A 57,671-nucleotide genomic window follows, 5' to 3' on the forward strand; every position below is an offset into this window, starting at 1 on the left:
CGCTGTCCAGGCCGCGACATCCCTGGACCGAAGCAACTGGGACTTCCACCAGCCGCCGGAGGGCATGCGGTTCGTCGGCTACACGGGCAGCGGGAAGAAGACCTTCAAGACGATCAACCTCAGTACCGCCGCCGCGCTGGTGGCGGCCACCGGGGGAGCACACGTCGCGAAGCTCGGATCGCGCAGTGCGTCGTCGAAGACCGGGTCCCGCGACTTCATCGACCTCGTGGGCGCGACGAGCGACACGGTGCCGCACCAGGAGATGGTCGACATCACGGCGGAGACCGGCTTCGGGTTCTTCTCCATCGAGAACCGCGTGCCCGAGTTCGACCGCCGCTACGGCGGCAGGTTCCAGGCCGTGCACGCCCTCAGCCTGGCGTTCCCCGCCCTCCTCAGCCCGGTCACCTGCACCGCCTACGTGTACGGCCTCTCGCACCCCGCGGTCGGCGCTTCCGCCCGGCTGCTCTCCAGATTCGGCCTGGCCGACGTGACGGTCATCAACTCCAGCCTCGGCAAGGCGGTGCAGGTCGACGAACTGATCCCCGGAAGCACCGTGCGAGCCTGCCGCATCAACGCCGGCGACGAGGACCTGGCCTTCAACGACGAAGTACGCAAGGGCGCGTCCTCGATGCCGCAGGACCTGACGTCCGTCACCCAACACGAGGACCCTCGGGAGAACGTCGCCGCCGCGATACGCGTACTGGCAGGCCATGACGCCAGTCAGGCGCGGAACGCGGTCGCCCTCAACGCGGCTTTGCTCATGGTGATGTCCGAGGCGGTGCCCACCGTCCAATCCGGCATCGACACGGCACTCACCATCATCGACGCCGGCGCGGGTCTGGACACGCTGCAGCAGTTCGTACGCCTCACCGGCGGTGCCCCGGACAAGCTCCGCTCGCTCCTTCGGCCCGTCTCCCCGACAGCCCTCCTGGTCATCCCTGGCAACAAGGAGAAGGCCCCATGCTGACGCACGACGAACTCGCGATCGTTCACCTGGTCCTCAACACCGACTGCAACGCCTGGGACCTGGCACCGACCAGCGCCTCACCGGGTGTGTGCTGGTTCTGCTACCGGGAGCGCAACCGGGTCAAGACGGACCCGGACACCGTCCGGAGGGTCATCGACCAGGTCCGCGCCGAGTCCGAAGCCCACCGGGTCGTGTTCACCGGCGGCGACCCCGTGATGCCCTACGACAACCACCTGGAGGTCGCCCTCAGGCACGCACGGGAAGCCGGATTCGAAACTAATCTGCACACCAACGGACTGCTCCTGAGCGACCGTTACGCGGGGGTGCGCGACCACGTGACCCTCTACTCCCTGGCCATCGACGGTCCGGGGGCAGACTCGGCCGACTGGTTCCGCGGGCAGGGCTACTTCGAACGGTTCCGGTCCAACGTCGAGTTTCTCGTCGCCGACCGGCGCCGACTCGCCTTCAACACGTTCACTACGGCCGCGTCCGTGCGGGAGCTGCCGCGGCTGGCGGAGTTCGTCGCCAGCATCGCTGACCGCACGGAGGTCGAGTACTGGCTGATCTCCCAGTACAGGCCCATCGGCCGTGCCAGCGCGGGCAAGGCGGAGCTCTACGGCTTCGAGCGGGATGACTTCGTCCGGGCCGTGGACGGGGTGCGCGGCGCCGTCGCCCCGGTGGAGATCTTCGCCCAGCCCACGCGGGCGCCCGAGGACCCGTACCCGTTCCGCGTCTGGGTCCTCGCCGACGGAACGGTCACCGCGGACCTCGGCAGCGTCGCCGCACCTCGCAACGCCGTGGTCGGGGGCCTGCTGACTGACGGCTTCGAGCCGCTGGTCCGCCGGGCCTTCGCCCTACGAGAGCAGCCTCAGTTGGAGGGAATCGCATGAAGTTCGACACCGCCTACTACGAGAGCGTCATCGACCAGCACCAGTACGAGCACTTGGGCCTCGGCACCATCGACTTCGCCCTCGCGGGAATGAGCCCCGGCGACCTGCACACGAAGTGGGTGTGCCACACCGGGGCGCGGGAGTTCGCGGACGCCGTCGCGGCGGGCCGGCCGACGATCGTCACCACCGGCATCGGGCTCGGCGGCCCGCCGCACGCCGGCACCCTCTTCCAGCTGCTGCGCGCGGTCAAGCTCCAGCAGCACGGGCTCGACGTGCAGATTGTGCTGGGTGACCTCGACTCCTACAACGCGCGTCGCACGCCGCTGGACGCGGTGCGCCGCCTGGCCGACCAGTACGAGGAGTTCGCGCTTGGGCTCGGCTTCGACCCGGGGCGCGGTGTACTGCGTCGGCAGGAGGGCGAGACCGACGTCATGGCCACCGCGTTCCTGCTCTCGCGCCATCTGGACGACGACGACTTCCAGTGGGCCGAGGAGGACCTCGCCGGGCTCTACCGCAACCACGGCGTCTTCGACCACCTCAACTACGGCATGAAGCAGGCCACGTTGCTGATGGCCGCTGACTTCGTGCACTTGCTGCGCGAAGGACGGCACGTGCTGGTGTCCCTGGGCGTCGACGAGCACAAGTACGTCGCCCTCGCCCGGCGCGGGGCGGAACGCTGGGGTCTGCCCGCAGACCGGCTCGCCGGCATCTACACCAAGATGATCCCGGGCCTCGGGGGCCTGCCGAAGATGAGCAAGAGCATCCCCGGCTCCGGAATCGACGGCTCCATGCCCGCCGAGGACATCAGGGCCCTGCTGGCGGCGGACACCGACTCGGCGCCCTCCGACGACGGGTCGGCCCTGCTCCAGATGTACGCGTGTCTGCCCGAGGTCGGCCAGGCGGAGTACGACCGCGCCTCCACCGCGCGACGCGCCGGAGACCGGGAGTGGCGTGTGATCCGCGAGGAGCTCGTCGAGCGGCTGATCACGCTGTTCTCCTGCTGGCCGAAGTAGCAGGCCCCCTCCGAGGGAGCGCCGAACCCGCGGCCGTACTAGGCCGTGTGCCCTCTGTCGCACCACACACCCGAGCAAGCAAGGAGTCTGACTGTGCACGCGGACACCACAACCACATCACAGCCCCTGACCGGCCTCGATGCCCCGCAGTCCCCAGCCCTCTCCGAGTCCTCGCAGCCGATAGGCGGCCCCGAGACCTTCTTCATTCGCCGCGGCTATCGCAGCCGGAGCGAGGTCGAGTACTTCCTTGACGAGACGGACGACACCGTCACCTGGCAGCCCGACGTGTACCCCTACGCCGCCGAACGGGCCAAGGAGCTCGGCCGTGACGTCGTGATCGACATCGGCTGCGGGCAGGCAGGCAAGCTGGCCTCGCTCGCCGCCGAGCACCCCGACTGGACCTTCGTCGGCGTGGACTTCGGGGACAACCTGCGCTGGTGCCACGACAACCACCCCTTCGGACAGTGGGTGGAGGCGGACCTCGAATCGGCAGAGCGGCTGCCGCTCGACCCGGACCTCGTCCGCCGGTCGGTGGTGATCTGCTCTGACGTGATCGAGCACCTGGTGGACCCGGCCCCGGCCCTGTCCCTCATCCTGGCCCTGCTGCGGGAGGGCAGCGCCGCTGCCGTCCTGTCCACACCGGCCCGTGAGTGCCGCAGCGGCTACGACACCCCTGGACCGCCGCGCAACCCCAGCCATGTGCGGGAGTGGGCAAGCGACGAGTTCCAGGCGCTGCTGCGGGCGTCCGGATTCGAGATCCACTACGCGGGCCTCACCCGAAGCGACGACGCCTCCAACGGTCTGTCCACCCAGCTGCTCCTCGTCGGCGTGGGAGGGACGGAGGTGGGAGAACAGTGACGGCGGTTCCCCGGTCCAGGGGCCTGCGTGTCGTTCACCTGCCGGCTCGTACCCCGTACGCGTGGAAGCTCCAGAGCCCTGACTTCCACATCCTGAACGGGACAGAGATTCCCACGGGCGAGACTGTGCCAGAGGCGGTCAGCGCCGCATGGCTACTCGAACACGGCCCTCTCACGTGGCTCGACGTCCTGCACCTGCACCACATCGACTTCGAGGACATCGCCAACTTGGAGCGCCTGCTCGACGCGTGCCTGGGCTACGGGGTCAACGTGGTCTTCACCGCCCATGACACCCGGCCCATGGTCGGCAACGCCGAAGGCTTCGTCGAGCGGCTGCGGCTGCTCCGATCTGCCGAGGTCAGCTGGGTCTGTCTCACTGAGGGATCCGTCACGAGGCTCACGGAGGTCCTCGGAGAGCGTGTCACTGCAACGGTCATCCCCCACGGATACGTCGCTGCCCCGGAGTCGCTGGCTGACCTGGAGCGCGAGGCGTGGGACCCGGGGGCCAGGTACCTCATGTTCGGTGCCTCCCGGGCCAGCAGGGACCAGTTGTCCACCATGGCCAACTGGAGCCTGGGGATCACGGATCCCCACAGCACGCTCCACGTCCTCCTGCGCGCGTTCAGCCCTGCGGACTTCGCTGACGCCGGCCGTGCCCCGCTGCTCCTGGAGACGGCCCGGCACGATCCCCGTATCCGCCTCACCATGCGCCCGTATCCCACGGACGACGAAGTGGTCAGAGCCGGGCTGGCTTCGGACTCCCTGCTGCTGCCGTACCTCTGGGGGAGTCACTCCGGGCAGCTGGAACTGGCCTTCGACCTGAACCTGCTTCCGGTCTGCTCCTTCACAGGGCACTTGCCCGAGCAGTACGAGCGGCACAAGGGATTCGTCGAGGAACCCGAATGGTTCGATTGGTCGCAGGGGCATCCCAACCTCTTCGGAGAGAAGTTCCTGACCGCGCTGGAGAAGGCGGCAGCACGACTCGACTCCAGGCCCCGCCGCCTCGACCGCGAGTTCCTCGACTACAGGACCCAGGAACACAGGACGATCCTGGACGACTACGCCCACGTGTACGGGGGTGACCTGTGAGCGCCCCTCCGCGTATTTCGTGCGTGATCCTGTGCCACAACTACGGCCGATATCTCGACCAGGCCATAACAAGCTGTCTGAAACAGGAGCCTGGAAACTTCGTCCTTCACGAAATCATCGTCATTGACGACGGATCCAACGACGAAACTGAGGAGGTATGCCGTCGCCACGAAAAGAACGTCAAGGTCATCCGGAGGAGCCAGCAAGGTTTCGGCCAAACCTTGACCGACGCTTTTCTCCTCAGCACAGGCGACTGGGTGGCTCCGCTCGACGCCGATGACTGGTTCTACCCATCGAAGCTCCGTACGTGCGCCGAGGCGATGACGGGTGAAACGCTGTTCATCGAGCACTGGGAGAACGTCGTCGACTCCAACGGAAACCCCAAGCTGAAAGACCCGCACCCGGGCGGAAACACGAGCACGTTGGTGGTCCATCGCCAGGCTGCTCTCAGCCTCCTGCCGGTGAGCAACGAGATCTTCTTCCACGCGCTGCGCGAGGCCGGCCGCGGCGCCGTCCTCCAGGACCCGTTGACCTTCTATCGGGTCCACTCGCACAGCATGACCGACCGAAGTACGCCCGGCCTGTCGCAGGACTATCGGGCCGAGGTGTGTCTGGGGCTCTCGGATCGTCTCCGCATGATGTACGGGGACCCTCCCACCTGGGCGACCACTCGCCAGCTCAGGGGGATCTCCCAGCATTTCCGCGCACTCGCTTCCGGGCACAGAGTGGAATCCGCCCTGCAGCGAAAGGAGCACCTGCCCGCCATGATCTTCCTTCCGGGGATGCTCATCGCCACGCTCCGAGCCCGAGACCCAATAGCCCCGTGGCTCCGGTCCCTCTCCAGTGCGATCGCGGGCCGGCCGCTGGTACAGCTCTCGACAGCCCAAGGAGAGCGGGCTCAACCGTGATCATTCCGGTGATGCGACGAGGGCGGCGATGATAAAATCGCCGCTTCCAATCCCTACTGGTCAGGCCAGTTGTCCGACCCAGGAGCGTATAAGCGCCATGAGCCGTTTGAGCGAGTCTGTCACCCGTGTCATGCACATCCTCGATGGGGCGGACCTGGGCGCGGACTATACGGCCGCGCAGCTGCTCAGCGAGACGACGGCACGGCGCTCCCTGGACCTCTCCGACCTCTCCCCCGAGGAGCAGGCCGCACTGGTCGAGGGGCGTGCGAACCACCTGATCCCTTCGGCTGCGGTGCTCGCCGGGAAGATCGAAGCCGCACAGGCCGCCGGACGCCCGTTCGTCGTCAAGTACGGCATCGACCCGACCTCGCCTGACGTCCACCTGGGCCACGCGGTACCGATCATCATCGCCAGCCGGTTCCAGCGGATGGGCCACCACGTCGTCTTCATCATCGGCGACGTGACGGCCAAGATCGGTGACCCGTCGGGACGGTCCTCGGATCGACCGCCGCTCACCGACGAGGACATCGCCCGCAACCTGAGTGGCTACCAGCAGCAGGTCACGCCGTTCATCGATTTCGAGCGTGCCGACCTGCGCTTCAACGGCGAGTGGCTGAACAAGGTCACCCTGCCGGAGCTCGTCGGGGTTCTTGCCCGGGTACCGGTCTCCATGTCGCTCCAGCGCGAGGACTTCCGCACCCGGCTTGCCGATGGCCATGGGCTGTCCGTCGCCGAGTTCGTCTACTCCGTCGTCATGGCCTGGGACTCCGTGGCCATCGACGCCGATGTCGAACTCGGCGGTGTGGACCAGCTGTTGAACCTCCAGATGTGCCGCAAGGTCATGGAGATCTCGGAGCAGGACCCCGAGGTCGTCATCACCACCCCGCTCATCGAGGGCACCGACGGCACGGGCACCAAGATGAGCAAGAGCAAGGGGAACTACGTGGGCCTGACGGCGTCGCCTGATGACGTCTACGGCCGGCTGATGTCCATCCCCGACCACCTGACCGAGCCGTACCTCCAGCTGCTCACCGAGTGGACGGACGACGAGATCCGCGTGATCACCAAGCGTCTGGAGGAGGGGACCGCGCACCCGATGGCGATCAAGCGCATCCTCGCCGGCGAGGTGGTGGCCGCCCTCCACGGCCTGGACGCTGCTGCCGCCGCTCGCGCGGAGTTCACGGCGCGCTTCTCCAAGCGCTCTTTCGCGGACACCCAGAACCTCCCCGTCGTCTCCCTGAAGGACCACGCCGAGGACACGCTCGGGGCGCTGATCAGCCGCACGCTGGACTTCGCTCCCAGCATTTCCGCCGTGCGCCGTGTGGCTCAGCAGAAGGGCCTCCGTCTGATCCTTGAGGCGGACGGAGAGCAGGCACCTACGCCGCTCACCGAGGCGTCCGTGCAGCAGACGCTCGGTGAGGTCGTGAGCGAGGTTGGGGCACTCGAAGGTGCCGAGCTGTACCTCAAGGTCGGCCGTAAGGTCGCCCGCATCGACGTCTGAGTTCAGGCGCGGCGCCGACTCACCATCGTGAGTCGGCGCCGTTCTGCTTGCGCTCGATGCGACCCGCCAGCCGCGCGATCCAGGAGAGGCACTGATGGCGGGCGATGCCCTGGAGAAGTGTCGCTTTCGAGGTTGTGGGCGGCCAGGGCACGCCCGGAGAGACGGTGTGCTGTTATGCAAGACCGTCTGGTGCTGAAAGCTCCTGGTCGTTGCAGCGATGTGCTCGGCATCGATTCTTCAGACGTTATCCCAGTTCGCTGGGGCGATTTATTCATCCAGTTTGCTACGGCTGGTGCCGGAGGAGCGTCGCATTCGGTACCAAATCCGGCCCCACCAAGACGCTTGTCCCGCCAGAGGTTGAGGGATGGCCTCGATGTGCGCGGCGCGGTCGCGGGAGCTAGCGACTCGACTGGCTGCCGCCGAGATTCCTGGCAACCAGTCGATACGGTCGCTGCGGACGTAGTAGTGCGACCTGCACTGCTGTTGTCCGTTTCCAACGGACGGTCTCAGGGACACAGTGCCATCGAAGGTCAGGGTCCAGTCGTGCGGTCCGAATGGTGTGACGACCTTCGAACCACATCCGCACGCGCACAGATGGACTGCGGTTTCGAACTGCATCGAGATGTACAGCTTACCCGGCTCGGGTTCGGCCGGGATGTGCTCGATGAACACCGGCATCAAGGATCGAGCTTTCACGCGGCGGCCTCCGACCCGTCCCCAGCATCAGCGCTGGCCGGGACCGGCTCGGCGCCCAGTCCGATGCCCTCGTCTTGGTTGGTAGAGGTGCCGTAGCGGTTGTAGAGATCATTCGATTCGACCGCATACACGGTGTGCAGCTCGTTCTCGGTGTCAGCATAAAAACCGAGGTACTTCTTATACCGGAAGATTGCCAAGTTCGCAGTGAAGGAGTTCAGCTCGGCTACCTGCAAGTTGGTGTCGTACTCGGCGCCCTCCCCGGCGAAGTACGAGATGAGCCCATCTCGCTCAATATGCTCCACGCGACCCGGAAGAGACGTCGTGATGCGAATCTGCCCGTCGATGCATTCGGCGTCCTTGCCGACCCCGACACCAGTATCGATGAATGGGATACCGTTGACGGTCAGTGCCTCGATGATGACCTTTTTGTCCGGGCCCGTGTCCATCGCAAGAAACACAAAATCGGCGTCGAGGAGTTCGCCGACGTTTTCAGAGGTGACGTTCACCGGGTGAGCCTCGATGTGACGACGCATCTGCGAATACATCCGTGTGAAGTACTCGACCTTCTTCAGGCCCTCCTGTAGGTCCGCAAGGCTCGCGGCACCGGGGGCCCGGAAGGCGTTATGCGTGCGGAGGACGTCGCCGTCGTAGAGATGAAGCGCGTGTATCGGGGTCTTGGCGAGCAGGTCGAGCAGGTATGCGCCAGTGCCCCCGAGACCGACGATCACAACCTTCTTCAGCGCGAGGCGCGCGTTGACCTCGGTGATACCAGCCCTGCTGGAGAATGTGTCGAGGTAGCGGAACACACCATCGTCTTCGTCGGTCTCGACAGGCTTGAAGGTCAGCGGGGTCACCTCGGGGTCGATGGCCTGGGCTGGCCCGATGACCATCGCGGCGTAGTGGGTGACCTTTTCGTAATAATCTGGATAGCCGCCCGCGGGTTTCTGTGAGAAGCCGCAGCTCGCGGTGAGCTCCGGGCTGGCGGACCACTTCTCAACGCCATCGTTTACGAGCCCGTCGATGGGCTCGCCATTCTTGTTGCGGGGTACGCCGCCAACGAAACACATAACGTGGCTACTCGGAGCCGTCGCGGTGTCGCCGCTCAGATCCAGCGGGCAGACGAAGGATCCCCACTGAACCTGGGCGGCATCGTCCACGAACGGGATGTCGTCGATTACGAGGAACCCGTTGACGACGCGGACGGCGTACCCGTCTTGCACCAGACGGGCCAGGTCGGCGCTACTACGAACGAGTCGTGAGCCGGACATGGAAGTACGTGCCCTTCTTCTTGACCTTCACGGACTCGCCGGCGACCAGGATGCCGTCCCCGCCATGGGGTGCGATGGCGTTCTTGTAGGTGACGGTGAACATCGCCTGCGGGTCGTGGCCGGGGTACGCGAGCTGCCCAAGTTCGTCATAGGTCACGGTGTCGTGGTCGAGGGTGACCATTGTGCCGTTGATGATCACTTCGAACCCTTTATCCCTCTTGTCATGCTCCTGCTCGACACTGGGTGCAGTCATGACAGTCCCCTTCCATGATGCCCTCCGCTGATCGACGGGCTCGGATGCGAGTGTAGCATCAACATCATCACCCCATGGGTGATGGGGTGGGTGCGAGGTAGGGGGCCCTGAAATTCGGTGATGCCTGTAGACTCCGCGCGAAGTAGGTAGAAGCGTCATCAGCCGATGGGTGATGGAGAACAGGCACGTGGACCGGGAGTACATGGATGAGGAGTTGTATCGCCTCGCTACGGACCCCGGATTCCGGCCGCAAGGCTGGAGTGCCCGGGAGGTCTCGGACTTCCGCGTCCTCGTTCAGTGCGCGCGTGCAGCTCGGCTCGACGCCGACCTGCGGAACTCGCGCATGTTGCGCATCCATCCCGGTGACACCCACGACCTGAACAAGGCGCGGGCGAAGTTGAGTTCAGGCCGCGTTATCAACTTGACGTTCAAGAGCACAGAGAGCCACAGTGCCGTGATCTTCGAGCTATTGACTCCAGAGATGGAAGCCTCGCGATGACCACCCCTCCACACGACCCGCTGCCGATCGCCCAGGTGCCGGTTGGTGAACTCCTCGGGAGGGAGCTCGAGGCCAGGGACTGGTCTCAGGCTGATTTCGCTGCGGTTCTGGATCGCCCGACTCAGTTTGTCTCCGAGATCGTCACCGGCAAAAAGGAGATCACCAGGGAGTCGGCGGCGCAGATCGGCGCAGCCCTTGGTCATACAGCGGAGTACTGGCTCAACCTTCAGGACCAGTACCTGCTCGCCGAGCAGTTCAAGAATGAGAACGCCCAGGTAAAGCTGGATGAGGTGCGTCGGCGTGCCCGCCTAAACGACAAGGGCCCAATCCAGCTATTGAAGAGGCGCGGCTTTCTCACCGGCGCCACCTTGGATGCCCTCGAGGCCGAGGTGAAGGAACTTTTCGAGCTGGATTCCCTTGATGACGAGCCCGGATTCGCAGCGGCTGCTAGACGAGCCAACCGTAGCGAAGATATCAGCTCGCTGCAGCGAGCATGGGTCGCGTGCATCAGAAGGGAAGCGCGCAAGCTTCCGCCTCAGGAGAGATACTGCGCGAAACGTCTGAGGGAGCTTGCAGGAACTCTTTCGCGCACACTCAAGTCGGCCGCTGACTTCGAGGACCTACCTGACCTTTTTAGTGCGGTTGGTGTGCGTCTGGTATATGTCGAATCGCTTCCGGGTGCCAAGATTGACGGGTGCTCAATGCTGGTCGACGGATATCCAGTCATTGGCTTGTCTGGTCGCGGCAAGAGACTCGACAAGATCCTATTTACTCTTCTGCATGAGATTGCGCATATCTTGCTTGATCACGTCGACGCTGAACACCTCATCGTCGAGGGGCTCGATGAGGATCAAGGCAATGAAACGAAATGGGAGAAGGACGCAGACACGGAGGCCGCGGAGTGGGTTTTCCCGCACGGCATTCCTGACGTCCCAGATCGTATCGGTGCGCGTTGGGTCAATCAGTTGGCCGTTGAGCTTGACGTGGCGCGCATCGTTATCGTCGGTCACCTTCAACACCGCGGTCACCTTGACTGGCGGACGACCTTGGCGAAGAACGCTCCTTCGGTAAACGATGCTCTGGCATCGTGGGATTAGCTCTGGTGGGCGGCCGGCTGGCCGATCAGGCGGGAGTCCGTCGGGCCGGAGGCCACCGGCCCGAACACGGCTGGCTCCGCCCGCAGCATGCCCACATCGGCGAGGCAGTCCCGCCCAGCGCGACCGCGAGGGCCGACCGTCCAGGAGGACATTCCCCGGGTCGTGGACGGCCCGGTGCCCGGATCCAGGCGGACGCCATTGAACCGATGCGGCGATGCAGGCCGATGTCGGAAAAGGCGCGCTGAACAGCAGGTCAGCTGGTTTCTGCCGCCTCCGCCATGAGGCGGGACCGCTTCTCGGCACGCGGTTCGGCTTTCCAGTCGGGCAGGAACGCCGACAGAACTGGGTCGCTTTCGATCTTCTGTTGGGTGGACCGCATGCCTTCGTCGATGAGCGCGTCCCACTTCTCCGTGGCGAACTCGACGCGGCAGGGCAAGTCCTTGATGATCTTCTCGTCCAAGGTCAGGTAGTTCGACGCACGCCCCCTGGCGCCACGGGCCGCAGGCACGTACGCGTCGTCGCCGGCTTGGTCGGGAAGCAGGGAGATGAGGACCGCGTCCCCGTCCTCGGCGATCCTTCGGGCCGCCTTGTTGGCTGCCGAGATCTCTGCCTTGGAGGGATCCCGTTCCAGCATCTCGATCAGGGTGCTGCGGATGCTCACCGTCTTCCGGCTGGCCAGCGCAGTCTGCAGGGCCTGGCGGAAGGTCTGCGTCATCGATGTCATAGCGGCGATTGTTGCGAATGGCTGCCCCAAGGCCGCGCGCTTGAGGGCGGCGCTCGGTGCGTGTTCCCCCGTACGGCAGACGCACGGGGCGTGATCCCAGCGTGCTCACCCCTCACAAGTAGATTCGCTGTCACAAAGGCCGAAACTGCTGGGTTCACTGTCAGACGCGGCGATCGAATGGCCATGGGAAAGCAAGTTCGCCGGGGGCAGACAGGAAGGATCTCGCAAGGGCTGGTGTGCTGCTGCAAACCATGCCAACGTACAACCCCCAGACGAAACCTTCCCCTGATCCCACGGAGGCGCCCCTGCACCCGCACCACCCCAGCGAACCCTCCGATCCCGACTCGCCGGACCCGGTGTACTGGGTCACCCCGCGCCATCTGGCGGGTGACGACGGGGCCCTCGCCGAACGGATCGGCGACACCCTGGCTGGCCTCGGCTGGCGCATGTGGCCTACCTCCCGTCACACCCTGCTGTACGTCAGCCCAGACGAGCTGCGCGGCGCCGAATGGATCCTCGCGGCCTACCCGTTCGAACTGGGCGGTCTCCCGGTTGCCTGGCAGTTGAGCGCCCGCCCGGATGCCACCTCCGTGGTGCCGGCGTGGAACGCGTACTTCACGGCCGGCGTCCCGTTCGAGGCGATCACCGATCTCCTCGTGGCGATCGACGCCCGCGAGGCACCCGACCTCGGCTCCGAGGGGTCGGAGACGGTCCTCAACGCCCTGAGTGCCCGGGGCTGGATCCGCGATGTGGACCGCCCCCGCACCACCGCCACGGATCCCGGCTTCTCCTGCAACGTCTCCTTGGAGATGCTGCCGCCACTCATCCAGGACGCCGACCCGCGCCCCGACCTGGTGGGCTGGCAGGCATGGGCGGAACCCATCGTCAGCGCCCCCTATTTGTGGTGTGCCAGCTTCAGCACCAGCGCCCCCCATGAGCTGGTGGCGGCGTTCGTCGCCTCGCTCGCCTCACCGGCTCCGGTGCTCCGCCGAACCGTCCCTGCGAGCACCGAAGGGCGACTCACCGTGGTCCGTCGCAGCTAACGGCGCCCGCCCAGAGGAGCCGCTGTCGTAAGCGGCTCCTCGCCGATCTCCCGCGTGGTAGCAGGTCAGACGAGGCGTGCCCCCGCGCCCGCCAGATGACAGAGAAGGAGAGAGCCTTGTTCTTGTTCCGACGCGCTCGCGAGGACCGCGCGTTCCGTGAAGTCCAGCATGCGGGCCACGCGCTGCTCTTGCGGCTGCAGGCCACGCAGCCGTGGCCCAACTTCCCCGAGCCGACCCCCCAAGCCCCCACCGCAGGGGAAGCGGTTGTGCCCGACTTCCTGCCGCAGGAGCTGCGGGTGCCGTCGCGCCAGGACGTGGCCGGGGTGATGATGCGCTGGCAGCCACCGCTCGTCGTCGACGGCGAGGTCCGTACGTGCCCCGAGTGCGGCATGTACCGGGACTGGATCGTCTTCTGCATGCGCGACGACTCCATATGGCTGCGCTGCCGGGCCGGCCACGAGACGAAGGAGCCCGGCCTGGATGCGGTCTGGTTCAACCGCAACTCCGGTCCCGTCGACCGGTTCCACCCCACTCTCGAAGAGGGCCTGCGCCACCTCGGCCATTGACCTCCCGAAACCCCTGCCCCTTCGTACTGCCGGCGCCCGGAGGGCCGGCAGGTCAGACCGTCCGTTTCGCAGGCCACAACAGGCCACAAAGGGGTTTCCTATGCGCCTTCACGCCACGACCGTCCGCGGTCTCAGCGTCCTCGCTATCTTGGTCCTGGCGGGCTGTTCCCACGGCAGCGCCGCCTCCTCCCGCACGATGTCCTCCCCAACCGTCCCGGTGCACCCGGACGGCGAGAGTGTGGCGCCCGCTCCGTTGTCTTCGACTGCACTGGCGAAGCTGCTCTTGGACGAGAGCGACCTCGGCGGGGACTACACCCGCATGCCGCAGCGCGCGGCGGCCCACGACGACGTGACCGTGAACTGCCCGGCGCTGGAGAAGCTCGGCGGCGACGCCTCGACCAGCACAAGCCTCGCCTTCCCCCGCAAGGCGAAGGCGTCCTTCACCTACGCTGGGGGCGGCAACTCCGAGCTGGCGGAGGAGTTGTACAGCGCCACCGCGGCGAAGCTGTCCAAGGGCATAGGGGAGATTTTCGATGCGATGGTCTCCTGCCCCACGTACCAGGTGATGTCGGGCCACACCGTCGTCACCGTGGGCACGCAGGTGACGCCCGCCCCTGACCTGGGCGACGAGCAGTGGAGCCAGCTGCTCACCTACTCGATCGGTGGGCAGCGCAGCGTCGTCAAGCAGACGGCGATCCGGATCGGCAACGTCCTTGTGCTCGTCTCGGGCGCGCCGGGACTTGTGGACGCCAACCTGGAGAAGGCGCTCGACAAGGCCGAGGCAGCCTTGTGACCACCCTGTCGGCGTCGTTCGGCGCCGGCGCGCATGACTTTGTCGCCGTGCTCGCCGATTCCCTTAGTTCCAGTGCACCGGTGCTGTGCCGGGTACTGTCGGAGAGCACATTCGACCGGCTCCTGGACGCTCCAGCAGTTCCAGGACCTCCCACGCGGTGAAGCCGGGCCTCCCAGTTGGGGAGCCCGGCTTCGTGCTGCGGTGCCTCGTTCTGGCGTCTGACAGCGCGTCACCGCCCGCAGCTGAGATCGTGATCAGCGCCGCCGAGCCTGCGACGGCTGCGGGGCCGGGGCGGCTGCTGCCGTGTGCTCTGGAGCGTCGGGGCGCCGTGCTGCGCTGTCGCCCCAGGCTGGGCTGTGGGCTTGTGCTGCACGGGCTTGTGCGCTGGGTGCCGGCCTTTCGCTGAGGCGTTGGATGCGCCAGGCCAGGACTCGTGCGGGGCGGCGGGCGTCGTTCAGGGCACGCTGGTCGGCGACCTGCTGGAGGAGCCGTTCCGGGTCGTGTCCGGCTGCTTCTGCCTCGGCGAGGGCGGCGGTGAGAGCCGCGAAAGCGGGATCTTCGATGATCTGCTCCGCATGCTCGGGCACGGCCTGGCGTAGGCGGCGGATCTGCCGTTCCACGGCCTGCTGAGGTGGCTGGCGCTGCGCGAGGGCGGCCAGGGGTGCGGCTGCGGCTTGGTCGTAGGCGGCCTGGAGGTGGACCAGTGTCTGCTGGGCGCCGGCGACCTGCTGGTCGTGGTGGCGGAGCTGGTGCCAGCGGGCAGCGGCAACGACCACGAGGATCGCCGCGTCCAGGAACATCGCCAGGACGGCGCCGTCCTTGGAGGCGGGCTCGCGGACGATCGCCCGTACCGCGCCGCGCAGTGCGCGGGCGTGGTGATGTTCGGCCATGATGCGGGAGCGAGTGGCGCGCTCGAACGCGGTCGCCGCCTCTCGGAGTTGGGGGCGCAGGGGCTGGGGTGCGAGGAGGGGGAGGGCGTCGAGGGCTTCGCCGAAGGCGGCGAGGTGGGCCTGGGAGGCTTCGTCGTCCGTCTGGTCGAGGTGGTGGGGGATGCGTTCGGCGGCGGCGGTGGCCTGGTGCCAGGGGTTGGGCCTGCGCCGGCCTGGCTTGTCAGCGGACTGTGGGTCGATGCTCTCCAGGCGCTTTTGGATCTTGGGGAAGGAGAGGTCCGGGGCGAGTTCGGAGCCGGAGAACCAGACGGGCTCGTTGTCGGCGGTGGTGGTGTCTTCGCTGGCGACCTTGTAGCCGCGCACGTCACCCGAGGGGAAGTGGACGACCTCGACGAGCACGCCGTCGAGGTGGTTGAGCAGGTGGACGAACTCCTCCACGCTGGTGGCGGCGGCCACAGCGGTGCGCACGGTGGCGCGCAGCCGTTCGCGGGCGGGCTTCTCCTGGCCGGCGCGGCGGGCCTTCTCCTGCTCGGCACGGGTGGTCCGCTTCGCAGCGGTGCGGTCACCGCGGACCACTTCGAACAGGCCGTATTCCTTCTCAATGGCAGCGAGTTCACGGTCTGCGGTGAGGTAATCGTTCCAGTGACGGGCGGTGCGCAGATCCGCCCGGACCTTGGTGGCAGCGATGTGGATGTGGTCGGGGGCGTGGCGGACGGCGACCCAGCGGCATCCGTCCGAATCGCCTTCCGGTGCTATGCCGGTGGCCGCCACGACGCGGCGGGCGATGTCGGCCCATTCCTCGTCGCTGAGGATGCGGTCAGTCTCGGCGGCGCGGATCGAGCAGTGCCACACGTGCTGCTCGGGCGCGCGGCCGAGCCGTCGGGCCTGCTTGACGTGCAGGTCGAGGTCGGCCACGAGGAGGCTCCTGGTGGCGTCGAAGTCGTCGGCGCGGCCGGGGTCGGGGGCGAAGCCGTCCCAGGAGGCGACCAGATGGGGGTCGGTGTGGTCCTTGGCATTCTTCGTGTCGAACAGGTACCGGATCAGTCCGGCGGTTTCCTTGCCGCTGCGGATCTTCGCGATCATCGGGCGGCCTTCTTGGTGACGGCCTGGTTCGCGGCTGTGGCGATGTGGCGGACGGTGGCGCCGACCGCGGTCAAGGTGCGTTCGCCCTGGGCCAGGACGGTGGTATCCCCAGGCTGTATATGGCCGCCGGAGTTCAGCTTCTTGGCGATCTGGTTGATGTTGTGGCCGATCTTGACGACCTCGCCACGCAGGGCGGTCAGTTCGTCGATGTAGTCGTCGAGCGGGGTTCGCTGGCCGGGCAGGGCGAGGTCGCCCTGGACGTGGGCCATGACGACAGCGCCGACGTAGTGGGCGCCGGCGATGTTCAGCGACCGCGCCATGGCGAGGATCTCGGTCTTCTCGTCGAGGCTGTAGCGGGCGTCGACACGCTCCTTGCGCTGGCCGTTCGGGTCAGGCTTGCGACGTCGGGCGACACGGTGCAGCGCGGCGGCTTCGGCGGCGCGCGGCAGCTGGGCGGTGACGGTGTCGGCGATCTGTTCCTCCTCGGGTGCCCCCTGGCGCCCGAGGTCCTCCGCCACCCCCGGGGTGGAGACTTCCCCGTTGCGGCCGTCCTTGGACGGTCCAGCGGGATACCTTGCTGGCGCACTGGTGGCTGTGGTGGTCGTCATCTCCTGCTGGTGCGACGGGGGTTCGTGGTTCTGGTTGTGCATGAGGTGACTCTCCATAGGGTGTTGATGGCCAGTCAGTGACGATCGGCCTCGTCCCATACCTGTCAGGGCGAGGACGGGTGGAGCGGCGGTGTCGGGTTGACTCGTTGCGGTGCGGTCGCTCGTCCCCGCGGATTTGCGCGGGGACGAGCGATGCGAGTTGCGCCGGAGCGATGGGAGCGCGGGGGCTCAGGGAGCGCCAGCGGGGGTCATGTCGAGGTCGTCCTGCCGCTGACAGGTGGCCTCATCGAGTTCGGCTTGCAGGACGTCCTTGAGCTTTTCCGCGTCGGCCCTGCCGATCGGGAGGCCCTTGCCGCGGATCGTCGCTTCGATGTGGCGGCGCGAGGCACGGTCTCCGCGTCCCAGTGGCGCGGTGCGGGCAATCGCGAGGTACTCGTCGGACACAGCGCTGGGCTTCTGGTCTTCCGGCTCGGCGGAAGACTGCGGGGTTTCCGTCACAGTGGCGGCGCCCTGCGCCACCTCGGCAGAACCCCGAGCCACGTCGGCCTGACCGTCCGCCACGTCGAGACCTGCTGGCTCCGGGAGACCGTTGTGGCGTTCGGTGGCGTCGGGTGGGTCGGCGACGAGCTGGTGGATCTGCCGCATCAAGACGCCGAAGGCCAGCAGCGCGGCTGTCGGGGGAACCGCGGCGACCACGTAGTCGAGGAGAGGCACGGCGCCGGCGTTGCCCGTGCCGTTGACCCCGGCCACGTTGAGGGCGATGGAACCGATCGATCCGGTGGCGGTGAGGGCGATGGCCCAGCCGTCGGCGACGCGGCGCAGACCCGCGCGGAGCATGAGGAGTTCACCCGCGACGATGAAGGCGTCCAGGGTCGCGGGCCAGGCCCACTGACGGACCGGGGAGTTCTTGAGGCCGTGCTGTCCGGCGACCTCGGCGAGGTGCGCGTACGACAGCCAGAACCCGCCGGCGGTGAGTGCCACGATGACAACGCCCGCCGCGACGAGCGCGTACCGCTCAGCAGCCTGCTTGCTCGTCATCGGCCGTCCTTCGCCAGGGCGATGGTCCTGGTGAGTGGGTGTGGAGAGGGTGGTCAAGCGGGGTTCTCCTGGGGTGGTGGCGTGGTCCGTCTTTGCCGTCCTGGCCGTTGCAAGCGCAGGTCAGGGCCGGTACGGCAGGGGGTCGGTGTTCCGTCTTGGCGGCGCCGGCGCGTCCTATGGGCACGCACGGGCGGCGGGTGCTGCGGTTCGGTGGCCACGGACGGATCGCATCCGCCTTGCCGTCCCGGCCGCATGTGCTGTGACCTGCGGTGATACGGCGGGGACGTCCGGGACGGCACAAGACGGATGTGGGCGGCGTCCCGGCGGGCAGCAACGTCGGTCATGATCATGTTGCCGTCCTGGCCCCGGTTGCCGTCTTGCCTGCATGCCGTTTGACCTGCGGGATTACGGCAGGGACGGCAAGGACGGCAACCGGGGACTGGGGGGTCTCAGCCCTCGCTGCGCGCGGGGCCGGTGTCGACCGGGTGGACGGTCGGGCAGTAGCGCCGCCACGCATCGAGGAACTTGTTGCGCGTGTAGCCCTTGCGCTGGGTGCCGTCGGCGAGGCGGACGTTGCCGGGCCTGATGTCGAAGTCGCGCAGCAGCGAGCCGAGCTCACGCGGGCCCAGTCCCTTGCGACCCCACTCCGCCCACGGGCCTTCCAGGTCCTGGCGCAGATGGTGCAGGAGTTCGTCCGTGGAGAGGCTGTCGACCTCACGCTGGGCGACGAAGACCCGCCGGATGTCGGCCAGGATCCGCGCTGAGCTGGGGTGATCCTCCTCGGCCGCCACTTCGGCCGCCACCATCTGCGCGCACGCCGCGCGGGCGAGGCGGGGCCAGGGCCCGGCGGCGAGATCGGCGACGATCACCAAGGGCTCCCAGGTATCGGCGGCACGGTCCTCTACCGGCATCGCCGGTTCCAGGTCGGCGGCCTCGTCGAGCAGCGGCCGCGTCCATGCGGCGATGCGGTCGCGCAGGTCGTGGAGGGCGGGGGTGTCACGGCGGGAGCGGAAGGGTTTGACGCTCTCGCCCTCGGCCCGGCGGCGCATGCGGATGACCACCGACCGGTCCATGATCGTGTCGGGCAGGTCGCCGATCCCGGCCAGGGCGGCCATGGCGAAGGTGGCGAACCGGTGCGGGGTGTGGTCGTTGCCGACGACGCGGGTGACGTACCGGTTGCGCTGGTGGCCGGCGTTGAGCAGGCCACGCATCTCCTCGTTCTTCTCCGCCTGCTTCGGCGTGCCGAAGATGGTGTCGGCCTCGTCCACCAGCAGGGTGGGCGGTTCGTCGGTGATGGAGCGGAAGATGGCCGCCGGCGTGGTGTTGATGGTGAGCATCGGCTCGTGGACCGTCTCGGTCAGCACGTCCAGGAGCCGTGACTTGCCGCACCGCTTCGCCGGCCCGACCACCGCCAGGCGCGGGGCGTGCTGCCACGCGGGCTGCAGGTGCGTCGCCGCGACCCACAGCGTGACCGCGTCCAGCGCCTGCTGGGAGGGCAGGATCACGAACTGGGCTATCTGGGCACGCAGTTCGTTCAGCAGCTCGGCGCCGTACGTCGGCTCCGGGTCTGGCACCGCCTCCTCGGCGGGCTGATCTACCGGAACCGTATCCGGTGCCCCGCCGTCGGCCGCCGGGGCGGCTTCGGGCGCGTGGCCGGGCCGGCCGGGCACCGCGACGGTCGGCCACGCCGCTTTGCTGGGTGCGGAATAGGGCTCGGGTGTCGTAGGTTGCACAGGGCAGCTCCTTATCCGGTGACATCGGGCATGCAGGCCCGACTCACGCAGGTCGTTCGTTGGTATGCGGGCAGTGGAGTGTGCGGAGCCTCCGGCGTTGGCGCGCCGGGGGCTTTCTCGCTTCCCTGACCGGGGCGAGGGAACACGGACAGTACGTCCACGTCCGGCCACAGTCCAGCGTTTCTGTGTCAGCTCAGCGCAGAAGCGTCTGCTACGGGCTCGGGTGGTCATGCGGCCAGGCCGAGCAGGTGCAACAGGTCGGCGGTCACGACGCGGTACGCCTTGCCCAGCCGCAGGACCTTGCACGGGTACTGGCCCCGCTTGGCCAGCTCATAACCCTTGCTCCGACCCAGCCCCAGCGCCCGGTTGCCGGTGTCCAGGTCAACGGCGGCGGGCAGGGCCAGCAGCTCCTCCCGCGTCATGCCCTTGGCCTGCTCCGCGCTCTCGTTGTCGCGCATAAATGCTCCGTCCATGAGTGAGCCCTCGGCGAACGCGGCATCACGTCCGGCTCCAGGCGATCACTAACCATCATCGGGAAGCTAATGTGTCTCCATGACACAACGCGGTTTTGATCCTGGAGATGACGAGGACGACGTCCCGGAGTGGGTGGATCAGGTGATGGCCACGGTGGCCGCCGAGGTCCGCAGACGAAGGAAGGAGCTACGCATGAGCGCCCAGGACCTGGCAGACCGCTGCGAGGAGATCGGCCACCCGATCCCGCGCAACGTGATCGCCAACATGGAGTCCGGCCGCCGCGCCAACCTGCCCCTGGTCGACGTCCTCGTCCTCGCCGAAGCCCTGCACACCTACCCGATCTGCCTGCTCTACCCCGTCGGCTACGTCGACCGAGTCCAGCGCCTTCCCCTGCAGCACTCCGACCCGACATGGGATGCCATGCGCTGGTTCACCGGCGACAGCGAGGACTTCGGCATGGAAGACGACATGCTCCGCTCCTTCCGCGCCCACATCCACCACCAGCGCGCCGCCCTGGCCGCCCTGAAAGGCGAGAAGCATGAGCGCTGGAAAGCCGAGACAGCACCCAACCAGGCAGAACGCGAGGAAGCCGTACTCGCCCAAGCCGACTACGCAGAAAGGGCGTTGGAAGCCAAGTACCGGCTCCGCAGCGCCCGCGCCTTCATCCGAGAAGACGGCGGCACACCACCGCACCTGCCACCGGAACTCGCCGACGTCGACCCACCCGTCGGCAACACCGATGAGGAGAATGATCTTTGAAGGGTTCCACCCACCGCCGCTGCTACTGCCGCGACGCCCACACCGGTAAGCCACTCGGTAAGCAGTGCCCGAAGCTCTCCAGCCGCAAGCACGGCTCGTACTCCATACGCCAGGAGCTCCCGCCCCGCGAGGACGGCACCCGCCGCTCCTTCAGCCGCGCCGGCTACGAGAGCCTCAAGGCCGCCCAGGCCGACCTCGACCACATACGCGCCCTGCTCGGCCTCGCCGACACCGACGACCCCGAGGGCATGGCGCTGATCGCCGCCATGCTGGAGGAGGTCGGCGACGAGAAGTCGCCACTGCCGGATGTCGAGGAGACCCGCCGGCGCCTGAAGTCCGGTCAGGACCTGATCGGTCGCCTGACCGTCGGCGAGTGGCTCGATCGGTGGCTCGACGGCAAGCGCATCCGCAAGTCGGGACTCAGCCGCTACGAGACCGATATCCGGTTCCATTTGAAGCCTCGGATCGGCTACCACCGTCTCGATCGGCTGCGCGTGAGCAATCTCAGCGACATGTTCACGGCCATCTCCGACGCCAATGCCGAGATCCTGGAGCAGAACGCCCAGCGCCGTGCCGCGGTCGAGGAGTTGGCCACCGTGCCGTGGAAGGGCCTGGAGAACCGCGCCCGCCGCAAGGTGATGAAGACGGCGATCGATGCCATGCCGCCGTTCCGGCGTGTGACCGGCCCGGCTACCCGGCTGCGTATCAAGGCCACGCTGCGGTCTGCGTTGAACGACGCGATCGGCCAGCAGATCCTCACCTTCAACCCGGCCGCCCACGTCGAGCTCGACCCCGTGCGCAAGCCGAAGGCTCTGGTGTGGACCGACGCGCGGGTCGCCAGGTGGGAGCAGACGGGCGAGAAGCCCTCCCCCGTCATGGTCTGGACGCCCGAACAGACCGGCGCGTTCCTCGACTTCCTCGCGGAGGACCGGCTGTACGCGATGTGGCACCTGATCGCGTTCCGCGGTCTGCGGCGGGGCGAGGCATGCGCGCAGCCCTGGTCGGAGACCAACCTCGACGACCACTCCCTGACGGTCTCCGCCCAGCTCGTCCAGGACGGGTGGGAGGTCGAGACCTCCGAGCCCAAGACGGACAGCGGCTTCCGCGTGGTCGCGCTCGACGACGACACCGTCAACGTCCTGAAGCGGCACCGCGAACAACAGGACGCGGACCGCGAGGAGTGGGGAACGGCCTGGGTCGAGACCGGCATGGTCTTCACCCAGGAAGACGGATCCTGGCTGCACCCCGGCAAGGTGACCGACCTCTTCGAGCGCCTCGTCGCCGCCTCCGGGCTCCCGCCGATCCGGCTGCACGACCTCCGGCACGGGGCGGCCACGCTCATGCTCGCCGCCGGCATCGACGTGAAGATCGTGTCGGACACACTCGGGCACAGCGACACCCGAATCACGCGGGACATTTACCAGAGCGTCCTGCCACAGGTCGGCAAGAACGCGGCCGAGGCCACCGCCAAGCTGGTCCCGCTTCAGAGGAAGACCCAGGCGGAGGAGGCCCGTCAGGCCACCAAGAAGGCCAAGAACAAGGCGAAAGCCGAGGCCAGGGCCAATAAGAAGAGCAAGCGGAAGAAGCCCAAGAAGTAGGGCACCGGACCACTCCGCTCACCCATCGCTCACTCAAGCCATCTCGCGGCACCCCGGCCGTGTGACGCGCCATGCCCCGAGCAACACAAAAGGCCAGGTCACGGGCTATGTGACCTGGCCTTTTCCGGAGCCGCCCTCGGGATTCGAACCCGAGACCTCGGCATCACATCGGCAGCATCATCGCTCCTGGTTCCTCGTCCCAATTGAGACCGAATCGGTGGGGACTGCCGAGGTTGCGAAGCCGCTCCGCTCGCTGGGTTATGAAACCTCGCACATCCCTGGTCAGCACATCTCGCATGGCCGCCCACGCGGCGTGACGGCTGTCTGGAACAACGGGAACCTCGCGCCGCAGCTCGGCCTCGGCGGCTTCTCCCAGCGAATGCGCCCACCGGCCATCCTGCTGCCACGTGATCCACTTGGAGCTTCTGATCGCGTTCTTCAAAGAAGCCACGTTGTACCGATATCCGAGTTGCTTCAGGCAGTAGTCCAGCGCATCCGCTGTCATGGGCTCGTTGGCTGCGAGCAGAACCAGCCGACTCGCCCCTTCCAAATTTCGAGGGCCCGGCAGGGGGCCGTGGCGGTACAAGGAGTAGGTTCCTTGACCGGCCCAACAGAAGCGCCGGTCAGGCGAAAGCACCGCATTGGCACTGGGGACACCGATTTTGTGTCCGTAATCGCTGTGGGCAAGGCGAACGAAGTCACGTACGTGCAGGGGTGATCGGACCGAACAGGCAATCGCGTACATGACCTCTGCATGGCTCTCCCAGCGTGGCCCCCCGCAGCCGCAACGCCTGCTTTCCCATGACGACAGGGCGGCGCCGCAAAGGGGGCAGGCATCACAGGCATCGGCCGTCATCCCGACTCTCCATAACACGAAGCTAAGGAGGTCACCCTGCGCTCCAGTCCAGGGACGTAGTCACCGGACTCGCCAGGACGGGGCCGATGTCCTCTTCGGTGTCGGGACCGACCGCGTCCAAGTAACGGGTGACGGCCTCCTCGTCGATGATCACTAGGTTGTCACCCGACGCAGCCTCGATCAGGCCCTGTGCCTTGCGTAGTACGTCGCGCGGCTTGCGATTCGATCGCCTGAACAACGCATCTACCGCCTCCGACGTGAACGGGTACACGTCCCCTCGCGGCCGATCGTCTTTTTTGCGAGCAGCAGCGAGATACTTAGAAAGGAGCTTGACTGCCGAGTCCAGATCACGAAGCGCCGGCAGGACCACGATCCGGTGCTTGTTGGCCTCCGAGATCTCGAACGTCGGCAGGTCCGCGAGTTCCCAGGCCGTGCCGATGGTTAGTGCTGCTCGAGGATGCATGGTTACCACGATGTTGAGCATGTCGGCCATAGGCAGCGTTTCGAGGATGATGTCGCGGAACCGTTCGGTTTCGAGATCACGCTTGGCCTTCGCCGTAGTGGTGCTCGCGAGGTCCTCCAGCTGGTCGCAGCAGAGCAGGACGTGCTTCATGCCTGCTGCCGCGGCGAAGAGGAGGAACGTCGCGAGATACACAGCGCCGTTCCGGGTCCGCGAAGCAGGCTTGACCTTGTCCAGGTAGTCCTGGGCAACGGTCGAGTCCGCGTCGCACAAAGCCAGGATGAGCTTGTCGTCGGGCGGCCCCAGAGTCCGGCCCCGAAGATCTCGATGCTGCTCGACCACGATCTTCGCCAGGCTCTGCGGATCGTCGGTGGCGGTCCGTGCGACAAGTGCCTCACGTAGGCGCTGGACGAGCGTAAGGCTTGTATTAGCGGCCCGGAAATCCGTCGCGTACTCGACGGCCGTGAACAGAGCGGCACTCAGGGAACGGATCTGGGCAGTGTCGAAGCTCGTCAGCAACCCGCAGATCGGTTCCTCGGAGGCATCGTCCTCATCGAGGCCGCAGCTCAAATACGCAGCACGGCCGAAGTCCTCGTTGAGACTCCATGTGAGGTGCTGCATGAGCACAGACTTGCCGAACCCACGGGCGTCAGAGTCGCCCGGGCCGGTACCCGTCGACCACAGGTAACCGAACCGCAGACCGGAAAAGGCTGCCCCAAGCACAAATTTCTCGACGGCCTCCTCGAATTTGTCCGCGTTGACGTCCGGCTCGTAGAGGAGTCCGTTCTCTCGCACGTCGGCGCCCCCCAACCGGGCGATGCCCGTGGTCGGGAAGGGGTTTTGACGCAGTCCCCATTGCTTCTTAAGCCAGACGGGGCCCGCGCTACGGGTTGAGGCGGTCATCGTGTCAGGTCTCCTGGGTGGTGGTTGAAGTGGCGTGGACAGTGGGTTCCTGTGCAACGCTGATCACGTTGAACACACGTCGGAGCCCACTCGCACTGGGAATGATCAAGGGCTTGGTCGAAGCAGGGGCGACCCTCAGCGACGCCTGATCGAGGTGAATACTCAAACCAAGGCCGGGGTGCTCGCCTGCGAGAGCTTCCCGCAACGCCAGATCGAACTCGTCGTCGCTGATCCGTTGCTTCCAGCAAACGGCCGCACGCAGCTGCCAGACGGGCAGGTACATGCCACCGGCTGCGTCGGCCCTTTGCTCGCGCCAGATCGCCCAGACGGCGTCGAGGGCTGCCCGACGCACCTCCTTGCCGACTCGCCGGCTGATCGCGACGGCATCGCCGCTACCCGTCACCACGGCGGTGGGCCAGAGCCGCATCGCTGAAGGTCCTGGTGCGTAGTAGCTGAAGTTGGCCAACCCCAGAAACCGAGTCCACCTGCGTAGCAGCTCGAGGCTGATGTAGTCCAAAGGACAGCCGGCCGCGCCAAATACGAACCGGGCCATGGCCTCTTCGCACGTGGTGGCGAACTGCTTTCGGCTGATCTCCTTCTCCCGGGCGCGCGCCCGCTCCTCGAAGCGGCGGACATAGTCGCGGACGCTCTCACTGATGGCCTCGGGCTCCGCAGTCCAGCCGAGCGTGCCCTGAGCTGCCGCGTCCGTAGCGAACGCGACGAACGCGTCAAGGTACGCCGCGTTAGTGCCGTAGCCCGACGCACTGAACCTCAAGAGGGGAATGGTCAAGTGAGTGGTGCTGCTGTCCGGTCGGGCGCCCAGGAGGCGCAGAAAACCCTCGAATTGCGGATGCGTGTTGAGCAGTACGCCAGTGAGCGCGTTGTACGCGGCGCGACCGTCGGCGGCGACAAGCGCCGCCCATCTCTCCCCCGCAGGGGTGAGAGTGAACACCGAATCGGCATGCGCGTATGCGGAGTTGGGACTGGAGGGAAGGATGTGCTTCTCGACCCATCCGAGACGCATCAGCTCCTTGAGGACGTCGACGGTGTTGTGGACGTGCTTCCTGGTGTCCGACCGCGCTAGCTCCCACTTGCGGGCAGAGTACGAGCCGTCCGTATCCCCCTCACGCGCCACCGCAGCAGCTCGGTCGACGAGAGCACGACGCACCTGCTCGAAGGTTGCGCCCTGAGCAACGTTGCCGATGGCGACCTCGATGTACGCGAGGTCCTGCAGCCGTGGAATGCCCACACCCCCGACGCTCACCCTCGGCCTCCGTGGAACACGGTTGCCCGGAACCACCGGGCCGACGTCTGCGAGCTACGGCACGAACGCCCCCTGAGGGGCAGGCAGTGAATGAGGCGCATCAATGCTCCGATGACAAGAGGGGCGTGGCGGATGACAACCACTGTCACCACAACCAACCCACGCCACAAGGGAGTTATTAATGTAGGCGCTCTCATGGGGCATGAGAGCCGGAACATATATATAAGAGCCCGAGGTTCTGCCCGATACGCGACGACCAGCCCGCCGAGAATCGCTTCGGGCCGACGGCTGCCCCGCGCTAAGAGAGATCACCACGACAAGCAGCGGGTGAGATGAGATGGCCACCGCCGCAGGTGTCAGTACGCCTCGCTCCGCCCGCGCAGCGCACATGCGGAGATGTCCTGCGCTCGGAGCGAGCAGGCCCCAAGGCCGTCGTGAAGGCCAAGCGGGTGAAGCCCAAGAAGTAGGTCGGCGAGCCGCTCCGCTCACGCATCGCTCACGCAAGCACTTCCACGGCATCCCCGTCGTGCGGCTCGGCATGCCCCGGGCATGAAAAAACCCCAGGTCACGGCGAGTGAGTCCTGGGGTTAATCCGAGCCGCCTTCGGGATTCGAACCCGAGACCTACGCATTACGAGTGCGTTGCTCTGGCCATCTGAGCTAAGGCGGCGCGCCGTCCGCACCATGGTGCGGTCAGCAACGTCGGTAAGTCTACACAGTTTCCGGGGGTGCTCCGCACCAGCCCGCGGCGCACCCCCGGAGGGTCCGGCGACCGGCTAGGAGCAGCGTTTCCCGTCCGCGGGAGGCGTGCCGCGGAGCAGGTACGCGTTGATCGCGGAGTCGATGCAGGCGCTGCCGCGGCCGTAGGCGGTGTGGCCGTCGCCCTCGTAGGTGAGCAGGCGGGCCGAGGCGAGCTGGGCGGCCAGGGCGCGGGCCCAGCGGTAGGGGGTGGCCGGGTCGCGGGTGGTGCCGACCACGACGATCGGGGCGGCGCCCCGGGCCTCGATGCGGTGCGGCGCACCCGTGGGTCCGACCGGCCAGTACGCGCAGCTGAGGGAGGCCCAGGCCAGGCCCTCGCCGAAGACGGGGGACGCCTTCTCGAAGGCCGGGACCGCCTTCTCGACCTCCTCCGGGGTGTCGTAGGCGGGCGGGAGGTCGAGGCAGTTCACCGCCGCGTTGGCGGACATCAGGTTGCTGTAGCGGCCGTCGCCGTCCCGCTCGTAGTAGCTGTCGGCGAGGACCAGCAGCCCGGCGCCGTCCTTCTCCTTCATCGCCGAGCTCAGTGCCTCCCGCAGTTGCGCCCAGGAGCTCTCGTCGTACATCGCCGCGATCACGCCGGTCGTGGCGAGCGCCTCGCCGAGGGTGCGGCCGTCCGCGTCGCCGGTGGGGACCGGGTGGGCGTCGAGCTTCCGGAAGAAGGCCTTGAGCCTGCGGCCGACCTGACCGCTCGGCGGGCCCTTCGCTCCGAGCGGGCAGTCCGGCTGCTGCACACAGTCCTTCGCGAACGACTGGAACGCCGTCTCGAAGCCCGCCGTCTGGTCGAGGTTCAACCGGCGCGCGGGCAGCGAGGGGTCCATCGCGCCGTCCAGCACCAGCCGCCCCGAGCGGCCGGGGAACAGCCCCGCATAGGTCGCCCCGAGGAACGTCCCGTACGACGCCCCCACGTAGTTCAGCTTCGCGTCGCCCAGTGCCGCCCGCACGATGTCCATGTCCCGGGCCGTCTCGACGGTCGACACATGCCGCAGCAGTTTCGCCGAGTGGGCGCCGCACGCCTCCGCGAACTTCTTGTAGGCGTCGACGAGTTCGGTGGTCTCCCGCGCGTCGTCGGGCGTGCTGTCCGTCTGGGTGTACGTGTCCATGTCCCGCCCGTCGAGGCATTCGACGGGCTCGCTGCGGGCGACCCCGCGCGGGTCCACGGCGACCATGTCGTACCGGGCCCGCACCTCGGCCGGGTAGCCGATCCCGGCGTACGCCTGGAGGTAGCCGACCGCCGAGCCGCCCGGTCCGCCCGGGTTCACGAACAGCGACCCGAGGCGCTTGCCCGGCCCGGTGGCCTTCTTGCGGGCGACGGCGAGCCGGACGTCCCCGCCGGCGGGCTTGTCGTAGTCGAGCGGCGCCTTCAGCGTGGCGCACTGGAAACCGGGGACCCCGCAGCTGTGCCAGCGTGCCTTCTGTCCGTAGTACGGCGACAGGGCGGCCGGCGTCGACCGCGGCAGCGCGCCCAGGGCCACGTCGGCGGCCGAGGTGGCCGAACTCGTCGAGGCTCCCGCGGAGCAGGCGGTGACGAGCAGCGCGGCGACGGCGAGGAGGGCGCCGCCGGCACGGGCCGAGCGCGCCGGTGCCGACGCCCGCGCCCGACGAAGGGGAAGCTTCCGGCCGGTGTGGCGGGGATTTCGCCTGATGTGCATCGAGCGAGCCTAACTCTCCGCGTTGGATCACATGCCCTGAGTGAACAAACCGGCCCGTACGAGTGACACCGTCAACGTGTGATCACCCGCCGGTTCTCAGCCCGCTCTGAGCGTCATGGTCATCGCCTCCACCGCGAGCAGCGGGGCCACATTGCGGTCGAGGGCCTCACGGCAGGCGCCGATCGCCTCGATACGGCGGAGTGTGGTCTCCGGAGAGCTGCCGCGGGCGATCCGCTCCAGGGCGTCCTCGGCGTCCGCGTTGGCGATCGCCACCCGGGAGCCGAGCTGGAGGGCGAGGACGTCGCGGTAGAACGCGGTGAGGTCGGTCAGGGCCAGGTCGAGACTGTCGCGCTGGGTCCGGGTGCGGCGGCGCTTCTGCCGGTCCTCCAGGTCCTTCATCACGCCGGCCGTGCCGCGGGGCATGCGGCCGCCCTGCGAGGCGCCCATCGCCGTCTTGAGCTCCTCGGTCTCCTTGCCGTCCGTCTCCTCGGCGAGCTGCTTGGCGTCGGCGGCCGCCGCGTCGACGAGCTCCTGCGCCGCCCTGAGACAGCCGCCGACGTCGTCGATGCGCAGGGGCAGCTTCAGCACGGCGGCCCGGCGCTCGCGCGCGGCCGGGTCGGTGGCCAGGCGGCGGGCCCGGTCGACGTGGCCCTGCGTGGCACGGGCGGCGGCCATCGCGGCGGCGGGCTCGACGCCCTCCCGGCGCACGAGCATGTCGGCGACGGCCTCCACGGAGGGGGTGCTCAGGTTCAGGTGCCGGCAGCGGGAGCGGATCGTCGGCAGGACGTCCTCGATGGACGGCGCGCACAGCAGCCAGACCGTGCGGGGGGCGGGCTCCTCCACGGCCTTGAGGACCGCGTTGGCCGACTTCTCATTGAGCCGCTCGGCGTCCTCGACGAGGATGATCTGCCAGCGGCCGTTCGCCGGCGAGGTGAACGACTTCCTGACGGTGTCCCGCATGTCGTCGGCGAGGATCTGGGAGCCGACGGCGGCCACGGAGCTGACGTCGGCGTGGGTGCCGATGAGGGCCGTATGACAGCCGTCGCAGAACCCGCAGCCGGGCGCTCCGCCGAGGGCCCGGTCCGGGCTGACGCACTGGAGCGCGGCGGCGAAGGCCCGCGCCGCCTGGTTCCGGCCCGCTCCGGGGGGTCCCGTGAACAGCCAGGCATGCGTCATCTTCGACGCCTCGGGCGGCGGGGCTCCGGTGGCGACGGCGGTGACCAGGGCGTCGGCGTCCCGAGCGGCGGCCGCGAGCTGCTCGCTCACCCTCTCCTGGCCGACCAGGTCGTCCCATACGGTCATGGATCACGCCGCCCTTTCGTCATGTCGCGCTACGGGATCCATTGTGCGGGCGAGCACTGACAACCGGCCCCGGCCCCGGTGGGCGGCCGCGTGCCGGTGGGGGCTCGCGGAGTTTCCCGCGAGCCCCCACCGGCATGTACCTCTCAGCGCCTGCGGCGCCGGTCGTCCCCGTGCTCGTCGTCGTGCGGTCCGAGCAACTCGTCGGCGAGCGACGGCAGATCGTCCAGCGGGGTCTCCTCGGCCCAGTCCGAACGAGCCCTGCGCCGAGGTGTCCCGTCCGCCTCGACCTGCGGCAACTCCCGGGTCCGCTCCTCGTCCCGGAAGTACCCCGGCGGCACCCGGTCCGAAGGCCCCTGCCCCGGCGCCGGAGGCACGGGGGGCAGCACGGCCGTCTCATCTGCGGCACCCGGCGGCACGGGAGGCAGCACCGCGGTCTCGTCCGCGGCACCCGGCGGGACCGGCGGCAGCACCGCGGTCTCGTCGGCCGCACCCCGCGGAACCGGCGGCTGCGGCAGCTCGGCCGTCACCTCGGAGTCGGAGGCGGCGGCGCCGGAGGCCCCGCCCGCGGAGGAGTCCTCGTCGTCCTTCTCCATGGGCACCCGGGGCAGCACGGCCGTCTCGTCCGCCGGACCGCCCGACGCGTTGGTCGGCGTCACCACGGGCGTGGGCACGGTCGCCGCGTCCATCCCCGCCGCGGGAGAGGCGGCCTGCCTGGGCCCCTCCTCCGCAGCGGCGGCCGCGGCCTCGGCGAGCCGCCGGGCCTCCTCGGCCCTCAGCAACGCCTCCTCGGCCTTGCGCTGCTTCTCCAGCCGCCGCTCCTCGGCCTCGGCGCGCAGCCGCGCCTCCTCCTCGGCCCGCTTGCGGGCGGCCTCCGCCTGGGCCTTGCGCCGCGCCTCTTCCTCGGCGCGGGCCTTCTCCTCGGCGAGGAGCCGTGTCCGCTCCTCCTCGGCCCGCCGGTGCGCTTCCTCGGCCCGCAGCCGGGCCTCCTCCGCCTGGCGTTCGGCCTCGCGGCGCTGGGCCTCCTCCAGCTCGCGCCGCTTGCGCTCCTCCTCCTCGGCCTTCAGCCGGGCGAGCTGCTCCTGGCGCTCACGCTCCAGGCGCTCCTCCTCGGCCTTGCGCGCGGCCTCTTCCTCGGCCTTGCGCCGCGCCTCCTCCTCGGCCTTGCGCCGCGCCTCCTCCTGCTCCCGGATCTCCTGCTCGGACAGCGGCAGCATCTGGTCGAGGCGGTGGCGTACGACGGTCGTGACGGCCTCGGGCTCCTGCCCGGCGTCCACGACCAGGTACCGGCCGGGGTCGGCGGCGGCCAGCGTGAGGAAGCCGGAGCGCACCCGCGCGTGGAACTCCGCCGGCTCCGACTCCAGCCGGTCCGGCGCCTCGGTGAACCGCTCGCGGGCGATCTCAGGCGACACGTCCAGCAGGACCGTCAGATGCGGCACCAGACCGTTCGTCGCCCAGCGGTTGATGCGGGCGATCTCGGTCGGGGACAGGTCGCGCCCGGCGCCCTGGTAGGCGACCGAGGAGTCGATGTAGCGGTCGGAGATCACGACCGCGCCCCGCTCCAGGGCGGGCCTGACCACGGTGTCCACGTGCTCCGCACGGTCCGCCGCGTACAGCAGGGCCTCCGCGCGGTGCGAGAGCCCGGCGCTGGACACGTCCAGCAGGATCGACCGCAGCCGCTTGCCCACCGGGGTCGCCCCCGGCTCGCGCGTCACCACGACCTCGTGTCCCTTGGCCCGTATCCACTCGGCGAGCGCCTCGGCCTGGGTGGACTTGCCGGCTCCGTCGCCGCCTTCCAGAGCGATGAAGAAACCCGCGGCAGCGGGGACCGTCACCGGGTCGTCGCCGCCGAGCAGCGCGTCCCGCAGGTCGTGCCTGAGGGGAACGCCGGACCGGTCGTCGACCTTGGCGAGCACCAGCGCGGCCACCGGCAGCAGCAGCGCGCCGACCAGCATCAGGGTGAACGCGGCGCCGCCGTGCGCGAACACGAACCTGCCGTTCTCCAGCCGGTGCGGTCCGATCGCCGCGGCCACCGCGGGGGCGGCCAGCGCGCCGAACGCCACCACGACCCGCACGACCGCGTGCAGATGCTCGGTGGTCCGGGTCCGCCGGTACTCCTCGGTCTCCTGGTCGAGCAGGGTGTGCCCGGTGTTGGCGGCCACGCCCGCGCCGACACCGGCCAGCGCGTCGATCAGCAGCACGGTGGTGACGTCCGGGACGAGACCGGCGGCCAGCAGGGCGATGCCGGTGAAGGCGATCGCCAGCGCGAGCAGCCGGCGCCGCGACAGCGTGACCAGCACCCTGGGCGCCGTGCGGATGCCGATCACGACACCACCGGTCAGGGCGAGCACCATCAGGCCGTACAGCACCGGGCCGCCGCCCAGGTCCTTGGCGTGCAGCACGGAGACGGCCACGGCGGCCGCGATCGCCCCGGCGACGGCCGCGCAGGCCGGCACCAGCAACGGGATCGCGCCGGTACGGCCCTTGTCGACGCCGGTGCCCGTCTTGGGCCGGCGCAGCCCCTCCAGCGGCGAACGCGCGCGCGGGGTGCGGGTGTCGGGCAGTTCCAGGAAGGTCAGCACCGACAGGGACGCGGCGAACAGTCCGGCCGCGACGTACGACGCGAGGGCCGGCTGGTGCTGGCCGAACCAGTCGATGCCGGAGCCCAGCAGGTTGTTGAGCAGAGAGGCGACGACGAGCGCGGCGCCGGCGAGCGGGATCGCCACGAAGGTCGTCCGCAGCGACAGGCGGCGCAGTGCGTCCAGGTGGTCCGGCAGCGGTCGTACCGTCGCCCCCTCCGGAGGAGGAGCCGGCAGCAGGGCGGGCGCCGCGCTCTCGCGGCACACCGTCCAGAAGCGCTCGGCGACACCGGCGACGAAGACGGTCACCAGGAGCATCGCGAGGGCGTCGGCCGGCATCCAGTCGATCCACAGCGGGGCGACGATGAGCAGGGCGAGCCTGACCCCGTCCGCGCCGACCATGGTCCAGCGGCGGTCGAGCGGCCCCTCCTGCGAGGTGAGCGAGGTCAGCGGGCCGAGCAGGACGGCGCCGAAGAGCAGCGTCGCCAGGATGCGCGTACCGAAGACGGTCGCCACTGCGAAGGCCACGCCTCGGTAGCCGCCGCCGAAGGAGCCCTCGGCGACCGCCGCCTGAAGGGCCAGCAGCACCAGCACCAGGAGTGCGAGGGTGTCGCCGATCCCACCGACGAGCTGGGCGCTCCACAGGCGTTTGAGCTGGGGCCTGCGCAGCAGGGCGCGGACGGCGCGCTCGCGGGAGTCCGCGACCAGGGCGTCGTCGGGGGCCGGTTCAGGGGCCGTTGGCTGCTCCGCACGGGTCATGCGTTCAGCCTATCCGGAGCCACCGACAGCCCGGAGGGCCCGTCCTGACGTGCGCACGTCCCGACACCAAAGTGATGCCGGGACGTTCGCATTGCGAAGCCTCGGTGGAGGAACCGAGCCCGTGCGAAGGCCGGAGTCTCAGTCCTCGGACGCCGTCTTGGAAGCCGTCGCCTTCTTGGCGGTGGTCTTCTTCGCCGTCGTCTTCTTCGCAGCCGTGGTCGTCTTCGCCGCGGTCTTCTTGGCGGCGGTCGCCTTCTTGGCCGGGGCCTTCTTCGCGGGTGCCTTCTTCGCCGTCTTCTTGGCGGGCGTCTTGGCCCGCTTCTCGGCGAGCAGCTCGAAGCCGCGCTCGGGGGTGATCTCCTCGACGCTGTCGCCGGAGCGCAGGGTCGCGTTGGTCTCCCCGTCGGTCACATACGGTCCGAAGCGGCCGTCCTTGACCACGACCGGCTTCTCGCTGACCGGGTCGGTGCCCAGCTCCTTCAGCGGCGGCTTGGCGGCCGCGCGCCCGCGCTGCTTGGGCTGGGAGTAGATCTGCAGCGCCTCTTCGAGGGTGATCGTGAAGAGCTGCTCCTCGGCCTGAAGCGAGCGCGAGTCCGTGCCCTTCTTCAGGTACGGGCCGTAGCGGCCGTTCTGCGCGGTGATCTCCTGGCCCTCGGCGTCGGCGCCGACGACGCGCGGCAGCGACATCAGCTTGAGGGCGTCCTCCAGCGTCACCGTGTCCAGCGACATCGACTTGAACAGCGAGGCCGTACGCGGCTTGACGGCGTTCTTGCCGGTCTTCGGGGTGCCCTCGGGGAGCACCTCGGTGACGTAGGGGCCGTAGCGGCCGTCGCGGGCGATGATCTGATGGCCCGTCACCGGGTCGGCACCGAGCTCGAAGTCACCGCTCGGCTTGGCGAGCAGCTCCTCCGCGAGCTCGACGGACAGCTCGTCGGGTGCCAGGTCCTCGGGCACGTCCGCCCGCTGGTGGTTCTCGGAGTCCTTCTCGCCGCGCTCGATGTACGGGCCGTAGCGGCCGACCCTGAGCACGATGTCGTTGCCCACCGGGAACGAGGAGACCTCGCGCGCGTCGATCGCGCCCAGGTCGGTCACCAGTTCCTTGAGGCCGCCGAGGTGGTCCCCGTCGCCGTTGCCCGCGTCGGCCGCGCCGCCGGTGGCGGTGCCCTCACCGAAGTAGAAGCGCCTCAGCCACGGCACGGACTGTGCCTGACCGGCCGCGATGCGGTCGAGGTCGTCCTCCATGCGGGCGGTGAAGTCGTAGTCGACGAGCCGGCCGAAGTGCTTCTCCAGGAGGTTGACCACGGCGAAGGACAGGAAGGACGGCACGAGGGCCGTGCCCTTCTTGAACACATAGCCGCGGTCGAGGATCGTTCCGATGATCGACGCGTACGTCGACGGGCGGCCGATCTCGCGCTCTTCGAGCTCCTTGACCAGGCTGGCCTCGGTGTAGCGGGCCGGGGGCTTGGTGGCGTGCCCGTCGACCGTGATCTCCTCGGCGCTCAGGGCGTCGCCCTGGGCGACCTGGGGCAGCCGGCGCTCGCGGTCGTCCAGCTCGGCGTTCGGGTCGTCGGCGCCCTCGACGTAGGCCTTGAGGAAGCCGTGGAAGGTGATCGTCTTGCCGGAGGCGCTGAACTCGACGTCCCGGCCGTCGGCGGCGGTGCCACCGATCTTCACGGTCACGCTGTTGCCGGTCGCGTCCTTCATCTGGGAGGCGACGGTGCGCTTCCAGATCAGCTCGTAGAGCTTGAACTGGTCGCCGGTCAGACCGGTCTCGGCGGGCGTGCGGAAACGATCACCCGAGGGGCGGATCGCCTCGTGCGCCTCCTGGGCGTTCTTGACCTTCCCGGCGTAGGTGCGCGGGGACGAGGGCAGGTAGTCGGCGCCGTACAACTGCGTGACCTGGGCGCGGGCCGCGGTGATGGCGGTGTCGCTGAGGGTCGTGGAGTCCGTACGCATATAGGTGATGAAGCCGTTCTCGTACAGCTTCTGGGCCACCTGCATGGTCGCCTTCGCGCCGAAGCCGAGCTTGCGCGAGGCCTCCTGCTGGAGGGTCGTCGTACGGAACGGGGCGTACGGCGAGCGGCGGTACGGCTTGGACTCGACCGAGCGGACCGCGAACCGGGTCTGCTCCAGGGCGGCGGCCAGCGCGCGGGCGTTCGCCTCGTCGAGGTGGAGGGTGTTCGCGCTCTTCAGCTGTCCCAGGGAGTCGAAGTCGCGGCCCTGCGCGACCCGCCTGCCGTCGACGCTCTGCAGGCGCGCGACCAGGGACGACGGGTCCGAGGGGTCTCCCGCGCGGCCGGTCGCGAAGGTGCCGTTCAGGTCCCAGTACTCGGCGGAACGGAACGCGATGCGCTCGCGCTCCCGCTCGACGACGAGCCGGGTCGCGACCGACTGGACACGGCCGGCCGACAGGCGCGGCATGACCTTCTTCCACAGGACCGGCGAGACCTCGTAGCCGTAGAGGCGGTCGAGGATGCGGCGGGTCTCCTGGGCGTCGACCAGCTTCTGGTTCAGCTCGCGCGGGTTGGCGACGGCGGCCTGGATCGCGGCCTTGGTGATCTCGTGGAAGACCATCCGCTTGACCGGGACCTTGGGCTTGAGCACCTCCTGGAGGTGCCACGCGATGGCCTCGCCCTCGCGGTCCTCATCGGTGGCGAGGAAGAGCTCGTCGGAGTCCTTCAGCAAGTCCTTGAGCTTCTTGACCTGGGCCCGCTTGTCGGCGTTGACGACATAGATCGGCTCGAAGTCGTGCTCGACGTCCACGCCGAGGCGGCGGACCTCACCGGTGTACTTCTCGGGCACTTCGGCGGCGCCATTGGGGAGGTCGCGGATGTGCCCGACGCTCGCCTCGACGACGTATCCGGGGCCGAGATAGCCCTTGATCGTCTTCGCCTTGGCAGGCGACTCGACGATGACGAGTCGGCGGCCGCCCTGTGCGGTCTCGCTGGTCGGGGACAACTTCGCTCTTCTCTCCGGTCGACACTGGGGTCTCCCCAGGTCTTGTTTCCCGGGGTCGGGTCATGCGGACGCTTGCGGAGTGTGACGGTACATCCCGCCCCCGTGTCAAACGGGAAAAGCCCGCAACGGCCACTCGAACGGTAACCCGACTACCGCCATTCCTGCCGCCCGGCGTACCCACCGGCCTTTTCGGGCTCAACCGGAGGGCGATCTCCTCCTTACCGGTCGACCCGCTTGCGCCGACCTCCCAGGAGCCGTCCTAGAGACGGGTGAAGCACCAGGCGCCGAGGGCCAGCGTGATGAGCGCGGCGAGGGTCGCGAGGCTCGCGGATGCGACGGGACTCACACCGTGGGCGACGGGCCCGCGATGCCGTACCCGGGCCGCGGTCCACACCAGCAGCCCTCCCCCGAACAGGGCGAACACCATTCCCGCGAAGACCGCCGGTCCGCTCTCCATGGTTTCCCGTGCCCCTTTTCGCCCTGCCCGCGCATGTGCCTTCGGTGGAGACTGGCACGCGCGGGCGGCGGGGAGGCGAACCCCGGGTGAACGCCCGCGCCGACCCGGCCGCGGGCGTCCCCCGGCCGACCGCCGGGCCGCCGCCCCGGCCGCCCGGACGCCCACGGATCCCGTCCTGATCCAGTCCTGATCCAGTCCTGATCCCGTCCGGTTCTCGCCCGCTTCTCACCCGGATCCCGCACTTCCGTGACCGGTTCGCACCGGATTCGGCACGAAAACCGACCGGATTCAGACCGCGCCGGGCGGGCGGCCCGAACGGTCGATCACCTGGTACGAGACATGCCGTACCGCCACCCGCCGCGCCGAAGCCCTCCGCGGTCGGCGGGACGGCCTACTCGGCCGCGTCCCGCAGCGCCTCCCCTGAGCCCCGAGCACGGGTCCGAGACCGTGCGCCTCCCCCACAGCGTGCCGCCCCCGAAAGACGTGTCAGCTCTGTCTCTCGGAGGTGGCTTCGCACCCGCCACCGACCGGAGCCCTTTTCCGGAGCGATCCCGCCGGAGCAGGTACAGGGGCTCAGGAGCGCGAGCCCGCCTCAGCCGCGGCGGATGCCGTGACCGCGGCGCGCCCTGAGGAGGGCGGAGACGCCGGCCCCGGCAGCGGTGGGTCAGGCGGGTTCCAGGAACCCCTGCTCCACCAGCAGCCGGATCTGCGCGGGCGTACGGTCGCGCAGCATGACCGGGTCCTCGTCCATGAGCTGGGCGATCGCGTCCAGGATGCGGCCCGCGCTCAGCGAGCCGTCGCACACGCCGGCGAAGCCCGCGCCGACGGTGTCCACCTTGGTGGCCCGGCGCATCCCGCGGTGCTGGCGCAGCACCACGTGCTCGGGGTCCTCCGCGCCGGGCAGTCCGACCTGCTCCTGCACGATCTCGGGCACGAGGGTGAAGCGGGCCTCCAGCAGGGCCGCGTCGTCGTGGGCGCGCAGGTAGTCGAGGCGGTCGAAGTGCGCCCGGACGGTGTCGCCCAGCGGCTGCTCGACCGGGTGCGGCCACTCCTCCACGGTGACCGAGGGCACGGTGGAGCCCGTCCTGCGCAGGGTGATCCAGCCGAAGCCGACGGCCCGCACCTTGCGCGCCTCGAACTCGTCCAGCCAGGCGTCGTAGAGCGCCTGGTACTCGGCCGGGTCGCCGCGATGGTCACCGGCGTCCCTGAGCCACAGCTCGGCGTACTGCGTGACGTCCTGGACCTCGCGCTGCACGATCCACGCGTCGCACCCGCGCGGCACCCACGACCTGAGCCTGTCCTGCCAGTCCTCCCCCGCGACGTGCTGCCAGTTGGCGAGGAACTGCGCGAACCCGCCCTCGTTCAGCAGCTCTCCCGCCCCCTGAACGACCGAGCGGCACAGATCGTCCCCGCCCATCCCGCCGTCGCGGTACGTCAGTCGCGCCCCTGGCGAGATCACGAAGGGCGGGTTGGACACGATGAGGTCGTAGGTCTCGCCCTGCTTGACGGGCTCGAACAGCGACCCCTCCCGCAGGTCGGCCGCCGGGGCGCCGGACAGGGCCAGCGTGAGCGCGGTGATGTGCAGCGCGCGCGGGTTGAGGTCGGTCGCCGTCACGCGCGTGGCGTGCTGGGCGGCGTGCAGGGCCTGGATGCCGGAACCGGTGCCGAGGTCGAGCGCGGAGCCGACGGGCGTGCGCACGGTGATGCCGGCGAGGGTCGTGGAGGCACCGCCGACGCCGAGGACGACTCCCTCGTCCCGGCTGCCGATGCCACCGGCGCCGCCGACGGCACAGCCCAGGTCCGAGACGATGAACCAGTCCTCGCCACCGGGGCCGCCGTACGGCCGTACGTCCACCGTCGCGGCGACCTCGTCCGTGCCGGAGCGCACCAGCCAGCCGCTCTCCAGACACGCGTCGACGGGCAGAACGTCCGCCACGCGCGCGTGGAGCACCGGCTGCTGAAGGAGGAACAGGCGTACGAGCACCGCCAGCGGGGTGTCCCCGCGGGTCGCCCGGAGCGCGGGCACGGTCTCGCTGCGCGCGAGGGCCGCGTACGCGGGGGCGCCGAGCAGCTCCAGCAATCCGTCGGCGGTGAAGGCGGCCCCGAGCAGGGCGTCCCGGAGCCGGGCGGTGACATCGGGACGGCCGGGAGCGGGGGCGGCGGGCAGCGTGGGCAGACTCGAGGTACTCACGCCCCCATTGTGGCCCGCGCCCGCCCCACCGCACGCCTCACCGAGCGACTCGCCAACGGACTGTTGGCTCGGCTCGGCCACCGAAGCGCCCCAAGGGCACTCGCTCAACCGCCGTCGGCGTCAGCCGTTCAGCTGTCCGTCGCCGGCGCGGACGCGGCTCCCGGGGACGTGGACGCCTGCTTGCAGCCCGACTGCTCGGACAATGCCTTCTTGGTGTCGCCCGACTCCAGGTCCTTGAGCGCCGCGAGGGCGGTCTGGCGCTGCGTCTCGACCTTCTGCATCTCGGCCGAGACGTCCTTGAGACCGGTCGCGAACTTCGCCTGGTCCTTGGTGTTGAGCCCGTCCACCTGCGTCTTCATGTCGGCATAGGACGCCGAGAGGGTCGTGAGCTGCTTCACGGCCTCCTGGAGCTTCTTCGCCCCGTCCTCGGCACCGGGGGGCGCCCCGGCGTTCTGGATGACCGTGGCGCGCGCCTTGTAGCCGTCGGACAGGTCCTGGAAGGCCTGGGAGTCGGCCTTCTGGAGCTCCGCCGGGGTGCTCTCCGTGTCCTCGGCCGCCTTGGTGATGGCGTCGTAGGCCGCCGTGATCTTCTTGTTCTGGGCCGGCACCAGGTCACAGACCTTCTTGGCCCAGGCGTCGAGTTCCTTGTTGTCCTCGCTGCCACCGCATCCCGTCAGTGCCAGTACCAGTACCGCACCGCCGGACAGTGCGGCCGCGAGCTTCTTGTTCACCGGATCGGTCCCTTCCGTGGCCTCTCAGCCCCCGGACCTTACACAGGACCCGCACCTCCCTCGCGAACCGAATGTCAGCCATAAGACCCTTTATGGCTTTTTGCCCCGGGCGAGAGAAGCCTCACGGCCGAGCGGCGCGCACGCACGGGGCGGGCGTGCGGCGCATGAACACGCGCCGCACGCCCGCCCCTTGAGCTGGGCCTCGTGCCGGGACCTACGAAACCACCGCGGGGTCCGCCGACTTGGCCACGTTCTTCTCGTTGTCTTCGTCACCCACGGCGATGCCCCGCCGCTTCGAGACGTAGACCGCGCCGGCGATCACGAGGAACGCGAGGACGGCGATGAAGATCCGTACCCCGATGCTCTTGTCGTCGCCGTAGCTGAACTTGATCACCGCAGGTGCGATCAGCAGCGCCACCAGGTTCATCACCTTCAGCAGCGGGTTGATCGCGGGACCCGCGGTGTCCTTGAACGGGTCGCCGACGGTGTCGCCGATCACGGTCGCGGCATGGGCCTCGCTGCCCTTGCCCCCGTGGTGTCCGTCCTCGACGAGCTTCTTGGCGTTGTCCCAGGCACCGCCCGAGTTGGCCAGGAAGACCGCCATGAGCGTGCCCGCCCCGATCGCGCCCGCGAGGAACGCGCCGAGGGCGCCGACCCCGAGGGTGAACCCGATGAAGATGGGCGCCATCACGGCGAGCAGTCCGGGCGTGGTGAGTTCCCGCAGGGCGTCCTTGGTGCAGATGTCGACGACCTTGCCGTACTCGGGCTCCTCGCTGTAGTCCATGATCCCGGGATGCTCGCGGAACTGCCGGCGCACCTCGTAGACCACGGAGCCCGCCGACCTCGACACCGCGTTGATCGCCAGCCCCGAGAAGAGGAAGACGACCGCCGCGCCGGCGATCAGGCCGACGAGGTTGTTGGGCTGCGAGATGTCCATCATCAGGCTCATCGGCGCGCCCGCCCCGCTGAGCTTCTCGCCGACGTCCTGCGCGCCGGTCGTGATCGCGTCGCGGTACGACCCGAAGAGCGCCGACGCCGCGAGGACCGCGGTGGCGATGGCGATGCCCTTGGTGATGGCCTTGGTGGTGTTGCCGACGGCGTCCAGGTTGGTGAGCACCTGCGCGCCCGCGCCCTCGACGTCGCCGGACATCTCGGCGATGCCCTGCGCGTTGTCGGAGACCGGCCCGAAGGTGTCCATGGCGACGATCACGCCGACCGTGGTGAGCAGGCCGGTGCCGGCCAGCGCCACCGCGAACAGCGCCAGCATGATCGAGGTGCCGCCGAGCAGGAACGCCCCGTAGACGCCGAGACCGATCAGCAGGGCGGTGTAGACGGCCGACTCGAGACCGATCGAGATACCGGCGAGGACGACGGTGGCGGGCCCCGTGAGCGAGCTCTTGCCGATGTCCTGGACCGGGCGGCGGGTCGTCTCGGTGAAGTAGCCGGTCAGCTGCTGGATGACGGCGGCGAGCAGGATGCCGATCGCCACCGCGACGAGCGCGAGGATCCGCGGGTCGCCGTCCCTGCCGCTGATCGCCGTGTCGGTGACACCGTCGAGGTCGGCGTACGTGCCCGGGAGGTAGACGAAGACGGCCACCGCCACCAGCACGAGCGAGATCACCGCGGAGATGAAGAACCCACGGTTGATCGCGGTCATGCCGCTGCGGTCGGAGCGTCGCGGGGCCACCGCGAAGATGCCGACCATCGCGGTGAGCACGCCGATCGCCGGGACGAGCAGCGGGAAGGCGAGTCCGGCGTCGCCGAAGGCCGCCTTGCCGAGGATCAGCGCGGCGACGAGGGTCACGGCGTACGACTCGAAGAGGTCGGCCGCCATGCCCGCGCAGTCGCCGACGTTGTCGCCCACGTTGTCGGCGATGGTCGCGGCATTGCGCGGGTCGTCTTCCGGGATGCCCTGCTCGACCTTGCCGACCAGGTCGGCGCCGACGTCGGCGGCCTTGGTGAAGATGCCGCCGCCGACCCTCATGAACATCGCGATGAGCGCCGCGCCGAGACCGAAACCCTCCAGGACCTTCGGCGCGTCGGCCGCGTACACCAGCACCACACAGGAGGCGCCCAGCAGACCGAGCCCCACCGTGAACATGCCGACCACGCCGCCCGTACGGAAAGCGATCTTCATGGCCTTGTGCGAGACGGCCGTGAGATCCTTTTCCGGCTCGCCTTCCGCCGGAGTGGCTTCCCTTGCCGCCGCGGCCACCCGCACATTGCTGCGCACGGCGAGCCACATGCCGATATAGCCGGTGGCCGCCGAGAACGCCGCGCCGATCAAGAAGAACACGGATCGGCCTGCGCGCTGATTCCAGTCGTCCGCGGGCAGCAGCATGAGCAGGAAGAACACGACGACGGCGAATACGCCGAGCGTGCGCAGCTGGCGTGCCAGATAGGCGTTCGCGCCTTCCTGGATGGCCTTGGCGATCTTTTTCATGCTGTCGGTGCCCTCGCCGGCCGCGAGCACCTGGCGCACCAGGACGCCTGCCACCACGAGTGCCGCCAGGGCGACGACCGCGATGACGGCGACCAGCACCCGGTTGTCGTCGGTGAGCACCGCGGCCGCGAGGGTTGTTGTGGGCTGGTCCAACTGATCAGGGGTAGAAAGCCCCGCCATTCGTCCTCCTTGACGCTTGGGCTGAGCTCAAGATGTGGACGGATTGTAGGTACCCCGTCCTGATCAAAACAGGGCGCGGTAAACGGAATTCGCCTTTACAGAACCTGAAAGCAGTAATGCCCCGAAGGCATTCATGATTGATATCTAGATCGTGAACCAATTCACGATACGCATCGCACCTGACCACTGTAGGCACAGAAAGCCCACGCCGACATGCGGAAGGGCCCCACCGGTGTGGTGGGGCCCTTCCGCATGTCGAACAGAAATCTGATACGAACCGGGGAGAAAGTCAGGGAAGCACCGCGGCCGGCGGCGTGGTCGGCCAGGTCATACGGATCTGTCCGCCATGCTCCCCTGCGGTGACCTCGACGTCGTCGACAAGGCCGCTGATGACCGCGAGGCCCATCTCGTCCTCCTCGGTCTCGGCGTCGGGCTCCTCGCCCGGTGCGCCCGACGCCCGGTCGCCCGGGGTCGAACGCGGTGCCTCGTCGCCGACCTCGATGGAGAACTGCTTCTCCTCCTCGATCAGCAGCACCTGGACCGGCGCGGTGATGCCGCCGCTCTGGTGCAGTCCGACGGCACGGGTGCAGGCCTCGCCTACGGCGAGCCTGACCTCGTCGAGGACGGCCTCGTCCACTCCGGCCCTGCGCGCCACCGCTGCCGCCACCAGTCGGGCGGTCCTGACGTGCTCGGGCAGCGCGCTGAAACGGAGTTCAACGGTGGCCATGCGTCCCCCTCGGAACAACGGGCGTGCTGTCAGGGGACCGGGCCGCCGAAAGCCCGGCCCCCCTCTCTTGCTTCTGTCGACGTCCTTCTGCCGCTCCGGGCACGGGCCCGGGAACGGATCAGTCGGTCGCCGCCACCGCTTCCTCGACCGAGGTGTGGATGGGGAACACCTTGGTGAGGCCGGTGATACGGAAGATCTTGAGAATGCGCTCCTGGTTGCAGACCAGGCGCAGCGAGCCCTCATGGGCGCGCACCCGCTTCAGTCCGCCGACCAGTACGCCGAGCCCGGTGGAGTCGAGGAAGTCCACGCCCTCCATGTCGACGACAAGGTGGAAACTGCCGTCATTCACCAGCTCGACCAGCTGCTCGCGCAGCTTGGGCGCGGTATATACGTCGATTTCGCCACCGACCCTGACGATCGTGCGATCGCCGACGGTCTCGGTCGACAGGGACAGGTCCACGGATCCTCCAGCACCTTGCTATCGAGCGGTCGCCCCTCGGGACACCTCGGCAGAGCCCCCGGGACGGTTCGCCAGCCGCGATGGCATTCAATCACTTACCGGCAGGCGTGCACGACGCCTTGGTCCCATTGTCCGTCACGCCAGTGACACACTCGGTGCCGATGGCCAAGAATCTCCGATCCGATCGACCCTCGACGGACACCGGTCCCCGCCCTACGCCGAGCACGGTCCTGGACCGACTCGCCGCCGGGCCGAGCCGGGCTGCACGCATCACTCATACGGAGCACTTGCCCCCACGTGCGGGTCGCCATGCCGTCTGGCCCCACCGGATCCGCTCGGAGGTCATCGCGGCCGTCCAGGCCTGCGGGATCGAGCACCCCTGGGCCCACCAGGCACGCGCGGCCGAACACGCCCTGGACGGCGAGTCGGTCGTCGTCGCCACCGGCACCGCCTCCGGCAAGTCCCTGGCGTACCTCGTGCCGGTCCTTTCCACCCTTCTGGACGGCTCCGAGGCCCCGAACGGCCGCGGCGCCACCACGCTCTACCTGTCCCCCACGAAAGCCCTGGCGGCGGACCAGTGCCGCTCGGTGAAGGAACTTTCACAACCGCTGGCCAATTCCGTACGCCCCGCGGTCTACGACGGCGACACGCCGTTCGAGGAACGCGAGTGGATCCGCCAGTACGCCAACTACGTGCTGACCAACCCGGACATGCTGCACCGCGGGATACTCCCGTCCCACTCCCGCTGGTCCTCCTTCCTGAAGGCGCTCAAGTACGTCGTCATCGACGAGTGCCACACCTACCGGGGCGTCTTCGGCTCCCACGTGGCCCAGGTCCTGCGCCGCCTGCGCCGCCTCTGCGCCCGTTACGGCGCCTCCCCCGTCTTCCTGCTGGCCTCCGCGACCGCCGCCGAGCCGTCGGTCGCCGCCCGCCGCCTCACCGGCCTCCCCGTGGTCGAGGTCGCCGACGACGCCTCACCGCGCGGCGAACTGGTGTTTGCCCTCTGGGAGCCCCCGCTCACCGAGATGCAGGGCGAGAAGGGCGCCCCGGTCCGCCGCACGGCCACGGCGGAGACGGCCGACCTCCTCACCGACCTCGCCGTGCAGGGCGTGCGCTCGGTCGCCTTCGTGCGCTCCCGGCGCGGCGCCGAGCTGATCTCCGTGATCGCCCAGGAGCGGCTGGCCGAGGTCGACCGCTCCCTGGCCCGCCGTGTGGCGGCGTACCGCGGCGGCTATCTCCCGGAGGAGCGCCGCGCCCTGGAACAGGCCCTGCACTCGGGAGAGTTGCTGGGACTGGCCGCCACCACGGCCCTGGAGCTCGGCATCGACGTCTCCGGGCTGGACGCTGTGCTGATCTCCGGCTACCCCGGCACGCGCGCGTCCCTGTGGCAGCAGGCCGGACGGGCCGGACGGGCGGGCCAGGGCGCCCTGGCGGTCCTGGTGGCCCGCGACGACCCTCTGGACACCTTCCTCGTCCACCATCCCGAGGCCCTGTTCGACCAGCCGGTGGAGTCCACCGTCCTCGACCCCGACAACCCCTACGTCCTCGCCCCGCACCTGTGCGCGGCCGCGGCGGAACTGCCCTTGACGGACGAGGACATGGAGTTGTTCGGGCCGGAGACCGAGAACCTGCTGGGGCAGTTGGAGTCCGCGAAGCTCCTGCGCCGCCGCACCAAGGCCTGGCACTGGACCCGCCGGGAGCGGGCCGCCGACCTCACCGACATCCGCGGGGAGGGCGGCCGGCCCATCCAGATCGTCGAGTCGGGCACCGGCCGCCTCCTCGGCACGGTCGACGCGGGCTCCGCGCACACCGCCGTCCACGAGGGCGCGGTCCACCTCCACCAGGGCCGCACCTATCTCGTCCGCTCCCTGGACCTGGAGGACTCGGTCGCCCTGGTCGAGGAGGCGAACCCGTCCTACTCGACGGTCGCCCGCGACACGACGGCGATCTCCGTCCTGGAGACGGACACCGAGATCCCCTGGGGCGACGGACGCCTGTGCTACGGCTCCGTCGAGGTCACCAACCAGGTCGTCTCCTTCCTCCGCAGACGCCTCATCACCGGTGAAGTACTGGGTGAGACGAAACTCGACCTCCCTCCTCGTACGCTCCGCACCCGCGCGGTGTGGTGGACGGTCACCGAGGACCAGCTCGACGAGGCCCGGATCAACCCGGAGATCCTCGGCGGCGCCCTGCACGCCGCCGAACACGCCTCGATCGGCCTGCTGCCCCTCTTCGCGACCTGCGACCGCTGGGACATCGGCGGCGTGTCGATCCCCCTGCACCCCGACACGCTGCTCCCCACGGTCTTCGTCTACGACGGCCACCCGGGCGGCGCGGGCTTCGCGGAGCGCGCCTTCCACACCGCCCGCGCCTGGCTCACCGCCACCCGTCAGGCCATCGCCTCCTGCGAGTGCGACGCCGGCTGTCCGTCCTGCATCCAGTCCCCCAAGTGCGGCAACGGCAACGACCCGCTGCACAAGAGGGGGGCGGTGCGGCTCCTCACGGTGCTGCTGCGGGGGGCGCCGGAGGACGGGCCTCCCGAGGGGCCGGATGCACCGGAATCGCCGGATTCGCTGGAATCACCGGACTCGCTGGAGGAGGGGCTCCGTGGAGCCCTGCATCCCAGGCACCGGAAGGCATCGGAGCAGAGCCGTCGAGGACCGGCGGGAGCGGAGCCTCCGACGGAACCGGCCCCGCAGGCCCCGCCCGCGCCCTGACCTCCGCGGTGAACGGCCCCCGTCCGGAAGCGGCCGTCACATCGGAGATCTCGCCGACCATCACGCACCGCACGAGCCGCGCGCCCTGGCCCCCCGCCACCTCCTCCGCCCGGGCGCAGGCCGTCGCCGCCCCGTCGGCCCAGTGGTCCGCCGCCGCGAGCGCCGCCAGATCCGCGCCACCGGCCGCCCGATGCCGTACGACCACGGCCTGCCCCAGGGCCAGCACGGCCCCGAACACCACGCACAGCACCGCGATGGCACCGACGCTCCAGACGGTGGCGGAACCCCGGTCGCAACGGGCTGCGGCGACCTGAGCGCCGACCCACCGGGCGACAGCGCGGCGGACACCGGCCACCGGGGCGCTGACGAAGCCGACGGCGGAGAACCGGGCACGGTCGAGGCCGTCTTGGACGAGCGGCCTGGCGCACAGCCAGGCTTTCGCGAGCCGCCCGGCGCGCTCGATGGCTTTCTCCGACTGCCCGGCGCCCACACGGGCGCAGGCGAACCGCTCACCGCCGGACCGAGCGACCAAGAACCCCGCGGCCCTGAGCTCGACCTCGTGCTCCGCAGCTCCGCCGCTCATCCCGCCTCCCCCACCGTCGCTTCCCCCACCGTCGCCTCCACCAGCGCCACGGCCTCCTCCCGCACCTCGAAGGGCAGGCCGTGCAGCGCGGGCGGCTTCGCCACGACCACGACACGGACCCGGTCGCCCTCCCGGGCGACCGTCACCTGTGCGTCGCGTGGTGCCGTGTCCCGAGCCGCCTGGACGACCGCCTCGGTGGGGTCCTCGCGGGCCGCCGCGCGGGCGCCCGTCCTGGCCGCGTCCACGCACTGGATCTGGGCGGCCACCACGAGCAGCCCCCACACCAGTGCCGTCGCGAACATCACCAGCACGGGCAGCACCATGGCCGACTCCGCCGTCACGAACCCCTGGTCCGCCGCCCGTTCACGCCTTCGCATCGAGCGCCCGTTTCACGATGTCCTGGAGTTCCGCGCTGACGGCCCCGCTCGTCACCACCTTGTAGAGCACCACCGCGAACGCGACCGCCGCGACGATCCCCATCGCGTACTCGGAGGTGACCATTCCGTCGTCCCCGCGCATCGACCGCACCCGGCACACCGTCCTGCACATCAGGGCACGCATCCGCGCCCGTACCACCTTGTACATCTCAACCCCCGTAAGGATCAGTCCCGTTGATTACCGTCTGACTACTCTTCCGACTGCTCGTCCGACCGCTCGCCCGACTGCTCTTCCGCCGCTCGAACGCCGACTCACCGACCGTCGGCCGTCATCGCCCACCCCCTCCCAGCACTCCTCCCGCGAGCCCGATCACGATCGGCAGCACGCCGACGGCGATGAACGCGGGCAGAAAACACAGCCCCACCGGCGCGGTGACCAGCACGGCGGCCTTCCGAGCCCGTGCCGTCGCGGCGCGCCCCCAGTCGGCGCGGGCGTCCGCCGCGAGTGCGGCGACCGGGCCGGCCGCGGGCAGTCCGGTCACGTCGGCGCGTTCCAGCAGCCGGGCCAGTGCCCCGGCGCCCGGTGTCGAGGCGAGCCTTCGCCAGGCCTCGCCCGGTTCGCCGCCGAGCCGTACCTCCGCCGCCCCGCGCGCGAGACCCTCGCCCACGGGCCCGCCCAGGGCCTCGCCCACGGCCTGGGCCGCGATCACAGGCCCGGCGCCCGCCGCGATACAGGCGGCCAGCAGGTCGGCGGCGAGTGGCAGTTGCCGGGCTGCCTCACGCGGGTCGGCCTCCTCCGCACCAGCGCCGGCTGTCCGGCGCAGCCGCCACCGCCACAAACCCGCCGCGACGACCAGTCCGACCGCGGCGCCGGCCGCTCCCCCGACCAGCACCCAGCCAGCACACCCGACGCCGAGCAGGGGCAGCCACCGCCGTGCGAACTCCCGCCCCTCGAACCGCGGGCCCTCGGCTCTGGCCTCCGATGCGGCCAGCAGCTCGCCTAGCCGGCGCAGCAGCCTGCGTTCCCGTCGCACCGCCACGGCCCAGCGGGCGAGCCAGGCGAGCACCAGCGCGGTCCCCAAAAACACCCCCAGCCTGTGGACAACCTCCGCGCTCATGCCGCCTCGGCTCCCCGGACGATCCGCGTCGCCCACCACATCCCGACGCCCTCCAGCAGGCCACCGACCAGCAGACAGCCCAGCCCGCTCCCGGTGTGCAGAAGGACGTGCAGGGGATCGGCGCCGAGGGCGGCCCCGAGGCCCAGCCCCAGCACCGGCAACGCGGCGAGCATCCACACCGTGGACCGCGCTCCCGCCAACTGGGCGCGCAGATCGGCCCGTTGGTCCCGCTCGGCGCGCAACGCCCCTTCGAGCCGGTCGAGCCCTGCCGCGAGCCCCGCGCCCTGGTCCACGGCAACCCGCCAGCATGCGGCAAGCCCCAGCAGTCCCTCGGCCCCGGGCCGGCGGGCGGCCGCCGCGAGCGCCCCAGGAACATCCCCGCCGAACCGGGCCGCCGCCAGCACAGCGGCCTGCGTCTCCCCGAACCCACCGGACTCCGGTGCCCCAGGTCCAGGCCCACGCGAGCCGGCTCCACCGGTTCCCGGCCCCTCGAAGTCCCGCACAGCCCGCACCAGCGCCTCCCCCGGCTGCCGCCCCGCGCGCACCTCCCCGGCGACCACCGCGCACAGCGCGATCACCGCGGCCGCACGCCGCTCACGCACCCGGCGCTCCTCGCGGACCAGCCGCACCCGCCGCAACAACGGCACCCCGGCCGCCCCCGCGACGACCGGCAGCACCGAGGCCCCCAGGACGGCGAGCGCCAGCCCGGCGGCCGCCGCCCACCACTCGAACCCCAGCCGCCCGCGAAGCCGCCGCAGTTCCCCCTCCAGCCGGCGCCACGGCGGAGGACCCAGTCCCGCCGCCCCGCCGCCGGCCAGCAGCACCTGCGCCCGGCGCACCCCGGAACGGCGCCCGCCCCACAGCCACACGGACATCCCGAGGCATCCCACGGCCACTCCCGTCGACCCCACCGACATCTCCCCCATCCCGATCACCACGTCCTCTCACCGGCCATCCCGATCACCACGTCCTCATCACCGTCCGAGCCCGCTCGTCGCGGTCCCGTCGCTGTCCCTCGCACCCGCTCGTCGCCGTCCCGTTGCCCCGCACCGCAGCCGCCCGGTCATCCGCCCTCCCCCGGCCCCCGCAGCGCGTCCCCGAGCAACCCCCGCAGCCGCTCCCACCCCCGCTCGTACGCGAACGCCTCCGCTCCCCACCGCAGCGCCGGCACCGTCCTCACCAGTCCGGTGGAATCCCGCTCCAGCACCCGCACCTCGGCGATCCGTCGTCGCCCGGTCCGGTCGCGCACGAGATGCAGCACGACCGACAGCGCGGCAGCCAACTGGCTGTGCAGCGCGGCCCGGTCAAGACCGGCGGCCGTGCCCAGCGCCTCCAGACGGGCCGGTACGTCGGCCGCCGCGTTGGCGTGCACAGTCCCGCAGCCGCCCTCATGGCCCGTGTTCAAGGCGGCCAGCAGATGCACCACTTCGGGCCCGCGCACCTCGCCCACGACGAGCCGGTCCGGCCGCATGCGCAGTGCCTGTCGCACCAGGTCCTCAAGCGTGACGAGCCCGGCGCCCTCCTGGTTGGCCGGTCTCGTCTCCAGCCGGACCACGTGCGGATGGTCCGGCCTGAGTTCCGCCGAGTCCTCCGCGAGCACGATCCGCTCGCCCGGCCCCACAAGCCCCAGCAGCGCGCTCAGCAGCGTCGTCTTTCCGGTGCCCGTCCCGCCGCTGATGAGGAAGGACAGCCGCGCGTCGAGCAGCGCCCGCAGCACCTGGTCCCCGCCCGGCGGGACCGTGCCGGCCGCGACCAGTTCGTCCAGCGTGAACGCCCGCGGCCGGACGACCCGCAGGGACAGACAGGCACACCCGACGGCGACCGGAGGAAGCACCGCGTGCAGCCGCGTTCCGTCCGGCAGCCGGGCGTCGGCCCAGGGCCGCGCGTCGTCCAGGCGCCGCCCCGCCACCGCGGCGAGGCGCTGCGCGAGGCGTCGTACGGCGGCCGCGTCCGGGAAGGAGACCGCGGTCAGTTCGAGTCCGCCGCCCCGGTCCACCCAGACCCGGTCCGGCGCCGACACCAGGACGTCCGTCACCGTCGGGTCGGCGAGCAGCGGCTCCAGGGGCCCGCTGCCGACCAGTTCGGACCGCAACCGCTCGGCCGCGCCCAGCACCTCGGCGTCCCCGAGGACCCGCCCCTGTTCCCGGAGCGCCTGGGCCACCCGCGCGGGCGTCGGTTCGGCCCCGCTCTCGGCCAGCCACTGCCGTACGCCGGCCAGCAGCCCGGGGGCCATGTCGGCGCCGGCCGCCGAGGTCGCCGGGGGCACGTCGGCCGGGATCGGCCGCAGCCGCCCGGCGGGGACGACCGGTGCCCCGTCCGACCGCCGTCGCCCGACGGGATCCGCCGCCGGACCACCCGTCCGCCACGCCTCGGCAGCAGCGCTCCCCGCGCCGTCCACCCGTTCGAAGCCTGAGAACACGCTCATGCCGCCCCCGTCTCCGCCAAGGCGCGCTCCCAGAACTCCTTGCAGAACCGCGCCAGCGGCCCCCGCGCGGCCGCCCCCGGCGGTGATCCGCTCCCCTGGGGCCGCTGCAGCGCCGACTCGACCGGGACCTCGCCCACCAGGGGCAGGCCCAGCAGACGGGCCACCTCGCGGTCGTCGAGGCCGGGTGTGTACGGGCCGCGGACCGCCACCCGCAGGTCGCGCAGGACCATGCCGACCGCCGAGGCGACCCGACCGGCCGCCGCGACGGCGCGCAGTTCGGCGGGGACCACGAGGATCCCGAGGTCCAGCTGGGCGAGGACCTCGGCGACGCCGTCGTCGAGGCGGCGGGGCAGGTCGACGACGACGGTGCCGCCCCGGCGCCGGGCCGCGGCGAGGACCGCCCGTACGGCCTGCGGCGGGACGGCGATGCGGTCGCCGCGGTCCCAGCTCAGGACCCGCAGCGAGTGCAGCCGTGGCAGCGACTCCTCCAGGGCGCCGCCGCCGACCCGCCCGCGCGAGGCGGCGAACGCGGGCCAGCGCAGCCCCTCGGTGCTCTCGCCGCCGAGGAGTACGTCGAGTCCGCCGCCCAGCGGATCGGCGTCCACGAGGAGCGTGCGCAACCCCTCACGCGCGGAGGTGACGGCGAGGGCACACGCGAGCGTGGAGGCTCCGGCCCCGCCGCGGCCGCCGATGACGCCGACGGTGAGGGCCGGGCGGCCGACGCCCTCGGTGACGTCGGCGATCCGGTCGACCAGCCACTGCTCGCCGTCGGGCAGCATCAGGACGTGGTCGGCGCCGATCTCGACGGCCCGCTTCCACACCCCGGAGTCGTCCTGGTCCCGGCCCACGAGCACCACTCCGCGCCTGCGGGCGGCCCCGCGCACCCGCCGTGCGGCATCGTCGCCGACCAGGACGAGCGGGGCGGCCTCCCAGCTGCCTCTGGGCTGCGGCACCCCGTGATGGACCTCGGCCGTCGCCCCGGCCGCCGCGCACAACCGCAGCAGGTCGTCGAGCAGGTCCTCGTCCTCCGTGACGATCAACGGCCGGCCCGGCCGCCCTGCGGCAGCGGGCTGTCCCTCGTGTGTGACGGCAGCGGTCACGGTCCCCATCCCCCTTCGCCGCGCCCCGCGGGAGCCTCATGGAGGGCCCGCGCGGCGCCTCTCTCACGCGGCCCCTTCGGCCCCGCGATTCCCAAACATGTGGAGAACCGGCGACCGGCCTCCATATGAACGGCCGATACGAACCGGCCAAACACGCCCGACTAACCAGAACCGGCCATGAAGTCGACCGGAGCGGGGCGTGCGGGAATCACGGTGCAGCGATCCCGGAAATCGTGTGGATCTTGGTCGATAACTGTGGACAACTCGACGGTTGTGAATATCGCCATCACCCATACCGGTGAGCCCGTGCCAGCTGTGTACGACTTCCGCAGAGCAGCCCGACGGCTACGCACAGTGACCAATCATGAGCATGCAGAAAGGGCGGCCGAAGCCGCCTCGAAGCGGTCGCAGAACTGCGCACGAAAGGGAAAAACCCACCCGGACATGCGACGACCCCCACCGGGGGGGAGAGTGGGGGTCGCCTTCACGGCCGACTCGGGGGGGGGAGGAGCCGGACCGCGTTAGCACGGTCGCGAACGATCCGTGACTTCCATGGTGTACCCGAGAGCCCTCTCAGGCAAACCCACGCGCCTCACCTTACGCCGAATGGGCTGCGCCTATGCTCGGGGTCGTGGAAAACCACTCCTTGCCCCGCACAGCCGCCTTCTTTGACCTGGACAAGACGGTCATTGCGAAGTCGAGCACGCTCACGTTCAGCAAGTCGTTCTACCAAGGCGGGCTGATCAACCGCAGGGCCGCCTTGCGGACCGCATATGCCCAGTTCGTCTTCCTCGTCGGCGGTATGGACCACGACCAGATGGAGCGCACCCGCGAGTACCTCTCCGCGCTCGTGCGCGGCTGGAACGTCCAGCAGGTCAAGGAGATCGTGGCCGAGACCCTCCACGAGCTGATCGACCCGATCATCTATGACGAGGCCGCCTCCCTCATCGAGGAGCACCACACCGCCGGCCGGGACGTCGTCATCGTCTCCACGTCCGGCGCCGAGGTGGTCGAGCCGATCGGCGAACTCCTGGGCGCCGACCGGGTGGTGGCGACCCGGATGGTCGTGGGCGAGGACGGCTGCTTCACCGGCGAGGTGGAGTACTACGCGTACGGCCCGACGAAGGCGGAGGCCATCAAGGAGCTGGCGGAGTCCGAGGGCTACGACCTGGAGCGCTGCCACGCGTACAGCGACTCGGTGACCGACCTGCCGATGCTCCAGGCCGTGGGCCATCCGCACGCGGTCAACCCGGACCGCGCCCTGCGCCGCGAGGCCCTCGCGCGCGGGTGGCCGATCCTCGATTTCCACCGCCCGGTGCGGCTCAAGCAGCGGCTGCCCGGATTCGCCGTACCGCCCCGTCCGGCGCTCGTCGCGGTCGCCGCGATAGGAGCGGCAGCGGCGACGGCCGGCCTCGTCTGGTACGCGAACCGGCGGCGCTCGACCGTGGCCTGAGGCGATTAAGGCTACTTGGCGCCTATTTGCGGATAAAAGTAAAGAACGGCGGCCAGGGGTTCCGCTTGCTGCGGTCCAGGAGTACAAAGGGGTTAACGGCCCGCGAGACCAAGGACATCCGAGAGGATCACCTTAAAAACGCATTTGGCCCCACGGACCGAGCATGAACACCCGGCACCCACGCGACGTCGACCCGTCGATTACGGGCCAGCCGCACCAGGTGACGGGCAAAGTTCCCGACCTGATGGGCAATACATCGAGGACGCTTGGTAACTGGGTGAACATGCCAGCGGCGGTACGAGTTCTCGTACCGCCGCAACCCTGTTCCAGGGGTTTCTACGCCGCCCCGCGCTGAAGCGCCTCGCACACCGCCGTCGACTCGCGCGCGCCCAGCTCGATCGCGCTGCCGCAGTGGGTGATCCAGGCGCCCATGCCCTCGGGGGTGCCGGAGACGTATCCGTCGAGCGCCGCCAGGTAGGCCGCGCGGCCCAGTTCGGCGTGACCGACCTCCGCCGGGCAGACCGACTTCGGGTCGAGTCCGCTGCCGACCAGGACGATCCGCGCGGCCGCGCGCGCGACCAGCCCGTTGTGCGAGACGAAGGGCCTGAGAGCGAGCAGCTCGCCCTGTACGACGGCTGCCGTGACCAGGGCGGGGGCCGAGCTGCCCGCGATGATCAGCTCGGACAGGCCCTCCAGCCGGCCCGAGACCTCGGCCGCGGTCGGCAGCGGCAGCTCGATGAGCGGCTCGTCGACGCTCTCGCCGGCCTGCCGGGGACGCCCGACCTCGTCCTCGCCGGTCGCCGCGGCGACCAGATGCAGCCGGGCCAGCACCCGCAGGGGTGACTGCCGCCAGATGGACAGCAGTTGACCGGCCTCAGCGGTCAGCCTGAGCGCCGCGCCCACGACCCGCGCCTCGTCGTCGACGCCGAAGTCGGAGCGTCGACGCACCTCTTCGAGGGCCCAGTCCGCGCCGGACAGCGCGGCCGAACCGCGGGCGCCGCGCAGGGCCGCCTCGGACGTGATCTCGTTGCTGCGGCGCCGCATGACACGGTGTCCGTAGACCCGGTCCACGGACTTGCGCACGGACTCCACGGACTCGGCCACACCGGGCAGCGAGCCCAGGGCCGCGAGCGGATCGGCGTTCGCGCCTGTCGTACTCATGAGTACGACCCTACGCAACCCGGCCGCCCGCCCCTCGATGGAGTGGTCTTCTTCACGCCCGCCTGCCACATACAGCTATCACCCGACTACGCTTCGTGAACATGAAAATTGCTTTCGTCGGGAAGGGCGGCAGCGGCAAGACCACCCTGTCCTCCCTGTTCATCCGCCATCTCGCGGCCACCGGAGCACCGGTCGTCGCCGTCGACGCCGACATCAACCAGCACCTGGGGCCGGCGCTCGGCCTGGACGAGGCGGAGGCGGCCGCGCTGCCCGCCCTGGGCGAGCGGCTGCCGCTGATCAAGGAGTACCTGCGCGGCACCAACCCGCGGATCGCCTCGGCCGCGGAGATGATCAAGACGACTCCGCCCGGCGAGGGCTCGCGGCTGCTGCGGGTGCGCGAGGACAACCCGGTCTACGACGCCTGCGCCCGGCCGGTGGAACTCGACGGCGACGTGGTCCGTTTGATGGTCACCGGCCCCTTCACGGACGCCGACCTGGGGGTCGCCTGCTACCACTCCAAGACCGGAGCGGTGGAGCTGTGCCTGAACCACCTGGTGGACGGCCCCGGCGAGTATGTCGTGGTGGACATGACGGCGGGCTCCGACTCCTTCGCCTCCGGCATGTTCACCCGCTTCGACATCACGTTCCTCGTCGCCGAGCCGACCCGGAAGGGGGTCTCCGTCTATCGCCAGTACAAGGAGTACGCCCGCGACTTCGGCGTCGTCCTGAAAGTCGTCGGCAACAAGGTGCAGGGCCAGGACGACCTCGACTTCCTCCGCGCCGAAGTCGGGGACGACCTGCTGGTGACGGTCGGGCACTCCGACTGGGTGCGGGCCCTGGAGAAGGGCCGGCCGCCCCGGTTCGCGCTCCTGGAGGACGTCAACCGGCGCGCCCTGCAGCGGCTGCGCACCGCGACCGACGCGACGTACGACCTTCGCGACGGTCAGCGCTACACCCGGCAGATGGTGCACTTCCATCTGAAGAACGCCCAGGCCTGGGGCAACGAGCGCACCGGGGCCGACCTGGCGGCGCAGATCGACCCCGCGTTCGTGCTCGGCGAGAGCGCGGTGGCGGCCGTCTGAGGACGGCCGCCGAGGCGCCTACTGCTTCTTGGCCGCCGGCGCCCCCGGGACACCCTTCGGCGCCGGGGCCGGCCGGCCGGACAGGAAGGCCGGCCAGCCCTGCTTCGGCGCCTCGCCGACGCCCAGGGCACGCAGCTTCTCCAGGGTGTTCGGGTCCTGCGCGTCCAGCCAGTCGGCGAGCTGCCGGAAGGAGACGCAGCGCACGTCGGGCTTGTTGCACACCTGCTCGACGGTCTCCTCGACGGCACGCATGTAGGTGCCGCCGTTCCAGGACTCGAAGTGGTTGCCGATGATCAGAGGCGCGCGGTTGCCGTCGTAGGCCCGGTGGAAGCCCTTGAGGAGGCCCTCGCGCATCTGGTCGCCCCAGAACTCGCGCTTGGCGGGGTCGCCCTGGGTCTGGGTGCCGGACTGGTTGACCATGAAGTTGTAGTCCATGGTGAGCTGCTCGTAGGAGTGCCCGGGAAAGGGCACGAGCTGCATCGACAGGTCCCACAGACCCTGCTTCTTCTTCGGCCAGAGCTGCTCGTTGACCCCGCTGGTGTCATAGCGGAAGCCCAGCTCGCGGGCGGCCGTCATGAAGTTCTTCTGGCCCTCCAGGCAGGGGGTGCGGGCGCCGATGAGCTCCTTGTCGTAGTCGAAGGGCAGCGGGGAGGCCTTCGACATCCCGGTGTTGGTCTTCCAGGACTTGACGAACTTCTTCGCCTGGGCGATCTCGTCCTTCCACTCCTCGACCGACCACTGGCCGACCCCGCCGCCGCTGCCACAGAAGTGACCGTTGAAGTGGGTGCCGATCTCGTTTCCCTCCAGCCACGCGAGGCGCAGCTGCTTGACGGTGTCGGCGATGCCCTGCTCGTCGTTGAAGCCGATGTCGGAGCGGCCCGGGGAGTGCTGCGGCGGCTTGTACTCGGCGCGCTTGTTCTCCGGCAGCATGTACACGCCGCTCAGGAAGTACGTCATCGTCGCGTGGTTCGCCCTGGCGACCGCACGGAAGTGGGAGAACAGCTTCTGGCTGTCCTCGCCGGCGCCGTCCCAGGAGAACACCACGAACTGCGGGGGCTTCTCGCCGGGCTTGAGGCGCTGGGCTCCGGGCAGGTGCGGCTGGGCTCCGGTGTACGCGGTGGAACCGTCGCCGATCAGGCGGAACACCCGCTTGGGGGGTGCCTGGGCGGGCTTCGCCTTCAGCGGTCCCGCGGCTCCTCCGTCGGCCTCGTCGGTGCCGGTCGCGCAACCGGCGAGCGAGGCGGCGCAGACCGCGGCGACCACGGCTCCCGCGGCAATCCTGTGGGTGGCGGCCATGTTCCGCCCACCTTCTTCCTTCTCTCGGGGCAACGACAGCGCCGTCAAGTTCGCACGGGCCCGAGAAGGAATTAGTACGACAAGCCGATGAAATTGCCACTTCACCTATTCAGGTGGGTCATTCACCCATTTGCCCGGAAAGCCTATGCCTGCCCTTTACTCTGCATTACGATCCATTTACCGAGCGTTGATTCATCCCGCCGCTGCACGCCGTGACCCACGGCCGCGACCCGACCCCCGCCATCGACGGGGGACCACCTGTTCCGCGACCGCGCTGCCCCGGAGGAGACGGGAAATATGTCAGCCTGTGTTCCCACCCGAGCCACCGACCCCAGCGACTCGCACCACGCGAGGCGCATCCACCCTTCCCACAGCCCCCCGCCGACCCCGCCCCGCCGCTTCCGTGTCGCGGGCGCCGACGTGTCGGCCTCGATCGCGGTCTTCCTGATCGCCCTGCCCCTGTCGCTGGGCATCGCCCTCGCCACCGGCGCGCCCCTCCAGGCCGGTCTCGTGGCCGCCGCCGTCGGAGGGATCGTCGCCGGCCGGCTGGGCGGCTGCCCGCTCCAGGTCAGCGGTCCCGCCGCCGGACTCACCGTGGTCACCGCCGACCTGATCCACCGCTACGGCTGGCGGACGACCTGCGCCATCACCGTGCTCGCCGGAGTGGTCCAACTCGGCCTCGGCTGCCTGCGGGTGGCCCGTACCGCGCTCGCCGTCAGTCCCGCGATCGTGCACGGCATGCTGGCCGGCATCGGCGTCACCATCGCCGTCGCCCAGTTGCACATCGTTCTCGGCGGTACCCCGCAGAGCGCCGTTCTCGACAACCTCCGCGCCCTGCCCGCCCAGTTGGCACGTCTGCAGCCCGCCGCGGTCTCGGTGAGCGCGCTGACCCTGGGGCTGCTCTTCCTGTGGCCGCGTGTCCCGGGCCGGGCGGGCCACCTCCTGCGCAAAATCCCGGCCCCGCTCGTGGCCGTCGCCGGAGCCACCACCGTCGCCTCCCTCGCCGGGCTGGCCGTGCCGAAGGTCGACCTGCCGTCCTGGAGCAGCCATGCCCTGGCGGGACTGCCCGAAGGTCCCGTGCTGGGGCTTACCGCCGCCGTGCTCACCACCACGCTGGTGTGCAGCGTGCAGTCGCTGCTGGGTGCGGTGGCCGTCGACAAGCTGGCGGCGGGACGCCCCGACCTGATCGCCGCGAGCCCCGCTCCAGGTGGCCGTGCCCGGGTCGGCCGCTCCGACCTGGACCGCGAGCTGCTCGGACAGGGCGCCGCCAACATCGTCTCCGGCGCCCTGGGCGGACTGCCCGTCGCCGGTGTGGCCGTGCGCAGTTCGGCGAACGTC

The 57,671-nt window shown here is 69.7% G+C and carries 48 protein-coding genes, 1 tRNA gene and 2 pseudogenes (2 of these 51 only partly in view); 18 read left to right on the top strand and 33 right to left on the bottom strand.

Features of this window, described 5'->3' with window-relative positions:
• The 7 genes from AQI94_RS20995 to tyrS form a co-directional block, all read left to right on the top strand.
• Positions 1-967 carry the 3' portion of a hypothetical protein gene (locus AQI94_RS20995; protein WP_078902599.1) on the top strand. It extends 185 nt beyond the left edge of the window, so only the last 967 of its 1,152 coding nucleotides appear in the window; its start codon lies beyond the left edge, outside the window; it ends in the stop codon at positions 965-967.
• Positions 961-1,857 carry a radical SAM protein gene (locus tag AQI94_RS21000; protein ID WP_031037676.1) on the top strand — a complete coding sequence of 299 codons (897 nt, stop codon included), beginning with the start codon at positions 961-963 and terminating at the stop codon, positions 1,855-1,857. The genes AQI94_RS20995 and AQI94_RS21000 overlap by 7 nt, the downstream gene beginning before the upstream one ends.
• Positions 1,854-2,870 (top strand): nucleotidyl transferase family protein, encoded by a 1,017-nt coding sequence (locus AQI94_RS21005; protein ID WP_051831902.1) that lies wholly within the window; start codon positions 1,854-1,856, stop codon positions 2,868-2,870. Before AQI94_RS21000 ends, AQI94_RS21005 begins: the two co-directional genes overlap by 4 nt.
• A 93-nt stretch (positions 2,871-2,963) precedes the next feature.
• A complete protein-coding gene (locus AQI94_RS21010) occupies positions 2,964-3,728 on the top strand; it encodes a class I SAM-dependent methyltransferase (protein WP_225890229.1) in 765 nt (254 codons plus the stop codon).
• A 125-nt stretch (positions 3,729-3,853) separates the two neighbouring features.
• The gene (locus tag AQI94_RS21015; protein ID WP_225890230.1) at positions 3,854-4,816 is read left to right on the top strand and encodes a hypothetical protein; all 963 of its coding nucleotides are present in this window, start codon (positions 3,854-3,856) and stop codon (positions 4,814-4,816) included.
• Entirely contained in the window at positions 4,813-5,724 is a 912-nt protein-coding gene (locus AQI94_RS21020; RefSeq protein ID WP_078902600.1) for a glycosyltransferase family 2 protein, read from the top strand. Before AQI94_RS21015 ends, AQI94_RS21020 begins: the two co-directional genes overlap by 4 nt.
• 97 nt (positions 5,725-5,821) lie before the next feature.
• Complete coding sequence (gene tyrS, locus AQI94_RS21025) at positions 5,822-7,225, top strand: tyrosine--tRNA ligase (protein ID WP_031037691.1); 1,404 nt, start codon at positions 5,822-5,824, stop codon at positions 7,223-7,225.
• Between the two features lie 267 nt (positions 7,226-7,492).
• Here tyrS and AQI94_RS46575 read toward each other — a convergent pair whose 3' ends face one another.
• The 3 genes from AQI94_RS46575 to AQI94_RS44620 are packed head-to-tail and all read right to left on the bottom strand — an operon-like array spanning position 7,493 to position 9,442.
• Positions 7,493-7,903, bottom strand: a complete 411-nt coding sequence (locus AQI94_RS46575; protein WP_225890253.1) for a DUF6527 family protein — start codon at positions 7,901-7,903, stop codon at positions 7,493-7,495.
• A 14-nt stretch (positions 7,904-7,917) separates the two neighbouring features.
• Entirely contained in the window at positions 7,918-9,189 is a 1,272-nt protein-coding gene (locus tag AQI94_RS21030) for a ThiF family adenylyltransferase (protein ID WP_078902601.1), read from the bottom strand.
• On the bottom strand, positions 9,164-9,442 hold the full coding sequence (locus AQI94_RS44620) for a multiubiquitin domain-containing protein (protein ID WP_158806152.1): 279 nt from the start codon (positions 9,440-9,442) through the stop codon (positions 9,164-9,166). Before AQI94_RS44620 ends, AQI94_RS21030 begins: the two co-directional genes overlap by 26 nt.
• Positions 9,443-9,629: 187 nt before the next feature.
• On the opposite strand from AQI94_RS44620, the gene AQI94_RS21040 reads away from it, so the two are divergent.
• Entirely contained in the window at positions 9,630-9,941 is a 312-nt protein-coding gene (locus AQI94_RS21040) for a hypothetical protein (RefSeq protein WP_031037699.1), read from the top strand.
• Positions 9,938-11,038, top strand: a complete 1,101-nt coding sequence (locus AQI94_RS21045; protein ID WP_051831904.1) for a transcriptional regulator — start codon at positions 9,938-9,940, stop codon at positions 11,036-11,038. The genes AQI94_RS21040 and AQI94_RS21045 overlap by 4 nt, the downstream gene beginning before the upstream one ends.
• An 8-nt stretch (positions 11,039-11,046) precedes the next feature.
• On the opposite strand, the pseudogene AQI94_RS46580 reads toward AQI94_RS21045, so the two are convergent.
• Positions 11,047-11,251: pseudogene (locus tag AQI94_RS46580) on the bottom strand (IS1380 family transposase); the annotation flags it as partial.
• Between the two features lie 40 nt (positions 11,252-11,291).
• Entirely contained in the window at positions 11,292-11,762 is a 471-nt protein-coding gene (locus AQI94_RS21050; protein ID WP_159050642.1) for a hypothetical protein, read from the bottom strand.
• A 251-nt stretch (positions 11,763-12,013) separates the two neighbouring features.
• Between AQI94_RS21050 and AQI94_RS21055 the strand changes: the two genes are divergently transcribed.
• The 3 genes from AQI94_RS21055 (at position 12,014) to AQI94_RS21065 (ending at position 14,164) form a co-directional block, all read left to right on the top strand.
• Positions 12,014-12,805: a DUF317 domain-containing protein gene (locus AQI94_RS21055; protein ID WP_051831908.1), complete on the top strand. Its 792-nt coding sequence runs from the start codon at positions 12,014-12,016 to the stop codon at positions 12,803-12,805.
• A 116-nt stretch (positions 12,806-12,921) separates the two neighbouring features.
• Positions 12,922-13,371: a hypothetical protein gene (locus AQI94_RS21060; RefSeq protein WP_225890231.1), complete on the top strand. Its 450-nt coding sequence runs from the start codon at positions 12,922-12,924 to the stop codon at positions 13,369-13,371.
• 283 nt (positions 13,372-13,654) lie between these two features.
• Positions 13,655-14,164, top strand: a complete 510-nt coding sequence (locus AQI94_RS21065) for a hypothetical protein (protein ID WP_318658115.1) — start codon at positions 13,655-13,657, stop codon at positions 14,162-14,164.
• Positions 14,165-14,418: 254 nt separating this feature from the next.
• Here AQI94_RS21065 and AQI94_RS21070 read toward each other — a convergent pair whose 3' ends face one another.
• The 5 genes from AQI94_RS21070 to AQI94_RS21090 all read right to left on the bottom strand — a co-directional run bounded on the left by AQI94_RS21070 (position 14,419) and on the right by AQI94_RS21090 (position 19,974).
• Entirely contained in the window at positions 14,419-16,137 is a 1,719-nt protein-coding gene (locus AQI94_RS21070; protein WP_031037717.1) for a relaxase/mobilization nuclease domain-containing protein, read from the bottom strand.
• Positions 16,134-16,787: a plasmid mobilization relaxosome protein MobC gene (gene mobC / locus AQI94_RS21075; protein ID WP_078902603.1), complete on the bottom strand. Its 654-nt coding sequence runs from the start codon at positions 16,785-16,787 to the stop codon at positions 16,134-16,136. The genes AQI94_RS21070 and mobC overlap by 4 nt, the downstream gene beginning before the upstream one ends.
• A 186-nt stretch (positions 16,788-16,973) precedes the next feature.
• Positions 16,974-17,783, bottom strand: coding sequence for a DUF2637 domain-containing protein (locus tag AQI94_RS45690; RefSeq protein ID WP_225890232.1), 810 nt, complete (start codon positions 17,781-17,783; stop codon positions 16,974-16,976).
• 449 nt (positions 17,784-18,232) lie between these two features.
• Positions 18,233-19,516 (bottom strand): DUF3631 domain-containing protein, encoded by a 1,284-nt coding sequence (locus AQI94_RS21085; RefSeq protein WP_031037728.1) that lies wholly within the window; start codon positions 19,514-19,516, stop codon positions 18,233-18,235.
• A gap of 227 nt (positions 19,517-19,743) precedes the next feature.
• Complete coding sequence (locus tag AQI94_RS21090; RefSeq protein WP_031037732.1) at positions 19,744-19,974, bottom strand: hypothetical protein; 231 nt, start codon at positions 19,972-19,974, stop codon at positions 19,744-19,746.
• A gap of 94 nt (positions 19,975-20,068) precedes the next feature.
• Here AQI94_RS21090 and AQI94_RS21095 point away from each other — a divergent pair, with 94 nt between their 5' ends.
• Positions 20,069-20,749 carry a helix-turn-helix domain-containing protein gene (locus AQI94_RS21095; protein ID WP_031037735.1) on the top strand — a complete coding sequence of 227 codons (681 nt, stop codon included), beginning with the start codon at positions 20,069-20,071 and terminating at the stop codon, positions 20,747-20,749.
• Positions 20,746-22,347: a tyrosine-type recombinase/integrase gene (locus AQI94_RS21100; protein WP_031037738.1), complete on the top strand. Its 1,602-nt coding sequence runs from the start codon at positions 20,746-20,748 to the stop codon at positions 22,345-22,347. The genes AQI94_RS21095 and AQI94_RS21100 overlap by 4 nt, the downstream gene beginning before the upstream one ends.
• Positions 22,348-22,510: 163 nt before the next feature.
• Here AQI94_RS21100 and AQI94_RS44625 read toward each other — a convergent pair whose 3' ends face one another.
• The 14 genes from AQI94_RS44625 to bldG all read right to left on the bottom strand — a co-directional run bounded on the left by AQI94_RS44625 (position 22,511) and on the right by bldG (position 43,021).
• Complete coding sequence (locus AQI94_RS44625; protein ID WP_158806154.1) at positions 22,511-22,852, bottom strand: hypothetical protein; 342 nt, start codon at positions 22,850-22,852, stop codon at positions 22,511-22,513.
• A gap of 382 nt (positions 22,853-23,234) precedes the next feature.
• On the bottom strand, positions 23,235-24,566 hold the full coding sequence (locus AQI94_RS21105; RefSeq protein ID WP_051831906.1) for a hypothetical protein: 1,332 nt from the start codon (positions 24,564-24,566) through the stop codon (positions 23,235-23,237).
• 4 nt (positions 24,567-24,570) lie between these two features.
• On the bottom strand, positions 24,571-25,830 hold the full coding sequence (locus AQI94_RS21110) for a hypothetical protein (protein WP_051831907.1): 1,260 nt from the start codon (positions 25,828-25,830) through the stop codon (positions 24,571-24,573).
• A gap of 595 nt (positions 25,831-26,425) precedes the next feature.
• Positions 26,426-26,499: transfer RNA gene (locus tag AQI94_RS21115), tRNA-Thr, on the bottom strand.
• A gap of 106 nt (positions 26,500-26,605) precedes the next feature.
• Positions 26,606-28,237, bottom strand: coding sequence for an alpha/beta hydrolase (locus AQI94_RS21120; protein WP_031037742.1), 1,632 nt, complete (start codon positions 28,235-28,237; stop codon positions 26,606-26,608).
• 96 nt (positions 28,238-28,333) lie between these two features.
• Complete coding sequence (locus AQI94_RS21125) at positions 28,334-29,539, bottom strand: DNA polymerase III subunit delta' (RefSeq protein WP_062229876.1); 1,206 nt, start codon at positions 29,537-29,539, stop codon at positions 28,334-28,336.
• A 143-nt stretch (positions 29,540-29,682) separates the two neighbouring features.
• Positions 29,683-32,874 carry a dTMP kinase gene (tmk, locus tag AQI94_RS21130; protein ID WP_062229877.1) on the bottom strand — a complete coding sequence of 1,064 codons (3,192 nt, stop codon included), beginning with the start codon at positions 32,872-32,874 and terminating at the stop codon, positions 29,683-29,685.
• A 138-nt stretch (positions 32,875-33,012) separates the two neighbouring features.
• On the bottom strand, positions 33,013-35,832 hold the full coding sequence (gene topA, locus AQI94_RS21135) for a type I DNA topoisomerase (RefSeq protein WP_031046484.1): 2,820 nt from the start codon (positions 35,830-35,832) through the stop codon (positions 33,013-33,015).
• A 259-nt stretch (positions 35,833-36,091) separates the two neighbouring features.
• Positions 36,092-36,289 carry a hypothetical protein gene (locus tag AQI94_RS21140; RefSeq protein WP_031046480.1) on the bottom strand — a complete coding sequence of 66 codons (198 nt, stop codon included), beginning with the start codon at positions 36,287-36,289 and terminating at the stop codon, positions 36,092-36,094.
• A 664-nt stretch (positions 36,290-36,953) separates the two neighbouring features.
• Entirely contained in the window at positions 36,954-38,480 is a 1,527-nt protein-coding gene (locus AQI94_RS21145; RefSeq protein ID WP_031046474.1) for a N5-glutamine methyltransferase family protein, read from the bottom strand.
• Between the two features lie 128 nt (positions 38,481-38,608).
• Positions 38,609-39,211: a hypothetical protein gene (locus AQI94_RS21150; protein WP_031046471.1), complete on the bottom strand. Its 603-nt coding sequence runs from the start codon at positions 39,209-39,211 to the stop codon at positions 38,609-38,611.
• A 214-nt stretch (positions 39,212-39,425) separates the two neighbouring features.
• The gene (locus AQI94_RS21155) at positions 39,426-41,834 is read right to left on the bottom strand and encodes a sodium-translocating pyrophosphatase (protein ID WP_031046468.1); all 2,409 of its coding nucleotides are present in this window, start codon (positions 41,832-41,834) and stop codon (positions 39,426-39,428) included.
• Positions 41,835-42,123: 289 nt separating this feature from the next.
• On the bottom strand, positions 42,124-42,561 hold the full coding sequence (locus tag AQI94_RS21160; RefSeq protein ID WP_031046465.1) for an ATP-binding protein: 438 nt from the start codon (positions 42,559-42,561) through the stop codon (positions 42,124-42,126).
• A gap of 118 nt (positions 42,562-42,679) precedes the next feature.
• Positions 42,680-43,021 (bottom strand): anti-sigma factor antagonist BldG, encoded by a 342-nt coding sequence (bldG, locus tag AQI94_RS21165; protein ID WP_006132569.1) that lies wholly within the window; start codon positions 43,019-43,021, stop codon positions 42,680-42,682.
• Between the two features lie 80 nt (positions 43,022-43,101).
• On the opposite strand from bldG, the gene AQI94_RS21170 reads away from it, so the two are divergent.
• A complete protein-coding gene (locus AQI94_RS21170; RefSeq protein ID WP_225890233.1) occupies positions 43,102-45,738 on the top strand; it encodes a DEAD/DEAH box helicase in 2,637 nt (878 codons plus the stop codon).
• Here AQI94_RS21170 and AQI94_RS42940 read toward each other — a convergent pair.
• The 7 genes and pseudogenes from AQI94_RS42940 to ssd form a co-directional block, all read right to left on the bottom strand.
• A pseudogene (locus AQI94_RS42940) lies at positions 45,686-45,994 on the bottom strand (Rv3654c family TadE-like protein); the annotation flags it as partial. The gene AQI94_RS21170 and the pseudogene AQI94_RS42940 sit on opposite strands and share 53 nt — an antisense overlap.
• Positions 45,995-46,317: 323 nt before the next feature.
• A complete protein-coding gene (locus AQI94_RS21175) occupies positions 46,318-46,698 on the bottom strand; it encodes a TadE family type IV pilus minor pilin (protein ID WP_031046453.1) in 381 nt (126 codons plus the stop codon).
• Entirely contained in the window at positions 46,685-46,906 is a 222-nt protein-coding gene (locus AQI94_RS21180) for a DUF4244 domain-containing protein (RefSeq protein ID WP_031046449.1), read from the bottom strand. The genes AQI94_RS21175 and AQI94_RS21180 overlap by 14 nt, the downstream gene beginning before the upstream one ends.
• Before the next feature lie 121 nt (positions 46,907-47,027).
• The gene (locus AQI94_RS21185) at positions 47,028-47,816 is read right to left on the bottom strand and encodes a type II secretion system F family protein (RefSeq protein WP_062229878.1); all 789 of its coding nucleotides are present in this window, start codon (positions 47,814-47,816) and stop codon (positions 47,028-47,030) included.
• Positions 47,813-48,742, bottom strand: a complete 930-nt coding sequence (locus AQI94_RS21190; RefSeq protein WP_062229924.1) for a type II secretion system F family protein — start codon at positions 48,740-48,742, stop codon at positions 47,813-47,815. Before AQI94_RS21190 ends, AQI94_RS21185 begins: the two co-directional genes overlap by 4 nt.
• Before the next feature lie 137 nt (positions 48,743-48,879).
• On the bottom strand, positions 48,880-50,049 hold the full coding sequence (locus AQI94_RS21195; RefSeq protein WP_062229925.1) for a TadA family conjugal transfer-associated ATPase: 1,170 nt from the start codon (positions 50,047-50,049) through the stop codon (positions 48,880-48,882).
• 188 nt (positions 50,050-50,237) lie between these two features.
• Positions 50,238-51,350 (bottom strand): septum site-determining protein Ssd, encoded by a 1,113-nt coding sequence (gene ssd, locus AQI94_RS21200; protein WP_031044739.1) that lies wholly within the window; start codon positions 51,348-51,350, stop codon positions 50,238-50,240.
• A gap of 610 nt (positions 51,351-51,960) precedes the next feature.
• On the opposite strand from ssd, the gene AQI94_RS21205 reads away from it, so the two are divergent.
• Entirely contained in the window at positions 51,961-52,794 is an 834-nt protein-coding gene (locus AQI94_RS21205) for an HAD family hydrolase (RefSeq protein ID WP_031044737.1), read from the top strand.
• Between the two features lie 336 nt (positions 52,795-53,130).
• On the opposite strand, the gene AQI94_RS21210 is transcribed toward AQI94_RS21205, so the two are convergent.
• Positions 53,131-53,955 carry a Fic family protein gene (locus AQI94_RS21210; RefSeq protein WP_031044735.1) on the bottom strand — a complete coding sequence of 275 codons (825 nt, stop codon included), beginning with the start codon at positions 53,953-53,955 and terminating at the stop codon, positions 53,131-53,133.
• A 101-nt stretch (positions 53,956-54,056) separates the two neighbouring features.
• On the opposite strand from AQI94_RS21210, the gene AQI94_RS21215 reads away from it, so the two are divergent.
• Positions 54,057-55,037: an ATP-binding protein gene (locus AQI94_RS21215; RefSeq protein WP_031044733.1), complete on the top strand. Its 981-nt coding sequence runs from the start codon at positions 54,057-54,059 to the stop codon at positions 55,035-55,037.
• A gap of 18 nt (positions 55,038-55,055) precedes the next feature.
• On the opposite strand, the gene AQI94_RS21220 is transcribed toward AQI94_RS21215, so the two are convergent.
• Complete coding sequence (locus AQI94_RS21220; RefSeq protein WP_031044730.1) at positions 55,056-56,333, bottom strand: polysaccharide deacetylase family protein; 1,278 nt, start codon at positions 56,331-56,333, stop codon at positions 55,056-55,058.
• 297 nt (positions 56,334-56,630) lie between these two features.
• Here AQI94_RS21220 and AQI94_RS21225 point away from each other — a divergent pair, with 297 nt between their 5' ends.
• Positions 56,631-57,671 carry the beginning of a SulP family inorganic anion transporter gene (locus AQI94_RS21225; protein ID WP_031044728.1) on the top strand. The gene runs 1,371 nt beyond the window's last position, so 1,041 of the gene's 2,412 nt are visible here — the first part of the coding sequence; the start codon lies at positions 56,631-56,633; its stop codon lies beyond the right edge, outside the window.

This window comes from Streptomyces pseudovenezuelae (assembly GCF_001513955.1).
GTDB classification, from domain to species: domain Bacteria; phylum Actinomycetota; class Actinomycetes; order Streptomycetales; family Streptomycetaceae; genus Streptomyces; species Streptomyces pseudovenezuelae.

What these genes read in the sequence shown, in the direction of transcription:
- ssd (WP_031044739.1), bottom strand. Translation starts at nt 51,350, where the DNA reads ATGGGGACCGTGACCGCTGCCGTCACACACGAGGGACAGCCCGCTGCC.
- AQI94_RS21180 (WP_031046449.1), bottom strand. Translation starts at nt 46,906, where the DNA reads ATGTACAAGGTGGTACGGGCGCGGATGCGTGCCCTGATGTGCAGGACG.
- AQI94_RS21030 (WP_078902601.1), bottom strand. Translation starts at nt 9,189, where the DNA reads ATGTCCGGCTCACGACTCGTTCGTAGTAGCGCCGACCTGGCCCGTCTG.
- AQI94_RS21090 (WP_031037732.1), bottom strand. Translation starts at nt 19,974, where the DNA reads ATGCGCGACAACGAGAGCGCGGAGCAGGCCAAGGGCATGACGCGGGAG.
- AQI94_RS21160 (WP_031046465.1), bottom strand. Translation starts at nt 42,561, where the DNA reads ATGGCCACCGTTGAACTCCGTTTCAGCGCGCTGCCCGAGCACGTCAGG.
- AQI94_RS21120 (WP_031037742.1), bottom strand. Translation starts at nt 28,237, where the DNA reads ATGCACATCAGGCGAAATCCCCGCCACACCGGCCGGAAGCTTCCCCTT.
- AQI94_RS21215 (WP_031044733.1), top strand. Translation starts at nt 54,057, where the DNA reads ATGAAAATTGCTTTCGTCGGGAAGGGCGGCAGCGGCAAGACCACCCTG.
- tyrS (WP_031037691.1), top strand. Translation starts at nt 5,822, where the DNA reads ATGAGCCGTTTGAGCGAGTCTGTCACCCGTGTCATGCACATCCTCGAT.
- AQI94_RS21155 (WP_031046468.1), bottom strand. Translation starts at nt 41,834, where the DNA reads ATGGCGGGGCTTTCTACCCCTGATCAGTTGGACCAGCCCACAACAACC.
- AQI94_RS21195 (WP_062229925.1), bottom strand. Translation starts at nt 50,049, where the DNA reads ATGGCCCCCGGGCTGCTGGCCGGCGTACGGCAGTGGCTGGCCGAGAGC.
- AQI94_RS21190 (WP_062229924.1), bottom strand. Translation starts at nt 48,742, where the DNA reads ATGGGGGAGATGTCGGTGGGGTCGACGGGAGTGGCCGTGGGATGCCTC.
- AQI94_RS21045 (WP_051831904.1), top strand. Translation starts at nt 9,938, where the DNA reads ATGACCACCCCTCCACACGACCCGCTGCCGATCGCCCAGGTGCCGGTT.
- AQI94_RS21140 (WP_031046480.1), bottom strand. Translation starts at nt 36,289, where the DNA reads ATGGAGAGCGGACCGGCGGTCTTCGCGGGAATGGTGTTCGCCCTGTTC.
- AQI94_RS44620 (WP_158806152.1), bottom strand. Translation starts at nt 9,442, where the DNA reads ATGACTGCACCCAGTGTCGAGCAGGAGCATGACAAGAGGGATAAAGGG.
- AQI94_RS21055 (WP_051831908.1), top strand. Translation starts at nt 12,014, where the DNA reads ATGCCAACGTACAACCCCCAGACGAAACCTTCCCCTGATCCCACGGAG.
- mobC (WP_078902603.1), bottom strand. Translation starts at nt 16,787, where the DNA reads ATGCACAACCAGAACCACGAACCCCCGTCGCACCAGCAGGAGATGACG.
- AQI94_RS21105 (WP_051831906.1), bottom strand. Translation starts at nt 24,566, where the DNA reads ATGACCGCCTCAACCCGTAGCGCGGGCCCCGTCTGGCTTAAGAAGCAA.
- tmk (WP_062229877.1), bottom strand. Translation starts at nt 32,874, where the DNA reads ATGACCCGTGCGGAGCAGCCAACGGCCCCTGAACCGGCCCCCGACGAC.
- AQI94_RS21005 (WP_051831902.1), top strand. Translation starts at nt 1,854, where the DNA reads ATGAAGTTCGACACCGCCTACTACGAGAGCGTCATCGACCAGCACCAG.
- AQI94_RS44625 (WP_158806154.1), bottom strand. Translation starts at nt 22,852, where the DNA reads ATGACAGCGGATGCGCTGGACTACTGCCTGAAGCAACTCGGATATCGG.
- AQI94_RS21175 (WP_031046453.1), bottom strand. Translation starts at nt 46,698, where the DNA reads ATGCGAAGGCGTGAACGGGCGGCGGACCAGGGGTTCGTGACGGCGGAG.
- AQI94_RS21185 (WP_062229878.1), bottom strand. Translation starts at nt 47,816, where the DNA reads ATGAGCGCGGAGGTTGTCCACAGGCTGGGGGTGTTTTTGGGGACCGCG.
- AQI94_RS21220 (WP_031044730.1), bottom strand. Translation starts at nt 56,333, where the DNA reads ATGGCCGCCACCCACAGGATTGCCGCGGGAGCCGTGGTCGCCGCGGTC.
- AQI94_RS21170 (WP_225890233.1), top strand. Translation starts at nt 43,102, where the DNA reads ATGGCATTCAATCACTTACCGGCAGGCGTGCACGACGCCTTGGTCCCA.
- AQI94_RS21000 (WP_031037676.1), top strand. Translation starts at nt 961, where the DNA reads ATGCTGACGCACGACGAACTCGCGATCGTTCACCTGGTCCTCAACACC.
- AQI94_RS21070 (WP_031037717.1), bottom strand. Translation starts at nt 16,137, where the DNA reads ATGATCGCGAAGATCCGCAGCGGCAAGGAAACCGCCGGACTGATCCGG.
- AQI94_RS21095 (WP_031037735.1), top strand. Translation starts at nt 20,069, where the DNA reads ATGACACAACGCGGTTTTGATCCTGGAGATGACGAGGACGACGTCCCG.
- AQI94_RS21050 (WP_159050642.1), bottom strand. Translation starts at nt 11,762, where the DNA reads ATGACATCGATGACGCAGACCTTCCGCCAGGCCCTGCAGACTGCGCTG.
- AQI94_RS21125 (WP_062229876.1), bottom strand. Translation starts at nt 29,539, where the DNA reads ATGACCGTATGGGACGACCTGGTCGGCCAGGAGAGGGTGAGCGAGCAG.
- AQI94_RS45690 (WP_225890232.1), bottom strand. Translation starts at nt 17,783, where the DNA reads ATGACGAGCAAGCAGGCTGCTGAGCGGTACGCGCTCGTCGCGGCGGGC.
- AQI94_RS21210 (WP_031044735.1), bottom strand. Translation starts at nt 53,955, where the DNA reads ATGAGTACGACAGGCGCGAACGCCGATCCGCTCGCGGCCCTGGGCTCG.
- AQI94_RS46575 (WP_225890253.1), bottom strand. Translation starts at nt 7,903, where the DNA reads ATGCCGGTGTTCATCGAGCACATCCCGGCCGAACCCGAGCCGGGTAAG.
- AQI94_RS21205 (WP_031044737.1), top strand. Translation starts at nt 51,961, where the DNA reads ATGCTCGGGGTCGTGGAAAACCACTCCTTGCCCCGCACAGCCGCCTTC.